General features: G+C 66.2%; 56 protein-coding genes and 1 tRNA gene (2 of these 57 only partly in view). 27 read left to right on the top strand and 30 right to left on the bottom strand.

Annotation, left to right across the window (positions count from 1 at the left end; all coding sequences use genetic code 11):
* Positions 1-156 carry the final stretch of a TRAP transporter large permease gene (locus tag ACN0V4_RS04945; RefSeq protein ID WP_417673603.1) on the top strand. It extends 2199 nt beyond the left edge of the window, so 156 of the gene's 2355 nt are visible here — the last part of the coding sequence; the start codon falls outside the window, past its left edge; the stop codon is at positions 154-156.
* 508 nt (positions 157-664) lie between these two features.
* On the opposite strand, the gene ACN0V4_RS04950 is transcribed toward ACN0V4_RS04945, so the two are convergent.
* From ACN0V4_RS04950 to ACN0V4_RS04970, 5 genes are all read right to left on the bottom strand, one after another.
* Complete coding sequence (locus tag ACN0V4_RS04950) at positions 665-1486, bottom strand: arginyltransferase (protein ID WP_417673605.1); 822 nt, start codon at positions 1484-1486, stop codon at positions 665-667.
* Positions 1487-1566: 80 nt separating this feature from the next.
* Positions 1567-2022 (bottom strand): RDD family protein, encoded by a 456-nt coding sequence (locus ACN0V4_RS04955; RefSeq protein ID WP_417673607.1) that lies wholly within the window; start codon positions 2020-2022, stop codon positions 1567-1569.
* Positions 2023-2110: 88 nt separating this feature from the next.
* Entirely contained in the window at positions 2111-2596 is a 486-nt protein-coding gene (locus ACN0V4_RS04960; protein WP_417673609.1) for a DUF2852 domain-containing protein, read from the bottom strand.
* Positions 2597-2744: 148 nt separating this feature from the next.
* Positions 2745-4346, bottom strand: coding sequence for a serine hydrolase (locus ACN0V4_RS04965; RefSeq protein ID WP_417673611.1), 1602 nt, complete (start codon positions 4344-4346; stop codon positions 2745-2747).
* Between the two features lie 97 nt (positions 4347-4443).
* Complete coding sequence (locus tag ACN0V4_RS04970; protein WP_417673613.1) at positions 4444-4914, bottom strand: YbaK/EbsC family protein; 471 nt, start codon at positions 4912-4914, stop codon at positions 4444-4446.
* A gap of 84 nt (positions 4915-4998) precedes the next feature.
* Here ACN0V4_RS04970 and ACN0V4_RS04975 point away from each other — a divergent pair, with 84 nt between their 5' ends.
* The 5 genes from ACN0V4_RS04975 (at position 4999) to ACN0V4_RS04995 (ending at position 11111) form a co-directional block, all read left to right on the top strand.
* A complete protein-coding gene (locus tag ACN0V4_RS04975; RefSeq protein ID WP_417673615.1) occupies positions 4999-7809 on the top strand; it encodes a glutamine-synthetase adenylyltransferase in 2811 nt (936 codons plus the stop codon).
* A complete protein-coding gene (locus ACN0V4_RS04980) occupies positions 7806-8078 on the top strand; it encodes a hypothetical protein (RefSeq protein ID WP_417673617.1) in 273 nt (90 codons plus the stop codon). The genes ACN0V4_RS04975 and ACN0V4_RS04980 overlap by 4 nt, the downstream gene beginning before the upstream one ends.
* Before the next feature lie 149 nt (positions 8079-8227).
* Positions 8228-9151 (top strand): HNH endonuclease, encoded by a 924-nt coding sequence (locus tag ACN0V4_RS04985; RefSeq protein WP_417673618.1) that lies wholly within the window; start codon positions 8228-8230, stop codon positions 9149-9151.
* 224 nt (positions 9152-9375) lie between these two features.
* Complete coding sequence (locus tag ACN0V4_RS04990; protein WP_417673620.1) at positions 9376-10572, top strand: RSP_2647 family RNA methyltransferase; 1197 nt, start codon at positions 9376-9378, stop codon at positions 10570-10572.
* Entirely contained in the window at positions 10569-11111 is a 543-nt protein-coding gene (locus ACN0V4_RS04995) for an RSP_2648 family PIN domain-containing protein (RefSeq protein ID WP_417673622.1), read from the top strand. Before ACN0V4_RS04990 ends, ACN0V4_RS04995 begins: the two co-directional genes overlap by 4 nt.
* Before the next feature lie 17 nt (positions 11112-11128).
* On the opposite strand, the gene ACN0V4_RS05000 is transcribed toward ACN0V4_RS04995, so the two are convergent.
* From ACN0V4_RS05000 to ACN0V4_RS05030, 7 genes are all read right to left on the bottom strand, one after another.
* Entirely contained in the window at positions 11129-12127 is a 999-nt protein-coding gene (locus ACN0V4_RS05000) for an LLM class flavin-dependent oxidoreductase (protein ID WP_417673624.1), read from the bottom strand.
* 26 nt (positions 12128-12153) lie between these two features.
* Positions 12154-12843, bottom strand: coding sequence for a M48 family metallopeptidase (locus tag ACN0V4_RS05005; protein WP_417673626.1), 690 nt, complete (start codon positions 12841-12843; stop codon positions 12154-12156).
* A gap of 79 nt (positions 12844-12922) precedes the next feature.
* Positions 12923-13546 carry an AAA family ATPase gene (locus tag ACN0V4_RS05010; RefSeq protein WP_417673926.1) on the bottom strand — a complete coding sequence of 208 codons (624 nt, stop codon included), beginning with the start codon at positions 13544-13546 and terminating at the stop codon, positions 12923-12925.
* Positions 13435-14619, bottom strand: a complete 1185-nt coding sequence (locus ACN0V4_RS05015; protein ID WP_417673628.1) for a vWA domain-containing protein — start codon at positions 14617-14619, stop codon at positions 13435-13437. The genes ACN0V4_RS05010 and ACN0V4_RS05015 overlap by 112 nt, the downstream gene beginning before the upstream one ends.
* A 6-nt stretch (positions 14620-14625) precedes the next feature.
* Positions 14626-14793, bottom strand: a complete 168-nt coding sequence (locus tag ACN0V4_RS05020) for an apolipoprotein acyltransferase (protein ID WP_417673630.1) — start codon at positions 14791-14793, stop codon at positions 14626-14628.
* Positions 14794-14799: 6 nt separating this feature from the next.
* A complete protein-coding gene (locus tag ACN0V4_RS05025) occupies positions 14800-16218 on the bottom strand; it encodes a DUF2927 domain-containing protein (protein WP_417673632.1) in 1419 nt (472 codons plus the stop codon).
* 263 nt (positions 16219-16481) lie between these two features.
* Positions 16482-17330, bottom strand: a complete 849-nt coding sequence (locus ACN0V4_RS05030) for an AAA family ATPase (RefSeq protein ID WP_417673634.1) — start codon at positions 17328-17330, stop codon at positions 16482-16484.
* 588 nt (positions 17331-17918) lie between these two features.
* Between ACN0V4_RS05030 and dksA the strand changes: the two genes are divergently transcribed.
* Complete coding sequence (gene dksA / locus ACN0V4_RS05035) at positions 17919-18341, top strand: RNA polymerase-binding protein DksA (RefSeq protein ID WP_417673636.1); 423 nt, start codon at positions 17919-17921, stop codon at positions 18339-18341.
* A gap of 132 nt (positions 18342-18473) precedes the next feature.
* Positions 18474-19646 (top strand): FAD-dependent monooxygenase, encoded by a 1173-nt coding sequence (locus ACN0V4_RS05040; protein ID WP_417673638.1) that lies wholly within the window; start codon positions 18474-18476, stop codon positions 19644-19646.
* 70 nt (positions 19647-19716) lie between these two features.
* Here the strand turns inward: ACN0V4_RS05040 and xth are convergent, their stop codons facing one another.
* The gene (xth, locus tag ACN0V4_RS05045) at positions 19717-20496 is read right to left on the bottom strand and encodes an exodeoxyribonuclease III (protein WP_417673640.1); all 780 of its coding nucleotides are present in this window, start codon (positions 20494-20496) and stop codon (positions 19717-19719) included.
* Positions 20497-20818: 322 nt separating this feature from the next.
* Between xth and ACN0V4_RS05050 the strand changes: the two genes are divergently transcribed.
* From ACN0V4_RS05050 to ACN0V4_RS05060, 3 genes are read left to right on the top strand one after another with little or no spacing between them, the layout of a single operon-like run.
* Positions 20819-21103, top strand: a complete 285-nt coding sequence (locus tag ACN0V4_RS05050) for a hypothetical protein (RefSeq protein WP_417673642.1) — start codon at positions 20819-20821, stop codon at positions 21101-21103.
* A gap of 27 nt (positions 21104-21130) precedes the next feature.
* A complete protein-coding gene (locus ACN0V4_RS05055) occupies positions 21131-22198 on the top strand; it encodes a DUF6902 family protein (protein WP_417673644.1) in 1068 nt (355 codons plus the stop codon).
* The gene (locus ACN0V4_RS05060; protein ID WP_417673646.1) at positions 22195-23091 is read left to right on the top strand and encodes a DMT family transporter; all 897 of its coding nucleotides are present in this window, start codon (positions 22195-22197) and stop codon (positions 23089-23091) included. Before ACN0V4_RS05055 ends, ACN0V4_RS05060 begins: the two co-directional genes overlap by 4 nt.
* Before the next feature lie 43 nt (positions 23092-23134).
* On the opposite strand, the gene ACN0V4_RS05065 is transcribed toward ACN0V4_RS05060, so the two are convergent.
* Positions 23135-23458 carry a HesB/IscA family protein gene (locus ACN0V4_RS05065; RefSeq protein WP_417673648.1) on the bottom strand — a complete coding sequence of 108 codons (324 nt, stop codon included), beginning with the start codon at positions 23456-23458 and terminating at the stop codon, positions 23135-23137.
* 79 nt (positions 23459-23537) lie between these two features.
* Here ACN0V4_RS05065 and ACN0V4_RS05070 point away from each other — a divergent pair, with 79 nt between their 5' ends.
* From ACN0V4_RS05070 to ACN0V4_RS05105, 8 genes are all read left to right on the top strand, one after another.
* On the top strand, positions 23538-24680 hold the full coding sequence (locus ACN0V4_RS05070; protein ID WP_417673650.1) for a deoxyguanosinetriphosphate triphosphohydrolase: 1143 nt from the start codon (positions 23538-23540) through the stop codon (positions 24678-24680).
* A gap of 20 nt (positions 24681-24700) precedes the next feature.
* The gene (locus tag ACN0V4_RS05075) at positions 24701-26545 is read left to right on the top strand and encodes a cation:proton antiporter (protein ID WP_417673652.1); all 1845 of its coding nucleotides are present in this window, start codon (positions 24701-24703) and stop codon (positions 26543-26545) included.
* A 76-nt stretch (positions 26546-26621) separates the two neighbouring features.
* On the top strand, positions 26622-28367 hold the full coding sequence (gene argS / locus ACN0V4_RS05080; protein ID WP_417673654.1) for an arginine--tRNA ligase: 1746 nt from the start codon (positions 26622-26624) through the stop codon (positions 28365-28367).
* 89 nt (positions 28368-28456) lie between these two features.
* Positions 28457-29494 carry an SPOR domain-containing protein gene (locus tag ACN0V4_RS05085; RefSeq protein WP_417673656.1) on the top strand — a complete coding sequence of 346 codons (1038 nt, stop codon included), beginning with the start codon at positions 28457-28459 and terminating at the stop codon, positions 29492-29494.
* Positions 29491-30498 carry a beta-N-acetylhexosaminidase gene (nagZ, locus tag ACN0V4_RS05090; protein WP_417673658.1) on the top strand — a complete coding sequence of 336 codons (1008 nt, stop codon included), beginning with the start codon at positions 29491-29493 and terminating at the stop codon, positions 30496-30498. Before ACN0V4_RS05085 ends, nagZ begins: the two co-directional genes overlap by 4 nt.
* The gene (locus ACN0V4_RS05095; RefSeq protein ID WP_417673660.1) at positions 30488-31285 is read left to right on the top strand and encodes a segregation and condensation protein A; all 798 of its coding nucleotides are present in this window, start codon (positions 30488-30490) and stop codon (positions 31283-31285) included. The genes nagZ and ACN0V4_RS05095 overlap by 11 nt, the downstream gene beginning before the upstream one ends.
* Positions 31282-31956, top strand: coding sequence for an SMC-Scp complex subunit ScpB (gene scpB, locus ACN0V4_RS05100; protein ID WP_417673662.1), 675 nt, complete (start codon positions 31282-31284; stop codon positions 31954-31956). The genes ACN0V4_RS05095 and scpB overlap by 4 nt, the downstream gene beginning before the upstream one ends.
* An 85-nt stretch (positions 31957-32041) precedes the next feature.
* Positions 32042-32323: a hypothetical protein gene (locus tag ACN0V4_RS05105; RefSeq protein WP_417673664.1), complete on the top strand. Its 282-nt coding sequence runs from the start codon at positions 32042-32044 to the stop codon at positions 32321-32323.
* A gap of 18 nt (positions 32324-32341) precedes the next feature.
* On the opposite strand, the gene ACN0V4_RS05110 is transcribed toward ACN0V4_RS05105, so the two are convergent.
* The 8 genes from ACN0V4_RS05110 to ACN0V4_RS05145 all read right to left on the bottom strand — a co-directional run bounded on the left by ACN0V4_RS05110 (position 32342) and on the right by ACN0V4_RS05145 (position 38062).
* Entirely contained in the window at positions 32342-33418 is a 1077-nt protein-coding gene (locus ACN0V4_RS05110) for a 2'-deoxycytidine 5'-triphosphate deaminase (protein WP_417673666.1), read from the bottom strand.
* A gap of 55 nt (positions 33419-33473) precedes the next feature.
* Positions 33474-33550, bottom strand: a tRNA-Pro gene (locus tag ACN0V4_RS05115).
* Positions 33551-33608: 58 nt separating this feature from the next.
* Positions 33609-34553 carry a MerR family transcriptional regulator gene (locus tag ACN0V4_RS05120; protein WP_417673668.1) on the bottom strand — a complete coding sequence of 315 codons (945 nt, stop codon included), beginning with the start codon at positions 34551-34553 and terminating at the stop codon, positions 33609-33611.
* 15 nt (positions 34554-34568) lie between these two features.
* Positions 34569-34871 carry an integration host factor subunit alpha gene (gene ihfA, locus ACN0V4_RS05125; RefSeq protein ID WP_417673670.1) on the bottom strand — a complete coding sequence of 101 codons (303 nt, stop codon included), beginning with the start codon at positions 34869-34871 and terminating at the stop codon, positions 34569-34571.
* A 100-nt stretch (positions 34872-34971) separates the two neighbouring features.
* A complete protein-coding gene (locus ACN0V4_RS05130) occupies positions 34972-35943 on the bottom strand; it encodes a beta-ketoacyl-ACP synthase III (RefSeq protein ID WP_417673672.1) in 972 nt (323 codons plus the stop codon).
* Positions 35944-35947: 4 nt separating this feature from the next.
* On the bottom strand, positions 35948-37087 hold the full coding sequence (plsX, locus tag ACN0V4_RS05135) for a phosphate acyltransferase PlsX (RefSeq protein WP_417673674.1): 1140 nt from the start codon (positions 37085-37087) through the stop codon (positions 35948-35950).
* Between the two features lie 22 nt (positions 37088-37109).
* Complete coding sequence (gene rpmF, locus ACN0V4_RS05140; protein ID WP_284479167.1) at positions 37110-37316, bottom strand: 50S ribosomal protein L32; 207 nt, start codon at positions 37314-37316, stop codon at positions 37110-37112.
* Between the two features lie 209 nt (positions 37317-37525).
* On the bottom strand, positions 37526-38062 hold the full coding sequence (locus ACN0V4_RS05145; RefSeq protein ID WP_417673676.1) for a YceD family protein: 537 nt from the start codon (positions 38060-38062) through the stop codon (positions 37526-37528).
* A 108-nt stretch (positions 38063-38170) separates the two neighbouring features.
* Between ACN0V4_RS05145 and ACN0V4_RS05150 the strand changes: the two genes are divergently transcribed.
* The 3 genes from ACN0V4_RS05150 to ACN0V4_RS05160 all read left to right on the top strand — a co-directional run bounded on the left by ACN0V4_RS05150 (position 38171) and on the right by ACN0V4_RS05160 (position 41476).
* A complete protein-coding gene (locus ACN0V4_RS05150; protein WP_417673678.1) occupies positions 38171-38641 on the top strand; it encodes an outer membrane protein assembly factor BamE in 471 nt (156 codons plus the stop codon).
* Positions 38642-38776: 135 nt separating this feature from the next.
* Positions 38777-39505, top strand: a complete 729-nt coding sequence (locus ACN0V4_RS05155) for a GNAT family N-acetyltransferase (protein ID WP_417673680.1) — start codon at positions 38777-38779, stop codon at positions 39503-39505.
* A gap of 162 nt (positions 39506-39667) precedes the next feature.
* Positions 39668-41476 carry an ABC-F family ATP-binding cassette domain-containing protein gene (locus ACN0V4_RS05160; RefSeq protein ID WP_417673682.1) on the top strand — a complete coding sequence of 603 codons (1809 nt, stop codon included), beginning with the start codon at positions 39668-39670 and terminating at the stop codon, positions 41474-41476.
* A 3-nt stretch (positions 41477-41479) separates the two neighbouring features.
* Here ACN0V4_RS05160 and ACN0V4_RS05165 read toward each other — a convergent pair whose 3' ends face one another.
* The 3 genes from ACN0V4_RS05165 to tyrS all read right to left on the bottom strand — a co-directional run bounded on the left by ACN0V4_RS05165 (position 41480) and on the right by tyrS (position 45098).
* Positions 41480-42697, bottom strand: coding sequence for an MFS transporter (locus ACN0V4_RS05165; RefSeq protein ID WP_417673684.1), 1218 nt, complete (start codon positions 42695-42697; stop codon positions 41480-41482).
* A 133-nt stretch (positions 42698-42830) separates the two neighbouring features.
* Complete coding sequence (locus ACN0V4_RS05170) at positions 42831-43586, bottom strand: SDR family NAD(P)-dependent oxidoreductase (RefSeq protein WP_417673686.1); 756 nt, start codon at positions 43584-43586, stop codon at positions 42831-42833.
* Between the two features lie 255 nt (positions 43587-43841).
* Positions 43842-45098 (bottom strand): tyrosine--tRNA ligase, encoded by a 1257-nt coding sequence (tyrS, locus tag ACN0V4_RS05175; RefSeq protein ID WP_417673688.1) that lies wholly within the window; start codon positions 45096-45098, stop codon positions 43842-43844.
* Between the two features lie 62 nt (positions 45099-45160).
* On the opposite strand from tyrS, the gene ACN0V4_RS05180 reads away from it, so the two are divergent.
* Positions 45161-46270 (top strand): anhydro-N-acetylmuramic acid kinase, encoded by a 1110-nt coding sequence (locus ACN0V4_RS05180; protein WP_417673690.1) that lies wholly within the window; start codon positions 45161-45163, stop codon positions 46268-46270.
* 83 nt (positions 46271-46353) lie between these two features.
* On the opposite strand, the gene ACN0V4_RS05185 is transcribed toward ACN0V4_RS05180, so the two are convergent.
* The gene (locus ACN0V4_RS05185) at positions 46354-46776 is read right to left on the bottom strand and encodes a cupin domain-containing protein (RefSeq protein ID WP_417673692.1); all 423 of its coding nucleotides are present in this window, start codon (positions 46774-46776) and stop codon (positions 46354-46356) included.
* 70 nt (positions 46777-46846) lie between these two features.
* Between ACN0V4_RS05185 and ACN0V4_RS05190 the strand changes: the two genes are divergently transcribed.
* Positions 46847-48265 (top strand): protein adenylyltransferase SelO, encoded by a 1419-nt coding sequence (locus ACN0V4_RS05190; RefSeq protein ID WP_417673694.1) that lies wholly within the window; start codon positions 46847-46849, stop codon positions 48263-48265.
* Between the two features lie 78 nt (positions 48266-48343).
* Here ACN0V4_RS05190 and ACN0V4_RS05195 read toward each other — a convergent pair whose 3' ends face one another.
* Positions 48344-49237 (bottom strand): DMT family transporter, encoded by an 894-nt coding sequence (locus ACN0V4_RS05195; RefSeq protein ID WP_417673696.1) that lies wholly within the window; start codon positions 49235-49237, stop codon positions 48344-48346.
* Between the two features lie 126 nt (positions 49238-49363).
* Between ACN0V4_RS05195 and ACN0V4_RS05200 the strand changes: the two genes are divergently transcribed.
* Positions 49364-50065 carry an endonuclease/exonuclease/phosphatase family protein gene (locus tag ACN0V4_RS05200; RefSeq protein WP_417673698.1) on the top strand — a complete coding sequence of 234 codons (702 nt, stop codon included), beginning with the start codon at positions 49364-49366 and terminating at the stop codon, positions 50063-50065.
* 14 nt (positions 50066-50079) lie between these two features.
* On the opposite strand, the gene ACN0V4_RS05205 is transcribed toward ACN0V4_RS05200, so the two are convergent.
* Positions 50080-50502 (bottom strand): Fur family transcriptional regulator, encoded by a 423-nt coding sequence (locus ACN0V4_RS05205; RefSeq protein WP_417673700.1) that lies wholly within the window; start codon positions 50500-50502, stop codon positions 50080-50082.
* A 400-nt stretch (positions 50503-50902) separates the two neighbouring features.
* Here ACN0V4_RS05205 and ACN0V4_RS05210 point away from each other — a divergent pair, with 400 nt between their 5' ends.
* Positions 50903-52168 carry a DEAD/DEAH box helicase gene (locus ACN0V4_RS05210; protein WP_417673928.1) on the top strand — a complete coding sequence of 422 codons (1266 nt, stop codon included), beginning with the start codon at positions 50903-50905 and terminating at the stop codon, positions 52166-52168.
* 147 nt (positions 52169-52315) lie between these two features.
* On the top strand, positions 52316-53215 hold the full coding sequence (locus tag ACN0V4_RS05215; RefSeq protein WP_417673702.1) for a bifunctional helix-turn-helix transcriptional regulator/GNAT family N-acetyltransferase: 900 nt from the start codon (positions 52316-52318) through the stop codon (positions 53213-53215).
* Positions 53216-53225: 10 nt separating this feature from the next.
* On the opposite strand, the gene ACN0V4_RS05220 is transcribed toward ACN0V4_RS05215, so the two are convergent.
* Positions 53226-54269 (bottom strand): AbrB family transcriptional regulator, encoded by a 1044-nt coding sequence (locus ACN0V4_RS05220; RefSeq protein ID WP_417673704.1) that lies wholly within the window; start codon positions 54267-54269, stop codon positions 53226-53228.
* Positions 54270-54355: 86 nt separating this feature from the next.
* Positions 54356-54600: the 3' portion of a GFA family protein gene (locus ACN0V4_RS05225; RefSeq protein WP_417673930.1), read on the bottom strand. It continues 145 nt past the right edge of the window; 245 of the gene's 390 nt are visible here — the last part of the coding sequence; its start codon lies off the right edge, out of view — the gene reads right to left on this strand; its stop codon occupies positions 54356-54358.

Raw genomic sequence — 54600 nt, forward strand, 5'->3', positions numbered from 1 at the left:
CTGTTCTACCTGCGCGGCGTGGCGCCGGCCGAGGTGACGACGGGACATATCTATCGCGGGGTGCTGCCCTTCGTGCTGATCCAGGTCGGCGGGCTGGCGCTCTTGTGGTTCTTCCCGGGCGTCGTCACCATCGTGCCGGAGCTGATGCCGAAATAGGTCGGGCGAGAGAAGATCCGAATTGGAAGGGGCCCCGCGGGGCCCCTTTTCATATTCGGGCGGGGTGATGGTGTCGGCCGGAGGGATCAGGGGCGCTGCCCCTCTGCGCCTGCGGCGCATTCACCCCGGGATATTTGCAGCTAGAAAAAGAGGGGGTGAGCGGCGCAGGGACAAACGGTCCAGTGGACCGTTTTCAGCCGCGAACGGGCGTAGCCCCGGAAGGCACAGGGACAAACGGTCTAGTGGACCGTTCGGCGGGGAAACTCTCCCCCGGAGAGTTTCCTGATCCGCCTCACTCAGCCGCGAACGGGCGTAGCCCCGGACGGCGCAGGGACAAACGGTCCAGTGGACTGTTCGGCGGGGAAACTCTCCCCCGGAGAGTTTCCTGATCCGCCTCACTCAGCCGCGAACGGGCGCAGCTCCGGGAGGCGCAGGGACAAACGGTCCAGTGGTCGTTTTGCGGGAAGGGGGGCGGGGCCGCGCGCGAGCGGCGGCGCGGCGCGCCGGGTCAACGTCCGGTGGGGTGGCGGTCGGGCAGCGAGATATTGGCGACCTGTTCGGCGATCGGATCGGTCGAGAGCGGATGGGTGGTGGCGGCGAAGTCCTGCGGCTGGGTCATCTTCTGCCAGCGGCCGCCGGAATAGACCTCGAGCCCGGAGAAATTCGCCTTGTAGCCCATCTTCGGGCTGCCTGGCACCCAATAGCCGAGATAGACATAGGGCAGGGCGTTTTCGCGGGCGATCTCGATGTGATCGAGGATCATCCAGGTGCCGAGCGAGTCCTTGGGCAGATCGGGGTCGTAGAACGAATAGACCATGCTCAGCCCGTCCTCGAGCACATCGGTCAGCGCCACCGCGATCAGTTCCCGCGCGTCGCGGTCGGTATATTCGATCACCCGGCTGCGGATCGGAGTTTCCTCGATCATCGCGGCGAATTCGAAGACATCCATGTCGGCCATGCCGCCGTCGGCGTGCCGGGCATCGAGATAGCGACGGAAGAGATCATATTGATCCTCCGTCGCCCAGGGCGATGTGGCGCGGCGGCTGAGGTGGGCGTTGCGTTTGGCGATGCGCTTCTGGGTCTTGGTGGCGGTGAAGGCCGCCACGTCGATCCGTGCCGAGAGGCAGGCGGCGCAATCCGAGCAGGAGGGGCGGTAGAGCACGTTCTGCGATCGGCGAAAGCCCTGTTGCGACAGCGCGTTGTTGAGCCGGTCCGCCCCTTCGCCCTGCAGCGCGGTGAACAGCTTGCGCTCCATCCGTCCGGCCAGATAGGGGCAGGGTTGTGGGGCCGTGACATAGAATTGCGGCGCGATGGGAAGCGTATGGCGCATGGGTCTTCCGCGGCTGTGTGACGGGATGATAACAACCGATTTCAGACCCGCCAAGTGGCGATTGCGTGACCTTTTCCTCCCTAGAATGTGGCGCGGCGGTTCAGCATGACGGTATTGACGAAGAGGTCGGGAAGCCCCTGACCGCGGGAGCCGGTCAGCATCAAGACCACCGAGATCAGCTGGAAGATCGGCAGCGCGAAGCAGAGGCTGAAGCCGAGCGTATGCAGCACCGCCTGCCCGAGGTCGAGCCTTTGGCCGGCGGCGTCGCGCAGTTCGATCCCGGCAAAGCGCATGCCCCAGGTGGCGGAGCCGTTGGCGATGGTGACCACCCGATAGGCGAAGCCCAGGGTGAGAAAGAGGAAGGGCCAGATCAGCACGCCGACAAAGGCGGTGATCAGCACGGCGCCCAGGGTCAGCCCCAGGGTGATCAGGCTGTCGACCACCCAGGCGATCAGCCGTCTGGCGGGCACGCCCTGATAGAATTGCGGCTGGCGGTCGGGGTCGGGCAGATGCGGGCTCGGGGCGGTATAGGTCATCGGGACAGGATCTTGTGCGGGGGTGGCTGGTGAGGGAGGCAAGGGCCCCGGCATCTGCCGGAGCCCCCGGGACGGGCGAGAGCCGCGTTCAGCGCTGTTGGTCCGGCGCCTCGTCGGTCTTGGTCGAGACCTCCTCGGCGGCGCGGCGGGCGCGGTCGTCCATGAACTGGTCGAATTCCGCCTTGTCCTTGGCCTCGCGCAGGCGGGTCAAGAAGGCTTCGAAATCGGTCTGCTCCTGTTCCAGCCGGCGCAGGGTTTCCTCGCGATAGGCGTCGAAGGCGCTGTTGCCCGAGGACATGGAGGGCCCCATGCCGTGCCGGCCCATGCCGCGGCCATAGCCGAAGCCTTGGCCGAAACCCTGACGGGCGGAGCGATGCGAGCAGGACGAACGGAACATGTGTTTTCCCCAGATCATGTAGAAGAGAATAGCAAGGCCGACGGGCCAGAAGAAGATGAAGCCCAGCACCATGACAGCGATCCAGGCGCCTTTGCCCTTGCTGTCCAGCCAGCCTTCGATCCGCGAGAACCAGCCATAGCGGGCATAGCCGGGGGCTGGGTCGGTGAGCATGGTCATTGTCGGTGTCTCCGAGATGCGGTGATCAGATGCGATGTGAATGCTTTTCACATTGAAGAAGATCGGAGTCCTTGGGCCGCTTTGCAAGGGGGATGTGAATGTTTTTTACATTATCTTCGTTTTCTATATTATTCCAATGGCTTGCATGTCATTCTGCGGCTCGGAAGGCGCCCAGGCCATAGTCGTTGAGGTGCTCGATCGTCACCTGGAGGGGCTTGCCATCGGTATCGGTCTGGAAGTCCAGGCGCGAAATCGAGCCGGCCGGCTGGTTTTCGGTCACGGTCTGGACGATGAAACTGTCGCCGTTCCAATGGGTCATCTCCAGCCGATGCTCCTGCGGGCCGAGCCGCAGGACCAGCCCATGATCGTCGCGTTCCACCCGGATCGGGCCGAAATAGGGGTTGAGGTATGCGCCGACATAGGCGCTGTCAGGTTTGGCGGGGGCCGGATTGGCCGGTGGGCTGACGCCGACTAGGCTGCCGAGCGGGGCGGAGAGCGCCGCCATGCGCGGGGCGTAACCGGCGAACCAGTCGCGGCTGTCGACCCCGAGTTCGGCACGGTCAGCGAAGGAGGCGGCGATCGCCTCGGCCGCGCCGGTGGGCAGCGCGTTGGTCAGCACCACGATCCCAAGATCGAGATCGGGGATCAGCATATAGGTGGTAGAGGCCCCCAGCGCGAAGGCGCCGGAATGGCTGATGACCACCCGCCCGCTGGCGCGGGTACCGACACCGAAGCCATAGCCATAGAGGCTGGGGCGCGCGGCCGGCGACATCGGCAGCCCGTCGATCGCCTGCGGCGAGATCGCGGGGATCAGCGCCTCGGTGGTGATGAGCTGTTGATCACCAAGCTCGCCGGTGGCCAGTACCAGCGCCATCCAGCGCGCCATGTCGTTGACTGAGGAACTGACACCGCCCGCCGGGCTTTGTGCATCGGGCTGGCGTTGGTCCGAGACCGCGAAAAGATCGCCGTCGCGCACATGGCTGGCGGCGCGATTGGGCCGGGCCATGTAATCGGCATGGCGCGAGCTGGTCGAGCTCATCCCGAGGGGGGTATAGAGCATCTGGTCCGACAGGTTGGCCCAATCGGTGCCGGCGGCCACCGCCACCGCCTCGGCCGCCGCGGTCAGGCCGAAGTTGGTATAGGCGTAATGGGCGCGAAACGGGTGTTGCGGCAGCAACGCCAGCCGGTCGAGCACGGCGCGGCGATCATAGCCGATGTCCTCCAGATCGTCGCCGGCATGGTCCGGCAGGCCGGAGCGGTGGGCATAGAGATCGCCGATGGTCACATGGCTGTCGATCCAGGGATCGCCCAGGGTGAACCAGGGCAGGAAGTCACGCACCGGGCTGTCCCAGCTCACCGTGCCGGCGCTGACCTCGGCGGCGACCACCGTGGCGCCGACCGATTTGGACAGCGAGGCGAGCAGGAAGACGGTATCGGCATCGACCGGCTCGGGCTGACCCACCGCGCGCAGGCCGAAGCCGCGGGCATAGACGGTCTTGCCGTGGTGAACCACCGCGATGGCAAGCCCGGGAATGCCGCTGCGCTCCAGCATCTCCTGGCCCAGATCGTCGAGCGTGGCGACGGCGGCCTCGATCCGCGCATCGGGAACCGGCAGCAGCACGGTCAGCGGCGGCGCCGGCATCGGGTCGGGCAGGGCGAGCGGGGGCAGGCTGGGCTCGGCCCGGGCGATGCTGGTCAGAGCCAGACCCAGGGCCAAGGCGAGGGGGGCGGGAAAATTCCGAAAATACAATAGATTTATCCTTCGTCGCCGGCGCATCGGGGGCGCGCGCCTGTGACGAAGCCTAACCGGGGTGCCTGCCCCGGCCAACCCCGGGCGGGAGATAATGTTAGTCGGCGGTAAACTCGGCCTTTTGCGCGCCGGTCAGCCGTTCCAGATCGGTGGGGGCGATCGGAAAGACGTGATGCGGGGTGCCGGCGGCGGCCCAGACCACCTCGAAGGCCTCCAGCCGGGGGTCGAGAAAGGCGCGGATCGGGGTCAGATGCCCAACCGGAGAGACGCCGCCGATGGCAAAGCCGGTCTGTGCCCGCACCAGTGCCGCATCGGCCTTGCCCAGCGGCTCGCCGGCGATCTCGGCCGCCTTGGCGGGATCGACCTGATTGCCGCCGGCGGTCAGGAACAGGAGCGCCTCGCCACTTTCTTCGCCCTTGAAGATGATCGACTTGGCAATCTCATCGACCTCGCAGCCCACCGCGCGCGCCGCGTCGGCGGCGGTGCGGGCCAGGTCGGTTTCGCGGATCTGCGGGTCCAGCCCGGCGGCCTCCAGGGCGGCGCGGACGCGTTTCATGCTCTTGCTCATGGGCGCAGGATTGCCGCGCCGACACGTCGAGTTCAAGCGTTTCCCGCATTGACGCCGCGCTCGCCGCACAGCAATCCTGCCGCCATGACCAACCCGCTGAATATCGCGCGGCTGCCGCGCCCCTTCGATCCTGCGCTCGGGGAAGAGACCCGCGCCGCCCTGCCGGGGGTGACCGGTGATCAGGCGCGGCTGCTGGCCGGTGCCGGCGGCTCCAGCCCCTATCTCAAAGGGTTGATCACGCGCGAGGCCGGCTGGCTTGAAACCGCGCTTGATGATCCCGAGACGGCGGTTGCCGCGGTCTTGGCGGGCTGTCGCGAATTGGCGCCCGATCAGTTGAAACCCGGTCTCCGCCAGGCCAAGCGGCGGGTGGCACTGATCACCGCCCTGGCCGATCTGGCGGGCGCCTGGCCGCTGGAGCGGGTGACCGGCCTGCTGACCGATTTCGCCGGCCTCGCCTGCGATCTGGCGCTGAAATCCGAAATCGCCACACTGATCCGTCGGGGCAAGATCCCCGGCCAGGGCCCCGAGGATGTGGCCGAGGCCGCCGGCCTGACCGTTCTGGCCATGGGCAAGATGGGCGCGCACGAGCTGAACTATAGTTCCGACATCGACCTGATCTGCCTGTTCGACGAGACCCGCTATGGTCCCGATGACTATCAGGAGGCCCGCGCCAGCCTGATCCGGGCGACCCGCAACATGGCGGCGCTGCTGTCTGACAAGACGGCGGACGGCTATGTCTTCCGCACCGATCTCAGGCTGCGGCCCGACCCTTCGGTCACCCCGGTCTGCATCTCGATGGCGGCGGCGGAGACCTATTACGAAAGCCTCGGCCGCACTTGGGAGCGGGCCGCCTATATCAAGGCGCGGCCCTGCGCCGGCGATCTCGCGGCGGGGCAGCGGTTCCTGCAGACCCTGCGCCCCTTCGTCTGGCGCAAGCATCTGGATTTCGCGGCGATCCAGGACGCCCACGACATGCGGCTGCGCATCCGCGAGACCAAGGGCACCGGCGGGCCGATCGTGGTGCCGGGCCATGACATGAAGCTGGGGCGCGGCGGCATCCGCGAGATCGAATTCTTCACCCAGACCCGGCAGCTGATCGCCGGCGGCCGCGATCCCGACCTGCGTCTGCGCGGCACCGTCGAGGGGCTGGCGGCGCTGGCCGCCAAGGGTTGGGTCGACCCCGCCATCGCCGAGGAGCTGAGCGATCACTATCGCGCTCACCGCGAGGTCGAGCATCGTATCCAGATGGTGCATGACGCACAGATCCACCGGATGCCCGCGACCGAGGAGGGGATCGAGCGGATCGCCTGCCTGATGGGGATATCGCAGGAGGACCTGCGGGTGCAGGTGGCCGACAGGCTCGCCCGGGTACATGCGCTGACCGAGGATTTCTTTGCCCCCGACGCATCCTCTGCTCCGGCGCCGGAGCCCGAGGCCGAGGCGCTCGATTCCGCGGTGCTGGCGCGCTGGCCGAGCTATCCGGCGCTCAGATCGCAGCGGGCGCAGCACATCTTCGAGCGGCTCAAGCCCGAGCTGCTGGCGCGGATGGCACGCACTGCCAAGCCGGAGGAAACCCTGCAGGCCTTCGACGGCTTCCTGGCGGGCCTGCCGGCGGGGGTGCAGCTTTTCTCGCTGTTCGAGGCCAATCCGCAGCTGATCGACTTGCTGATCGACATCGCCGGCACCTCTCACGCGCTGGCACAATATCTGTCGCGCAATTCCAGCGTTTTCGATGCGGTGATCGGTGGCGATTTCTTCAGCGATTGGCCGGGCGAGACGGCCCTCAGGGCGGGGCTCGAAGCGCGGCTGGCGATCGAGGCGGATTATGAAACCCAGCTCGACGCCGCGCGGCGCTGGATGAAGGAATGGCATTTCCGCATCGGTGTGCATCTGCTGCGCGGGCTGATTTCGGCGGACCGGGCCGGGTTGCAGTATGCCGAACTGGCGGATGTGGTGATCGCCTCGGTGACGCCGCTGGTGACGCGGCAATTCGCGGCCAAGCATGGCACCCCGCCGGGGCGCGGCGCCGCGGTTCTGGGGATGGGATCGCTCGGCGCCAGGCGGCTGAATGCCAGATCCGATCTTGACCTGATCGTGATCTACGATCCGCTGGAAGAGGAGATGTCGGCCGGTCCACGGCCGCTGGCGGTGCGGCCCTATTACGCCCGGCTGACCCAGGCCTTGGTCACGGCCCTGACCGCGCCGATGGCGGAGGGCCGGCTTTACGAGGTCGACATGCGGCTGCGTCCCTCGGGCAGCCAGGGGCCGGTGGCGACCAGTTGGACCAGTTTCACCCTCTATCAGCGGGACGAGGCCTGGAACTGGGAACATCTGGCGCTGACCCGCGCCCGGGTGGTGGCCGGCGACGACCGGCTGGGCCGCGATATCGAGGCGTTCCGGCGCGAGATCATCGCCGGTCCGCAGGATCGCGCCAAGCTGATCGCCGATGTGGCGGAGATGCGGGCGCGGATCGCCGCGGCGAAGGTGCCGGCTGGGCTCTGGGATGCCAAGACCGGGGCGGGGCGGATGCTGGATATCGAGCTGGTGGCGCAGAGCGGCGCGCTGTTGTCGGGCAGCGCCGCGCGGGATGTGGCGGCGGGGCTGAAGGGCGCCGTCGCGGTGAAATGGCTGAGCGGCGAAGAGGCGGCGCAGCTTGAGGCGGTTTATGAGCTGTGCTGGGCGGTCAATACCGCGGCGCGGCTGATCTCCTCAGATGGGCTTAAGGACGAGGCTCTGGGCGAGGGGGCGGCGGCCTTTCTATGCCGCAGCACCGGCGCGACGGATCTCGAGGCGCTGCGGGCGCGGCTGGCGCGGAGTTATCACCAGGCCGCAGAGGTGATCGACGCGGCGCTGGCGCGCGAAGAGACCGGGGCGACGCAGGCGGACGGGGCATGAAGGGCGACCATCCAGCCGACCCCAAGGCCCTGATCCGCGAGGCCTATCGCATCGAGGGGATCAGCGAGCCGGAGTGCCGGATCATCTTTCTGGACTGGGCGCTGGGATTGCCGGCGGGCTGGGGACCGGCCGAGGCCATCGAGGCGATGCTGACGCTTTATGGCGCGGGCGCGCCGGACCATCCGATGACCCATGTCCTGCGGGCCGGGCTGGAAACCGGCGCCGCCCCTCGCCGGCGCGGCGGCTGGCGCGCGCGGCGCGAGGGCTGAGGCGGGCAGGGGACTTTGGCGCAGATATCTAAGCTATTGGAGGCCATGCTGTTGCATTCGTGCGGAACGCGCGCCTGGCAGGAGGTGAGTGACCCGGGCCTCCACCTTAAAGTGCTTGCGCTCCCGGGGGCGGGTGCTTTCCTGGCAAGATGGTAAATCTGGTTCTCTTGCATAAGGCCGACTCGATCTACGAGGACGAGCCGGACGTCGTCTATGATTTTCCCCGTACCTATCTGAAAGCGGTTCGGGAGGCTGTGGGCGACTGGGTCGTCTACTACGAGCCGGTCAAGGCCGGCCCGCGTGGGTACTTCGCCGTCGCGAAGATCCGACAGATCATTCCGAAACCGGGCGTTGAGGGACGATATCTCGCGCTCATCGAGCCGGGCAGCTATCTTCCTTTCGATGCGGAGGTGCCACGCCTTGTGGACGGGCGGCCGCTTGAGGCGTCTCTGGCCGAACCGGATGGGACGCCGAAGAAGGGGGGCGCTGTTCAGCTCGCCGTGCGGCGGCTGCCGGAGGCCGAGTTCGCTCGGATCGTTGATTACGGTCTGCCCCAAGACCTCGAACGCCGCGAGGCCACGCGCTATGGTCCCTTCGCCGAGGGGCTGGAGGACGAGGCCGCGCCGTTCCAGCGCCCGGTCTTGGAACGGCTGACGCGCCGTCCCTATCGTGACGTCGCCTTCCGCCGGAAAGTGCGCGAGGCCTATGACTACCGTTGTGCCATGTCAGGTCTTCAGCTTCGCAATGGCGGCGGGCGGCCGGAAGTTCAGGCCGCGCATATCCGTCCGGTGGAGCGAGAGGGCAGCGATGCTGTCCGCAATGGTCTGGCCCTGTCCGGAACACTGCACTGGATGTTCGACCGTGGCCTGATTTCCGTCGCCGAGGATTGTGAGACGATCCTCGTTTCGCGCAACAAGGTGCCGGGAGAAGTCGTGAGCCGACTGCTGCGGCCGGATGGCAAGCTTTGGAAGCCATCGGATCAGAAGAACTGGCCGAGCCCTGCAAACCTGAAATGGCATCGCGAGAACGTCTTTGGCCAGACGATCGGCGATGAGCCGGTCAATTGGGGGTGAGTGCTCCTCGGATGCGCCGCCAAAAGGCTTGTTTGTCTAGGCCCTTGCCGAAGGTCTGAGGCGGGTGGGGGCTCTGCCCTCCAGTGACCTTCGGCCTCCCCCTGGGATACGTCTGGCCGGGAAAGGCGGTGAGCGGATGGACGGTCCGGGCCGGTGTTCGGAGACGCCCTAGCTGTGCGTGGGGCCTTCCCAGATGCGCGCATTGGGCCTATGAGGGCGGCATGATGACAGATGATCTTCCCCGCGTTCGACTGATGCCCAAGGCCAATGCCCGGGCTATCCGCCATGGTTTTCCCTGGGTCTATGCCAATGAGCTGGTCACCGACCGGCGCACCAAGGCGCTGGCGCCCGGCAGTCTTGCGGTGCTGGAGGACAGCGGCCGGGTCGAGATGGGGCTGGTCGCGGTCAATCCGATGTCGCGCATCATCTGCCGGATGCTCGACCGCGATGCCGGCGCGGTGATTGATCGCGCCTGGTTCGCCGCCCGGATCTCCCGTGGGCTGGAACTGCGTGAACGGCTGTACGAAGCGCCGTTTTATCGGCTGATCCATGCCGAGGCCGATGGGCTGCCCGGCGTGGTGATCGACCGGTTCGGCGATGCGGCGGTGATCCAGCCCAATGCCGCCTGGGCCGAGGTGCTGATCGAGGAACTGGCCGCGGCGCTGGTCGAGGTTACCGGCGTGACCACGGTTCTGAAGAACGCCGCCGGTCGCACCCGGTCGCTCGAAGGGCTGGACGACGCCAGCGCCGTGCTCGTGGGCGCCGCACCGGCGACGGCGCTGCCGGTGCCGATGAACGGGGCCACCTATATGGCCGACCTCACCGGTGGGCAGAAGACCGGGCTGTTCTATGACCAGCGTCCGAACCATGCCTTTGCCGCCCGCCTGGTGGCGCCGGGCGCGCGGGTGCTCGATGTCTTCTCTCATGTCGGCGGCTTTGCGCTCGCGATGCTGGCGGCCGGTGCCGGTCAGGCGCTGGCGGTCGATGGCTCTGCTCCGGCGCTGGAGCTGGCCGAGGCCGGGGCCGCGGCGGGCGGCATGGCCGAGCGGTTCGCCACCCGGCAGGGCGATGCCTTCGACGTGATGACGGCGCTGGCCGCCGAAGGGGCGCAATTCGACGTGGTGGTCTGCGATCCGCCCGCCTTCGCGCCGAACAAGCAGGCGCTGGATGCCGGCCTGCGCGCCTATGAACGGGTGGCGCGGCTGGCGGCGGCGCTGGTGGCGCCGGGCGGCTATCTGGGGCTCTGCTCCTGTTCCCACGCCGCCGATCTGGCGAATTTCCGTGGCGCGTCGGCCCGTGGCATCGGCAAGGCCGGGCGGCGCGGGCAGTTGCTGCACACCGGCTTTGCCGGGCCGGATCACCCGCAGCTGCCGCAGCTGGCCGAAACGGCTTACCTCAAGGCGCTGTTCTTCCGGCTGTGAAGATCGTTCTGGATACCTGCGTGCTTTACCCCACGGTAATGCGCGAGATGCTGCTGGGGGCGGCGAAGCTCGGGCATTATAGGCCGCTCTGGTCGGCGCGTATCCTCGAGGAATGGGCGCGCGCGGCGATCAAGCTGGGGCCCGGGGGCGAGGCGCAGGCACGGGGCGAGATCGCGCTGCTGCGCGCGGACTGGCCGGGGGCCGAGGTGCCGCCGGCGCCGGGGATCGAGGCGCGCCTCTGGCTGCCCGATCCGGCCGATCTGCATGTGCTGGCGGTGGCGGTGGCCTCCTCGGCCGATGCGATCCTGACGATGAACCGGCAGGATTTTCCCAAGAATATCCTGGCGGAAGAGGGGCTGGACCGGCTGGAACCCGACGGGTTCCTGCATGATCTCTGGCGCAGCGATCCCGAGGGGATGGCCGCGGTCGGCACCCGGGTGCTGGCGCGCGCCAATGAATTGGCGGGGGGCGGCTGGGACATCCGCGGGCTGATGAAAAAGGCGCGGCTGCCGCGTCTGGGCAAGGCGCTGGCCGGCTAAACCGGCCAGCAGGGGGCTCAGGCGGGCTCCGCCCCAAGGCTTTGCATCACCTCCGCCGCGATCTCGAAGGAGTGGATGCGCGCCGCGGGATCGTGGATCTGGCCTGAGATCATCACCTCGTCGGGTTGATAGGCCTCGATCAGCCGGGCGGTCTGTTCCCGTACCTGGGCGGCGTCGCCGGTGGCGCTGACCGAAAGCGCGTGGTTCACCGCGCGGATCCAGGCGGGTTCGGCGACATCCTCGATCCGCGCGACCGGGCGGGGCAGTTTGCTGGGCTGACCCGAGCGCAGCCGGACAAAGGCCTGCTGCATCGAGGTGCGCAGATAGATCGCCTGATCAGAGGTATCGGCGGCGAAGATGTTCATCGCCATCATGAAATGCGGGGCTGAGAGGTATTCCGAAGGCTTGAAGCCGCGGCGATAGACCTCTGCCGCCTGGCCCAGCATGTCGGGCGCGAAATGCGAGGCGAAGGCGTAGGGCAGGCCCAGATGCGCGGCGAGCTGCGCGCCATAGAGCGAGGAGCCGAGGATCCAGACCGGCACCTTGCTGCCTTCGCCGGGGATCGCGTGCAGCTTTTGCCCCGGTTCGGGATCGCCCAGATAGGCCATCAGCTCCAGCACGTCCTGCGGGAAGGTATCCTGCGCGGCCATGTTGCGGCGGAGCGCCCGGGCGGTCTCCATATCGGTGCCGGGCGCGCGGCCGAGGCCAAGGTCGATGCGATCCCCGTGAATGGCCGCCAGGGTGCCGAATTGCTCGGCGATCACCAGCGGCGAATGGTTGGGCAGCATGATGCCGCCCGAACCCACCCGCATCCGCGTGGTATGGGCGGCGATATGGCCGATCATCACCGCCGTGGCGGAGGAGGCGATGCCGGGCATGTTGTGATGTTCCGCCAGCCAGTAGCGGTGATACCCCAATCCCTCCGCCGCCTGCGCCAGCGCGGTGGAATTGCGGATCGACTGGGCGGCGTCGGCGCCTTCGGGGATCGGCGCGAGATCGAGCAGAGAGTAACGCATGGGAAATCCTTCGGGGAGTGATCGGGTCAGCGGGCGGTTTGCCAGCGGGCTTCCAGCCGCTCGAGCGCGGCGATGCGCTCGGTGGTTTTCGGGTGGCTCATCAGCCAGGCCGGGGCGACGCCGGCGCGCGATTGCGTCAGCGCCTCGAGCTTGGTGAAAAGCGATTTCTGTGGCGCGATACCGATGCCGGCCTTGGTCAGGAGCGCGGCGGCATATTCGTCGGCCTCGTATTCATCGCCGCGCGACAGCCGGGCGGCAAGAAGGCCGGTCAGCATATTGGCGATCCAGACCCCTGCCACCGGGATGATCCGCCCCAACACCATGATCAGCGCGGTTCTCAATGCGTTCTGGCCGGAGAAATCCAGCATCCGCCGCCGCGCGTGCCCCAGCGCCACATGGCCCAGCTCATGGGCGATGACGCTGGCCATCTCGTCGCCCGAAACCTCGCCATTGCGGTATTTGCGATAGAAACCGCGCGTGATGAAGATGCGCCCGTCGGGCGCCGCCAGCCCGTTCACCGGGTCGATCTCGTAGATATAGACCGGAATGCGGTCGAGCCCGAGCGCGGCGGCAAGCCGGTCGGTCAGCACCTTCAGCCCGGGGTCGGCCAATTCGGTCGACCGAGCATCAAGTTCGCGATGGGTGCGCCAAGCCGACAGGCGGTACATCACCAGCGCGTAGAGAATGGCCAGAAGGATGGGGGTGACACGGATCATGAGGGGAATATGGGGCGCAGCCCCGGGGCCGGCAAGCACAGAGATGGGCAGATGTCGGGTTCGCCCACGCCGCCGGGTCTCAGCGCAGCCGGTCGACGATCCGCTCCACCGACTGCTCTGGCCCGAGCACCGCAGTGTCGAGCGTCAGAACCGGCTGCGCCCAGGGCTGATAGTCGCGATCAAGCACCGCTTGCCAGGCGGGCAGGACATGGCCCGGCAGATCGGCCTGTCGGGTCTCGATGCGCCGGCGATGTTCGTCCGGGTCGCTGCAGATGATCTCGACATCCAGCAGGCGCGCCCCGGCGGCGCCGGCGGTCTCGGCCCAGAGTTGCCGGGTCAGCGCAATCGGGTTGACGGTATCGGCGATGACATCGCGGCCGAGGCCGAGATTGTCCCGGGCCACCGCGGCAAGCACGCGATAGCCAGCATCCTCTGCCGCCTCGATCCGCAAGCTGCTGTGCTTCAGGGCGGTCTCGATGCTGTCGACCCGCAGGTATTGGGCGCCGATCCGTCGCGCCAGCCGGCGGGCGATCGTCGTCTTGCCGACCCCGGGCAGCCCGGACAGGGCGATCAGCCAGGGCTGAGCGCGGTTCAGCGCGTCAGCTCCTTCATACCCTTTTCCAGGCCGGACAGCGTCATCGGCACCATGCGGCTGTCGAAGATCTCGCGGATCATCTGGATCGAATGGGTATAGTCCCAGTATTTCTCGGGCACCGGGTTGATCCAGAGATTGTCTTTCCACTGCTCGCGGGCGCGCTGCAGCCAGACCTGGCCGGCCTCGGCGTTCCAATGTTCGTTGGCGCCGCCGGCATAGGCGATCTCATAGGGCGACATCGAGGCATCGCCGACGAAGATGCATTTGTAATCCGGCCCATAGGTGCGCAGCACCTCCTCGGTCGGGGTCTGGGCATTCCAGCGGCGGCGGTTGTCGCGCCAGACGCCTTCATAGAGGCAATTGTGGAAGTAATAGTATTCCAGATGCTTGAATTCGGTTCGCGCGGCCGAGAACAGCTCCTCCACCACCTTGATATGCGGGTCCATCGAGCCGCCGACATCGAGAAACAGCAGTACCTTGACCGCATTGTGCCGCTCGGGGCGGGTCTTGACGTCGAGATAGCCGTTTTCGGCGGTGGCGCGGATGGTGCCGTCAAGGTCCAGCTCCTCCGCCGCGCCCTCGCGGGCCCAGCGGCGCAGCCGTTTCAGCGCCACCTTGATGTTGCGGGTGCCAAGCTCGACGGTATCGTCGAGGTTCTTGAATTCACGCTTGTCCCAGACCTTGACGGCGCGGCGGTGGCGGCTTTCGTCCTGGCCGATGCGTATGCCTTCGGGGTTGTAGCCATAGGCGCCGAAGGGCGAGGTGCCGGCGGTGCCGATCCACTTGTTGCCGCCCTGATGCCGGCCCTGCTGCTCCTTCAGCCGCTCCTTCAGCGTCTCCATCAGCTTGTCGAAGCCGCCCAAAGCCTCGATCTCGGCCTTCTCCTCTTCGCTGAGGTATTTCTCGGCCATCTTGGTCAGCCAGTCGGCGGGCAGGTCCACCGCCTCGAGCACCTGGTCGAAGCTGATCTGCTCCAGCCCCTTGAAGGTGGCGGCGAAGGCGCGGTCGAATTTGTCGAGGTTGCGTTCGTCCTTCACCATCACCGTGCGGGCGAGGTAATAGAACGCCTCCACGTCATAGGTGGCGATCCCCGCCTTCATGCCTTCGAGAAAGGCGAGATATTCCCGAAGCGAGACGGGAATGCCGGCCTTGCGGAGGTTTTCGAAGAAGGGCAGGAACATCGGACCTCACAGGGCTGCGCGGTGGATCAGGATCGTTGCTAACACCCCGACAATAGCAAAAGCAATCGCATAGCCGGCAGCATATTGCGCAATGTCGGCCGGTTTGCCGCCACGTTTCCGGGCGGTGAGGCCGCCGATCACGGCGCCGATGAGGGCGGCGAAAATAACGATCATGCGTGATTATCCCTGACGTCTGCTATTCGGGTTGAGCGCGGCGATCTCGCTGATCTTGGTGCGCACCGCCCAGTCGGAACCAAAGCCGTAACGGGCCCAGCCCAGGCTGTCCAGCCGGATCGCCTCGGCCTGTTTGGTCTCGCCCATGGTCTCAAGCGCCTCGGCCTTCAGCATCATCAGAGTCGCCAGCAGGGCGGCGTTCTCGGATTGCTGGACCAGCGGCAGCATCGGTTCGATCTCGGCCAGGGCCTGCTGCGGGGCGCCCCGCGCAATGGCATAGGCGGCGGTCTGGGTGACGACCTGCGCCTTGTGCAGCTGGGTGTCGGGGTTGCGGTCCAGCACTGCCTCGGCGGCGCGGAACTGGGCCTGGGCCGCCGCCGGATCGGTCAGCTGCAGGATGCGCCCCTGCAGGTAATAGCTGAAGGCCAGCCGCTGATCGGACCAGCCCTGTTGCCGGGCGATCTGGGTGGCGGTGGCGGCAGCGCCGCGGCGGGCGGGCAGGGGCACGTTCGGCCCCAGCGCCGTCTGCACCGCGTCGATCCAGCCGCGCGGCGTCAGGCTGACCGGCGTCGGCGCGATCCGGTCGCCGGCCGGGTTCAGCCGCGACAGGATCGCCGGCAACCGCGCCGCGACCTGGCCTTCGGTCATGCCGGAATGCAGCTCGGGCGCATAGGTGGCCCGCAGGATCAGCATGTCGAAGCCGGTCAGCACCGTATGCACGTTGTCGTCGTTGAAAACCGAATCCGGTAGCCGGTAGAGATCGTTCAGCGGCCCCAGCGCCTGCGCCAGTTCCTCGTGCAGGCAATCGCGCAGCTCTTGCGGGGTGCTGTCCGAGGGCACGAAGATGCCCATGCGGGTGCGGTCGCGCAGCGCCGACCAACTGGTCTTGGGCTTGCGGCGGTCGCGGCGGAATTCGTCGAAGCTCGACACATTGGGGACCACGAAACAGGCCGCCTGAGGCAGGGCGCTGCGGATTTCCTCGCGGCTCACCGCCTCGATGGTGATATTGGCGGCGCCGCGGTTCACCTGATGGATGTCGATCCCCGCCTCACGGCGCAGCCGGCTCAGCAGCCGGCGCAGATCGGGCGACAGGCTTGCCGGCGGCGTGCCGGTGACGCGCACGGTGACCGGGGTCTCGAACCGGGTGAAACTGTCGAGCTTGCGGCCGCTCTCCAGTTCGAAATGCAGCGCCAGGAAATCGGCGGCGATATTCGGGTTCGACCGCCGCGGCGCCTCGGGATGGGCGGCGGCGAAGGCCTTCATCGGCGGCAGGGTGCTGTCGGCGACACGCGCCCGCGTCGGCAGGTCGTCGAGCGGCACCACCGAACAGGCGGAGAGCGTGATCAGCCCGAGGCCGAGGAATGCCGCGCCGAGCGTCGGGCGCAGGCGCCGCGCCGCAGAGCGGAAGGGGGGGAGATATGTCATCTTGCTCGCCGGATCGTAAACACCTGAACACCCTCTCCCGGGGCCTCTGACCGGGAGGGGGAAATACTATATTCAAACGATAGGTCCGATTGGCTGAGGCCGCAACGGTTGTGATGCCCGCCGCCCGGCGCGCTGCGGCGGCAGGGCTCCTTTCGCGGACCCGTTCGGAAACCTGCCCAGCCGGCGGTCGCGCCCCCTCAGGGGCGCCCCGGAACTTGCGACAATTCCGCGCCATGCTGTTGCAGGAAAATGGGCATCGAAGCTCAGCGTTTCTGGCTGCGGGCCATGAAGGCGAGGCGTTCGAACAGATGCACGTCCTGTTCGTTCTTCAGAAGCGCCCCGTGCAGCTTGGGCAGGGCGTTGACCCCGTCGCGCTTCAGATCCTCGGCATCCATGTCCTCGGCCAGCAGGAGCTTCAGCCAGTCCAGCACCTCGGAGGTCGAGGGCTTCTTCTTCAGCCCGGAGGTTTCGCGCAGCTCATAGAATTGGGTCAGCGCGGCGGTCAGCAGGCTGCCCTTGATGCCGGGGTGATGCACCTCGACGATCTTGCGCATCGTCTCTTCGTCGGGGAAGCGGATATAGTGGAAGAAGCAGCGGCGCAGGAAGGCATCCGGCAGCTCTTTCTCGTTGTTCGAGGTGATGATCACGATCGGCCGCAGCCGGGCCTTGATGGTCTCGCCGGTCTCGTAGACGAAGAATTCCATCTTATCGAGTTCCTGCAGCAGGTCGTTCGGAAACTCGATGTCGGCCTTGTCGATCTCGTCGATCAGCAGAACGACCTTCTCGTCGGCCTCGAAGGCCTGCCAGAGCTTGCCCTTCTTGATGTAGTTCTTGACGTCATAGACCCGCTCGTCCCCGAGCTGGCTGTCGCGCAGCCGGCTGACGGCATCGTATTCGTAAAGACCCTGTTGGGCGCGGGTGGTGGACTTGATGTTCCATTCGATCATCCGCAGCCCGAGCGAGCCGGCGACCTGCTTGGCCAGTTCGGTCTTGCCGGTGCCGGGTTCGCCCTTGACCAGAAGCGGCCGCTCCAGCGTGACGGCGGCGTTGACCGCGATAGTCAGATCGTCGGTGGCGACGTAATCCTTGGTACTTTCGAAACGTGCGGTCATGCGGCTCTCCCTCCTGTGCCCAAGGATCGGGGATACTCAGCGGGCGACGCCTTTGCAAGCGCCGCGGGCTGTGCCGTGGCGGCCAGCGGGCGAGGCGGCGGGCAACGGCTGGAAAACCGCGCGCTGTCGCTCTCGGGGTGCCGCAGGCGACGGCATCTTGGCGGCCGGTCGTGTCAGGAAACGGCCCGTGCACAGACGTGCACAGATTTGTTCCACCGATCGGCGAGAATGCCCTTGGAAAAGCATTTCCATCCTTATTTCCGGCAATCCCGTTTTGAGTGCTGCGGCGAGCTTGAGTTTGACAATTCATTTCGTATCGATGGAATTCGCAATTCGATCTCTCTGAAAACTTCCAATGTTTGCAGAGAACATAAGGGATGTTGCGCTGAGCCCGAGCCGCGATTGGCGGCCCTGTGGCGCGCGAGGGCGCGAGGGGGTGTCCGCGCCATGTGGGGTGCCGGGAAATCACTGGAGGCATGGGACATTTGTGTAGTGACATCCCTGCGACCTTGGGCTAAACGCAGCGCCATGAGAGCACGGGTGAATGACGTGACATCTACAGACAGACCCGGGCCGGAAGGAGAAGGTATGAAAGCCGAAGTTTTCCTGCCGGAGGATTATCGCCCGGCCGAAGACGAACCGTTTATGAACGATCGGCAACTTGAATGGTTCCGCCGCGAGTTGCTGCGTCAGAAGGGGGAGTTGCTGAATGAAAGCAAATCCACCATCGCGGGGCTGCAGGACGGAACCCGCAATATTCCCGATATCGCCGACCGCGCCAGCGAGGAAACCGACCGCGCGCTGGAATTGCGGATCCGCGATCGTCAGCGCAAGCTGGTGACCAAGATCGACTCTGCGCTGCGTCGGATCGACGAGGGTGAATTCGGCTATTGTCAGGAGACCGGCGAGCCGATTTCGCTGAAGCGCTTGGTCGCACGGCCCACCACGACGCTAAGTCTGGAGGCGCAGGAGCGGCATGAGCGGCGCGAGCGGGTCCACCGCGACGACTGATCGCCTCGGGGCCTTTGTTGCGCAACTGCGAACGCCGGGGCCCGTGCCCTGGCGTTTTTGCTTTAAAGAAAGCGGCCGGAACAGGCCGGAACAGCCGGGCAAACCCGGCGGACATCGGGCGGAAGGAAAAAGATGGCGCTGAGCGGCCGTCATATTGTCGTGGCTGGTGCCGGCATCGGAGGGCTTGCGGCTGCGCTGGCGCTGCGGGCCCGTGGCGCCGAGGTCACCCTGCTGGAGCGTGCCGGCGAGATTGCCGAGGTTGGTGCCGGTCTGCAGATCAGCCCCAACGGTGCAGCCGTGCTTTCGGCGCTGGGGCTCGGGCCGGCGATGGAGCGGGTGGCCTTGCGCAATCGGGCCGTGGTGCTGCGCGATTACCGGCGTCCGGGAGATGTGCTGCGTCTTGATCTTGAGAAATATGCACCCGGGCAGGATTTCTTTCTTGTCCACCGCGCCGATCTGATCGGGCTTCTCGCCACCGCAGCGCGCGGGGCGGGGGTGAACCTCAGGCTGTTGCAAAACATTGATCGTGTCGAACCCGGCACCCAGCCGGTTGTGCATCTGTGCAATGGTGCCCAGGCGCGTGCCGATCTGGTGGTCGGCGCCGACGGTCTGCATTCGCGGACGCGGGTGGCGCTGAACGGCCCCGATCAGCCGTTCTTCACCGGTCAAGTGGCCTGGCGCGCGACCGTGCCCAATGATCTGGACCTGCCGGCCGAGGCCTCGATCTATATGGGGCCGGGACGGCATCTGGTTTGCTATCCGCTGCGCGAGGGCCGGATGGTCAATATCGTCGCCGTGCAGGAGCGCCGCGACTGGGCCGAGGAGGGCTGGCACCACAGTGACGATCCCGCCAATCTGCGCGCGGCCTTTGCGGGCTTTCGTGGCGTGCCGGCGGAGCTGTTGAAACGGGTGGAGGAGACCGCGCTCTGGGGGCTGTTCCGCCATCCGGTGGCGCCGCGCTGGCAGGGTGGCAATGTGGCCCTGCTGGGCGACGCGGCGCATCCGACGCTGCCGTTCCTGGCGCAGGGGGCGAATCTGGCGCTGGAAGACGCCTGGGTTCTGGCTGACTGCCTGGAGCGCGAAGCGGATAGTGTGACCGCGCTGGCGCTTTATCAGGCGCGACGGCGCGATCGGGCGATCCGGGTGATCGAGGCCGCCAATGGCAATGCCTGGAAATATCATTTCCGCCTGTCGCCGCTGCGCGAGCTGGGGCATCTGGCGCTGCGGCTTGGCGGCTCTCTGGCGCCGGCGCAGGCGGTGCGGCAGTTCGACTGGATCTATACCCACGACGTGACCAAGGGCTGAGACGCCGCGCCCTTGGATCGGCGGAGAGATCGGGGCGATAGGAAGGCGCGGCGCGCCTTCGAAAGCAGGTTCAGGCGTCGAGCTCGACCCAGACGGGGACATGGTCCGAGGGCTTGTCATAGCCGCGGATGTCCTTGTCGATGCCGCAGTCCAGCATCAGGTCGGCGGCCTGCGGGGTGAGCAGCAGATGGTCGATCCGGATGCCGTTGTTGCGGGCCCAGGCGCCGGCCTGATAATCCCAGAAGCTATAGAGGCCCGGGCCGGGATGGCGGGTGCGGATGGCGTCGGTCAGGCCCAGGTTGGTGATCCGCTGGAAGGCGGCGCGGCTTTCGGGCAGGAACAGCGCATCCTTTTCCCAAGCCTCGGGCTTGGCCACGTCGATCCGCTGCGGGATGACGTTATAGTCGCCCGCGAGGATCGCCGGCTCCTCGGTTTTCAGCAGGTCGATCGCGCGGGCGCGCAGCCGCTCCATCCAGGCGAGCTTGTAATCGAACTTGGGCCCCGGCGCCGGATTGCCGTTGGGCAGGTAGAGCCCGCAGAGCCTGAGCGCGGTCTTGCCCACCACGGTGGCCTCGATCCAGCGGGCCTGGTCGTCGCTGTCGTCCCCGGGCAGGCCGCGGCGGACATCTTCCAGCGGCAGCTTCGACAGGATCGCCACGCCGTTGAAGCCCTTTTGCCCATGGGTTTCGACGTTATAGCCACGCTCTTCGAACATCTCGCGTGGAAAGGCCTCATCCACCGACTTGATCTCCTGCAACAGCACCACATCGGGCTGGGCGGCGTCCAGCCAGTCGCAAAGCGCCTGGGCGCGGGCCTTGATGCCGTTGATGTTGAATGTGGCGATCTTCATGCGGGCCTCCTTCGGCGGTGGTCGATCTATCGCGCATCGGGACGGTCAGGGCAAGTCAGAGGGTTGATTCGTGATATTTGCCTATAATTTAGGCAAAATTTAGCGAGAAGAAGAATAAATATGTGTAATATCAAGCATGTGGATAAGTTTTTTAATCCTGTGGATGATATTCTCCTTTTGATTGTTTGAGGTGATTTTGATGCACGTAGTTGATGTGAGTAACTGCGATCCGGCGCGAGAAGCGGATGCAAAACTCGCTTTGACATGAAGGGGGCGAGTGCCAGCCTGAGGGGGTGTCAACATTCAACCATGGGGGATTGAAATGACTGCTCTGCACAAAATGAACCTGAAGACCGGGATCGAAGATGTCGCCGGCCTGCTTGATGGCGCCGACACCGGGCTGTTCCCGTCGGGCTCCGCGCCGATCGGGGGCGATCTGCTGACGGGTGAGGCGGTGTCGCTGTTTCCGTCGGGGTCGGCCCCTGTCGCCGCTGGCGATCAGTTGGCCGGCGAGGCGGTGTCGCTGTTCCCCTCGGGGTCTGCTCCGGCCGCGGGCGGCATGATGGCGGCGGGGGAAGGCACCCGGCTGTTTCCGTCGGGAAGCTGATCAGGGCGCCGGAGCGGAGGGAAAGCGATGTCGAATGTCATTCGTCTGACCGTTCCGATCCGGGCCCAGGGCGAGGCCGCGCGGCACGCGGCCTTGCTCTCCTGCTTTGCGTTGCATCGCCGGGGGGAAGGCGATGTCTTCTGGTTGAAGGAGAATGCAGAGCTTTTGAACATCCTCGAATGCACCGGCGCGCGGCCCGGGGCCGAGGCGCTGGCGCCGCTGCTGCCCCTCTACGAGAGGGCGGAACGGCGGCTGGCCTTTTTTCCGCAATATTACCGCTTTTTGCTGTCGATCGTGCTGGATCTCGAAGACCTGGGGCTGCCGGGAGAGACGGGCGCGCGGCTCTGCGCCCGGGCGGCGGCCGACGGGCTGGCTGAGGCCGAGCTTTCCGATTTGCAACGGGCAGAGGCGCGCCGGCTGATGGCGCGTCGCGGCGTCGCCTCTTCGGCCGATCCGGGGCTCGACGACCGGCTGCGGGCCTTCATCGGCCGGCCCGAGACTTTCGCGCTGCCGAACAAGAAGGCGGCCTATGAGCTGACCCATATCGTCTTCTATCTCAGTGATTATGGCCGGCGTGATCCCGGGCTGGAACCGGCGGCGATTGCCAGTCTCGAGAATGCGGCGCTGCTGTCCTATCTCGAGCAGAACGCCGATCTGCTGGCGGAAATCTGCATCGCGCTGCGGTTCGCCGGGATCGCCCCGTCGCCGATCTGGGAAGATTGGCTGGCGACGGAGCTGCGCGGTTTCACCGTGCTTGAAGGCGCGCGGTCGGACCTCGCCCCGGACGAGTATCACGACTATCTGATGTGCGCCTGGGCCGACCGGCTGCGTGGCGGCGCGGGGTTCATCAAGCCTGCCTCGGCCGGGCGGATGAGCTTTTGGCGTGGCCCGCGCGGGGCGGCGCCGCTCAGGCAGATGTCGGAATGGCTGTTTCGCCTGGAGGACGCGCGCAGCGGCGACTGGCGGGCGATGGCGCCGCGTCTGCGCGCAGCGCTGAGCGCGCCGGCGCAGCAAATCCTCTCCGCCGCCGAGGCCAGCAGCGAGCGGTTTGCCGAGTTCTTCGCTGGGTTCGCCCGGCCGGAGGCGCAGGCATGAGCGGGGCGCGGCGGCAGGCGCTGGTCGGCGCCGGGCTGGTGGTGATCTATACCGGGCTGATCGCCGCGGCGGATGCGATCACCAAGCGGATCGCCGACGGGTTTGAGGCGCCGCAGATGTTCGCGGTCTCCGGGGCGATCGTCGTGGGGCTGAGCCTGCTGCTGGCGCGCGGCAAGCGCGCCGCGATCAGAACCGGTTGCCCGCGCAGCATGATGCTGAGATCGGCGGCCACCGTGATGGCGGCGGTCGCCTTCTTTCAGGCCTTTCGCCTGTTGCCCTTCGCCGATGTCTTTCTGTTCATCGGGGTGATGCCGGTCCTGGCGGCGCTGATGTCGGGGGCGATCCTGGGGGAATATCCGCGCCCCGCCGCCTGGGGGGCGCTGCTGGTCGGGGCGGTCGGAGTGGCGTGTCTGTTTCCGGCTGGGCTGCATGCTGTCGAACCGGGGCATCTCTGGGCCGGGTTCGCCGCAGTATCTGGAACATTTTCCATGGTTATGGCGCGGTTTATCGGGCGACATGAAAGTAATGCCATAGCTCAGGTGCTCTGGCCCAACCTGGCGCTCTTTGCCGTGTCGCTCGTTGGGCTGCCACTGGTCTGGCGGCCGATGGGGCTGGCGGAACTTGGATGGATCGCCGGATATGCCGGGGTGTTGTTCCTGGCGCGCTGGGTGTCGGTGGTGGCTTTGCGGCTGTTGCCGGCCTATGCGGTCACGCCGCTGATGAACCTGCAATTCGTTTGGATGATCACGCTTGGCGCGCTGGCCTTCGGCGAATGGCCGGCGGCCGGCACGCTGCTGGGCGCGGCCATCGTGATCGCCAGCGGGATCTATCTGCTCTGGGATCAGATGAGGCCGGAAAGGCGCTTCGAGAGAAACTTGAGGATCGAGCCGTAACGAATTGAAAATATAGGGAGATAGGCGCGAATCGCGCCTCTCCTCACATCGCGAAGGAAGTGCCGCAGCCGCAGGAGGACGTGGCGTTCGGATTGTCGATCACAAAGCGGGCGCCGATCAACTCTTCGGTGAAGTCGATGGTCGCGTTGGCCAGGAACGGCAGCGACACGGAATCGACCACCACCTTTTCGCCCTGGCTTTCCAGCACCAGATCGTCCGCTGCCGGATCGTCCAGCACGATGTTGTACTGGAAGCCGGAACAGCCGCCGCCCTCCACCGCGACGCGAAGGGCTTTGCCCTGGTCGGCGGCGCCGATCTCGGACAGGCGGGCGAAGGCGCGCTCGGTCACTTTCGGGGGCAGGTTCATGGATCACTCCGGTGGTTTGAATTTCTCTGCGAGTCCAATATAGATGCCTGCGAGAATTGGACAAGGACAAGGACCGCAGATGCTTGCGCCCTATGCCTCGGATCCTGGGAAAAGCCGCGGGCGGCTGGTCCGGGAAGAGGAAAGCAGTTTTCGGTCGCCGTTTCAGCGCGACCGGGACCGGATCATCCACGCCAGCGCCTTCCGCCGGCTGAAGCACAAGACACAGGTCTTTGTCGAACATGAGGGCGACAATTATCGCACCCGGCTGACCCATTCGATCGAGGTGGCGCAGGTAGCTCGCACCATCGCCGGGGCGCTTGGTCTGAACCAGGAGCTGACCGAGGCGGTGGCGCTGGCGCATGATCTGGGGCACACCCCCTTCGGCCATACCGGAGAGGACGCGCTGCATGCGCTGATGGAGCCCTATGGCGGCTTTGATCACAACGCCCAGGCGATCCGCATCGTCACCAAGCTGGAACGGCATTACGCCGAATTCGACGGGCTGAACCTGACCTGGGAAACCCTTGAGGCGATCGCCAAGCACAACGGTCCGGTGGAGGGCGACTTGCCCTGGGCGCTGGCGGACTGCAACGCCGTCCTTGACCTGGAGCTGCACACCCATGCCAGCGCCGAGGCGCAGGTGGCGGCGCTGGCCGATGACATCGCCTATAACAACCACGATCTGCATGACGGGCTGCGCGCCGGCCTTTTCACCGATGACGAGATCACCGCGCTGCCGATGATCGGCCCCGCCTATGCCGCAGTCGACGCGAAATATCCCGGGCTCGACTGGAACCGCCGTCGGCACGAGGCGCTGCGGCGGGTGTTCGGGGTGATGGTGAGCGATGTGATCGACACCTCGCGCAGGCGACTGGCCGAAAGCGGTGCGCAATCGGTCGAGGACATCCGCGCGCTTGGCCGTCCGGTGGTGCAATTCTCGCCCGAGATCTGGCTGCAGCTCAAGGATATCCGCGACTTCCTGTTCCGCCGGATGTATCGCGCGCCCAGCGTGATGGTGATCCGCAAGCAGGTCGCGGTGGTGGTGGAAGAGCTGTTCGACCTGTTCCTGCGTGACCCGGGGCTTATGCCCGAGCGTTGGTTGCAGGATCTGGCCCGCGCCCGGGGGGATGAAACCGTCGTGGCTCGGATCATTTCCGATTACATTGCCGGGATGACCGACCGGTTCGCTCTGCATGAACACGAGCGGCTGATGCAACCCTGACCGAGAGGAGGGCGCCGCGCATGGTTTCCCCTGCAGATGGCGCCCTGTCGCCGGTGACCGCCTTTGCCCTGGTTGGGGCGCTTGGCGTCGGGTCGCAATGGCTGGCCTGGAAACTGCGGCTTCCGGCGATCGTGCTGATGCTGGTGGCCGGCCTGCTGGTCGGCCCGGTGCTGGGGGTTTTCGATCCGGCCCGCGACATCGGCGATCTGAGGGGGCCGATGATCTCGATCGCCGTGGCGATCATCCTGTTCGAAGGCGGATTGACGCTGAACTTCCACTCGCTCGCCGGTGCGGCCGAGGGGGTGCGCCGGCTGGTGGTGCTGGGGGCGCCGCTGGGCTGGCTGACCTCGGCCTTGGCGCTGCATTTCGTTGCCGGGCTCAGCTGGGAAAGCGCTGCGGTCTTCGGCGGCATCCTGATTGTCACCGGGCCCACGGTGATCGCGCCGCTGTTGCGCACCGCGCGGCTGCAGAAACGCCCCTCGGCGCTGCTGCAATGGGAGGCGATCGTGAACGACCCGGTGGGCGCGCTGGCTGCGGTTCTGGCCTTCGAGGTGGTGGCCGTCGTCCATGCCGACGCCAGTGCCGCGCTTGCCCTTTGGGAGCTGCTGGGCGGCATCGCCTTCGCCGCGCTGGTGGGGATCGCCGGCGGCTGGGGGATCGCCCGCGCCTTCGATCGCGGCCAGGTCGCCGAATACATGAAGGTGCCGGTGCTGTTCGCGGCACTGCTGGCGGGCTTTGCGCTGGCCGATGCGCTGTTGCACGAAAGCGGGCTGCTGACGGTGACGATCATGGGCATCTGGATCGCCAACGCCGGCCTGCCGTCTTACGAGGAGATCCGGCGGTTCAAGGAACATGCCACCATCCTGCTGGTCTCGGGTGTATTTATCCTGCTGGCGGCGGGGATGAACCTGGAAACGCTCTCGGTGCTCGATTGGCGGGCGGCGGTCTTCGTCGTGGTGCTGATCCTCATCGCGCGGCCTCTGGCGGTGCTGACGGCCCTGGCTTTCACCAAGGTGCCGATGCGCGAACGGCTGCTGGTGGCCTTCACCGGCCCGCGTGGCGTGGTGCTGGTGGCGGTCGCGGGGCTGTTCGGGGATCGGCTGGTGGCGCTGGGGCTGGAAGATGCCAGCCGTATCGCCCCCTTGGCCTTCGTGATCGTGGCGGCCACCGTGGTGCTGCATGGTTTCACCCTCGCGCCGCTGGCGCGCGCCCTCGGCTTGACCGCGACGGGGCGGGGCGGGGTGGTGCTGGTCGGCGGCTCCAGCTTTTCGACCGCGCTGGGGGAGGCGCTGGAAAAACTGACGATCCCGGTGCTGGTGACCGATACCAATATCATCCGCCTGCGCGGCGCGCGCAATGCGGGGCTCAGAACCTTCTATGGCGACATCTTGTCGGAAAGTGCCGAATACGGGCTGGATCTGATCGGCTATGATCAGGTCGTCGCGCTCAGCGAAAACGATGCCTACAATACGCTGGTTGCCACCGATCTGGCGACGGAATACGGCCGCACCCATGTGTTCCAGCTCCGGCGAGAGGTGCAGGAGACGCGCCGGCACACCCTGCGCACCACTTTGGGCGGACGACGGCTGGTTGGCGGGCTGACCTATGGGGAACTGAGCCGGCGGATGCATCAGGGCTGGCGTATCCGCACCACCCGGCTGAGCGAGGAATTCGGCTATCGTGCCTTCCGCGAGGCCTTTCCCGACAGCGTCCTGATCGGTGAACTGCCCGAGCGTGGCGCGCTGCGCCTGTTCGAGCCGCGCGAGGATGGCAGCGACCCGAAACTGGGCATGGCGGCGCAGGTGATTCATCTCGCGCCGCCGGAACCCGCCGCCGAAGCGGCCGCGAAGGGTGGGCAGGATTGACCTTGGAGGCAAAGATGCCTAGACCCGGCGCGCTCCAACAGTGCCACCAATGCCGCTCCCTGAAGGAAACTTAGGTATGAACATCTTCGCCGATATCCGCGCGCTCGTGCTAGACAACCTCGCGGTCATGACCGCCGAGGGGCTGTTGCCCGAAGGTCTGTCCCTTGACAACGTCACGGTGGAACCGCCGCGCGATGCGGCGCATGGGGATATGGCGACCAATGCCGCCATGGTTCTGGCGAAACCCGCCAAGATGAAGCCCCGCGATATCGCCGAGACGCTTGCCGCCCGGCTGGTTGCCGATGGCCGGGTCGCGGGGGCCGAGGTGGCCGGCCCCGGCTTCCTGAACCTGCGGCTCGAGGCGCGGGTCTGGCAGGAGCTGGTCGGCGCGGTGCTGGCCGAGGGAACCGCCTATGGTCGCTCCGATCTGGGCCATGGGATGAAGGTCAACGTCGAATATGTCTCGGCCAACCCCACCGGTCCGCTGCATGTGGGCCACACCCGGGGCGCGGTCTTCGGCGATGCGCTGGCGAGCCTGCTGGATTATTCCGGCCATGACGTGACCCGCGAATATTACATCAACGACGGTGGCGCCCAGGTCGATGTGCTGGCCCGGTCGGTCTATCTGCGCTATCTCGAGGCGCTGGGGACCGAGGTCGATTTCCCCGATGGCACCTATCCCGGCGAATATCTGATCGAGGTCGGCAAGACCTTGGCCGAAGAGATCGGCGATCGTTATGTCGATCAGCCCGAATCCGTCTGGCTGGAACAGCTGCGCGATTATGCCACCGACAAGATGATGACGCTGATCCGCGAGGATCTGGCGGCGCTTGGCGTCAAGATGGATGTCTTCTTTTCCGAAAAATCGCTCTATGGCACGGGTCGGATCGAGGATGCGATCGAACATCTGCGTGCCAAGGGGCTGATCTATCGCGGCGTGCTCGAGCCGCCGAAGGGCAAGACCCCCGAGGATTGGGAGCCGCGCGAACAGACGCTGTTCAAATCGACCCTGCATGGCGACGATGTTGACCGGCCGATCATGAAATCGGACGGCAGCTGGACCTATTTCGCCCCCGATATCGCCTATCACTACGACAAGATCACCCGCGGCTTCGACGAGCTGATCGACGTCTTCGGGGCCGACCATGGCGGTTATGTCAAGCGGATGAAGGCGGCGGTTTCGGCGCTGTCCGAAGGCCGGGTGCCGGTCGATATCAAGCTGACCCAGCTGGTCAAGCTGTGGAAGAACGGCGAGCCCTTCAAGATGTCGAAGCGGGCAGGGAACTTCGTCACCCTGCGCGATGTGGTCGATCAGGTCGGCCCGGATGTGACCCGTTTCGTGATGCTGACCCGCAAGAACGACGCGCCGCTCGATTTCGACTTCGACAAGGTGCTGGAGCAGAGCCGCGAGAACCCGGTGTTCTACGTGCAATATGCCAACGCCCGGGTGATGAGCGTGCTGCGCAAGGCGACGGAGGCGGGAATCGCAACCGATGACGCCACCCTGGGCGCCGCCGATCTGGGGCTGATCGGCCATGAGGCCGAGCTGACGGTCGCCAAGAAGCTGGCCGAATGGCCGCGTCTGGTGGAAACTGCCGCCCGTTCGCACGAGCCGCACCGGATCGCCTTTTACCTGAACGAACTGGCCAGCGATTTCCATGCACTGTGGAACCGCGGCAACGAAGTGACCGAGCTGCGCTTCGTTCAGGAGGGGGATGTTGCAACATCTCAGGCAAAAATGGCACTGGCGCGTGCCGTTTCCGTTGTTATTTCCGCCGGCCTTGGTATTCTTGGGGTCACGCCGGCGCAGGAGATGCGATAACCAAGTCGCCCGAACCGCCGGCACGAGGCAGTAAGCAAGTGAACCCGAGCGTGGGATAAACACCCGCGCCGATGGGCAGTGAGGCGGATATGGCGGATATCGAGTACACCTATGGTGTGTATGGGGAAGATCTCTATGCGGATGACTATGATCCGCAGGAGGGCGTAGAGCCGGCTCGCGCACAGACGACGGGGCGCAGCCTCGGTCGGATCGTGAATATCGCCGGTGCCGTGGCTTCTCTCACGCTGGTGGTGGGGGTCGGTATCTGGGGCTACAAGCTGATGGTCCGCGATGTCAGCGGCGTGCCGGTGGTGCGCGCGCTGGAAGGACCGATGCGGGTGGCCCCCGATGATCCGGGCGGTCAGCCCGCAGATCACATGGGTCTGGCCGTCAATGCGGTTGCCGCTGGCAATGGCGCCAGCGAGACTCTGCCCGATACGCTGACCCTGGCGCCCCGGCCGGTGCATCTGACCGATGAAGACAAGCCGATGGAGGCCGGGAACGACACGGTGGTCGTGGCGGCGCGCAATGCCGGGGCCGCGGCGAAGGTTCGTGGTGGCACCGTCGACGCGGTGGTGCGGCAGGTGACCGATACGACGGCGTCGATCGAGAACGTCGCAAACGAGGGTGTCGATACTCAGGTCGATGGCGTGACCATGGGCGAGGAAAGCTCCGACGATCTGGTCGGCGCCCATCTGGCCTCTATTGATCCCGAGCTGCTGCTCGCCCCGGGCGTCAAGGTGTCGCCCCGCCCGATGGAGCGGCCGCTGCGTATGGCCGCCGCGGCGCGTGTCGATGTCGCCGATGCGCTGAAGTCGGCGCAGGACGTGATGGCGACCAGCACCACGGTCGAGGTCGACTCGGCCAGCCTGTCGACGGGCACCCGTCTGGCCCAGCTTGGCGCCTATGACAGCCCCGATATCGCGCGGGAGGAATGGGAGCGTCTGTTCGCGCGTTTCGGCGATTACATGGGCGGCAAGAAGCGGGTGATCCAGAAGGCCAGCAGCGGCGGGCGCACCTTCTATCGGCTGCGCGCCATGGGCTTTGATGATCTGAGCGACGCGCGCCGGTTCTGTTCGGCCCTGGTGGCGGAGAATGCCGACTGTATCCCGGTGACCGTGCGGTGAGATTCGGCGCCACGATTCTGGATGCCGAGGGGCTGCGCCTCTCGGCCGATGAGATTTCCCTCTTTCGCGAGACCAACCCTTTCGGGTTCATCCTCTTCGCCCGCAATATCGACAGCCCGGATCAGATCCGGGCGCTTTGCGATGACATGCGCAACGCCGTCGGACGCGAGGCGCCGATCCTGATCGATCAGGAAGGCGGCCGGGTGCAGCGGCTGCGGGCGCCGCTCTGGCGCGAATGGTTGCCGCCCCTGGATCACGTCGCCGGTGCCGGCGATGAGGCCGAACGGGCCATGTTCCTGCGCTATCGCCTGATCGCGGCAGAGCTGCGCGATCTGGGCATCGACACCGATTGCGCGCCGATGGCCGATCTCGCCGGCGAGGCGACGCATCCCTTCCTGAAGAACCGCTGCTATGGGTCCGATCCCGAAACCGTGGCCCGGCTGGCGCGTGCGGTGGCCGACGGGCTGATGGCCGGCGGCGTGCTGCCGGTGCTGAAACATATCCCGGGCCATGGCCGCGCCACCCAGGACAGCCATTTCGATCTTCCCCATGTCGCCGCCGATGCGGAGGAGCTGGACGATACCGATTTCGCCGCTTTCCGGATGCTGAACGACGTGCCGATGGGGATGACGGCGCATCTGGTCTATGACGCCATCGACGATCGCCCGGCGACGCTGTCGCCGCCGGTCATGGCGATGATCCGCGAACAGATCGGCTTTGACGGGCTGATCATGACCGACGACATCTCGATGAAGGCGCTCCAGGGCGATCTGGCAGAGCTGTCGCGCGCCTCTCTGACTGCCGGTTGCGATGTGGTTCTGCTGTGCAATGCCACCCTCGCCGAACGTCGCGCCGTGGCCGAGGCCGCCGGAGAGATGGGGGAGACCGCCCAGGCCCGCGCCGAGGCGGCTCTGGCCGCGCGGCAGAACCCCGAACCGCTTGACATTCAGGCCGCCGAAGAGGAGCTTTCCTGCCTCATGGGCGGAATGGTCTATGGCGGATAGAGACCTTTTTGAAGAAGATGAACGACTGTCGGTGACCGAACGCCTCGCGGCCGAGGCGCTGATCGTCGATGTGGACGGGTTCGAAGGCCCGCTCGACGTGCTGCTGATGCTGTCGCGCACGCAAAAGGTCGATTTGCGCAAGATCTCGGTTCTGCATCTGGCGCAGCAATATCTGACCTTCGTCGAGAAGGCCAAGGCGCTCAGGATCGAACTCGCCGCCGACTATCTGGTGATGGCGGCCTGGCTGGCCTTCCTGAAATCGCGGCTGCTGCTGCCCCCCGATCCCACCGAAGAGGGCCCCTCGGGCGAGGAACTGGCGGCACATCTGGCCTTCCAGCTGGAACGGCTGCAGGCGATGCGCGACGTCGCCGCCCGGCTGATGGGACGCGACCAGAAGGGCCGCGATTTCTTTGCGCGCGGGCAGGGCGAGGATGTGATGCGCATCCGCACGGTGACCTATTCGGCCACGCTGCTCGATCTGATGCAGGGCTATGCCCGGGTCCGCACGCGGGATGAATTCCGCCCCTTCGTGATGGATCGCCACAACGTTTTCACCATGGAACAGGCGCTTGATCGGATGCGGCCGCTGATCGGCTATGCCGGCGACTGGACCGATCTGACCAGCTATCTGCCCGACGGCTGGGAAAACGACCCGATGCGCCGCCGCTCCGCCACGGCGGCGACCTTCGCCGCCTCGCTCGAACTGGTCAAGGAAGGCCATATGGAGATCCGGCAGACCGAGATATTCGCGCCGATCCAGTTGCGCAGAAGGGACAAGAGAGAGTGAGCGAAGAGCACAAGCGCGAGGCGCCGCAGGAAGAATCCCTCTTCGAGGCGCCGCCTTTGGGCGAACAGGAACGGATGGTCGAGGCGGTGCTCTTCGCCAGCGCCGAACCGGTGACCGTGCGCGATCTCGAGGCGCGGCTGCCGCATGGCTGCGATCCGGCCGAGGCGCTGGTAAACCTGCGCAAACGCTATGAGGGGCGCGGCGTGCGCGTCGTGCGGGTGGGGGACGCCTGGGCGATCCGTACCGCGCCCGATCTGGGCTATCTGATGCAGAAGGAAACCGTCGAGGTGCGCAAGCTGTCGCGCGCCGCGATCGAGACGCTTGCCATCATCGCCTATCACCAGCCCTGCACCCGGGCCGAGATCGAGGAGATCCGCGGCGTCTCGGTCAGCCGGGGCACCATCGACCAGTTGCTGGAAATGGGATGGATCCGCTTCGGCCGTCGCAAGATGACGCCGGGCCGTCCGATCACCTTTGTGGTGACCGAGGAATTCCTGGATCACTTCGGGCTGGAGACCGCCCGTGATCTGCCTGGGTTGAAGGAGCTGCGCGCCGCCGGCCTGCTGGAGAACCGGCCACCGCCGGGAACCATACCCCTGGGCCAGCGGGAGGTGGATGAGGACGAGCTGAACAGCCCGGAATCCGGCCAGACCGAGCTTTTCGAGGATTAATTCCGGCGAAATCGCCCGCCTTGCCGTGAAATTCGCATAGTCTCTTCCTAGGTAAGGGGCTGAGCTTGGAAGGGGATGCAACGAGATGAACCTCAATCAGATCATCAACATGATCCTGCGGCAGGTGATGCACCGGCTTATCCGCAGCGGGGTGAACGCGGGGATCAACGCCGCATCGACCCTGGGCAAGAAAAGCGGGCGCAGCACGCCTCCGTCGCGGCCGATGGCGGCGGATCGCTATGGGGTGACCTCGGATGAGGCGACGCAGGACGAGATGGCCCAGCAATCGCCGGCGAGCGCCGAGGAGCGCGACCGCATTCGCCAGATCCGGCAGGCCCGCCGCGCCACGCGGGGCGGCAAGCCCTAGGCACGTCGCGAGCGGCCCTCAGCCGGCGCGGAAGTGCTTGGACAGCTTCAGACCCTGACCCTGATAGTTGGAGGCGATCCCGGCGCCGTAGAGGCGTGTGGGCGGCTCTGACATGCGTTCATAGACCAGACGGCCGACGATCTGACCGTGTTCCAGCACGAAGGGCGCCTCGTGGCAGCGTACCTCGAGCACGCCGCGTGCGCCCGCCCCGCCGGCTCCGGCATGGCCGAAGCCGGGATCGAAGAACCCGGCGTAATGGACGCGGAACTCCCCCACCATGGCGACATAGGGCGCCATTTCGGCGGCGTAGTCGGGCGGGATATGCACCGCCTCGCGGCTGACCAGAATATAGAAGGCGCCCGGATCCAGGATGATATGCCCGGCGGTTGTGCGGATCTCTTCCCAGAACTCGGCGGGATCATAGGCGCCGATGCGGTCAAGGTCGATCACCCCGGTATGGGGCTTGGCGCGATAGCCGACCAGATCGGAATCCCGTGGATGCAGGTCGACCGAGAATCCCAGCCCCTGTTCGATCATCGCCGGCCCGTCGACCAGTGCGGTTTCGGCATGCAGCGCGCGCAGCGCCTCGTCGCTGAGAATCGCCTGACCGCGGCGGAATCGGATCTGGTTCAGCCGCATGCCCGGCCGCACCAGCACCGAAAAGCTGCGCGGACAGATCTCGGCATAGAGCGGGCCATGGTAACCGGCTGGAATCCGGTCGAATTCCGTGCCCTCGTCGATGATGGTCCGGGTCAGAAGATCAAGCCGGCCGGTGGAGCTTTTGGCATTGGCGACCGCCGTCATGTCGGCAGGCAGGGCCAGCGACTCGGCGAGCGGCACCAGATAGACGCAGCCCTTTTCCAGCACCGCGCCCTGGCTCAGGTCGATGCGGTGCATCTCGAATTCGGCGAGCCGGTCGGCGACGCTGTGGCCCTGTCCGGCCAGAAAGGAGGCGCGGACGCGATAGGCGACAGTGCCGAGCCGCAGATCAAGACTGGCCGGCTGTACCTGTTCGTCCAGCACCGGGTCTTCGGCATGGATCGCGCCAGTGGCCAGCATTTCGCGGATTTGATGATCGGGGCAAACGCCTGTCATAAGCCTGTCCTGTCCTGTTGTGGAAGGCGGCTGAAGTGGTAACGCTTGTAGAAATTGGTCGGGCTAGCAGGACTCGAACCTGCGACCTTCCGTCCCCCAGACGGACGCGCTACCAGGCTGCGCCATAGCCCGACGTGGGGGTCTTCATACTGTATTTGGGGGCAGGGGCAAGGGGGCAGCATGAAGATTTTTACCGCCCGATCGTTTTTTCCTGACGGTCGTGCCAGTCGCGCAGGGCGCGGGCGAAAGGCGCGATGCGCGCGGCCTCGAGACGGCTCAGCCTGGTGATGCCGGCGAGGTGCCCGAGCAGCCCCGGAGCATAGCGCAGATCGTCCTGTGGCCCGGTGTCAGGGCTGCCGGCGGCCATTGCCGTGTCAGAGCCAGCGGGCTGCTCGTGCGGCGGTGTGGCCAGGGGCGAGGCGGCGTGGCCGGGGGCGAGGAAAGAGGGCAGGACCGGGACATCGGCCTCTGCGGCGGCGGTCTCCCCGGCTGCGGGCTGATCCTCTGCCGCCATGATGGGGGGCAGAGGCGCCTGCGGCTGGTCGATGAGCGGCAGCTCGACGGATTCGGCGGGAGATTCGACTCGGGCAGGCTCCGAAGGGCTGTCTGAAGATGATTCTACTGCCGGTGCCGCAACCTGGCTGTCCGTGGCGGCGGCCATGTCGGTTCCGGAGGGCGCCACCGTCTGGTCCGGTGTAATCTCGTCTTCCGCAGTGTCCTCCGGCGTCAGCTCTGCTGCCGCAACCGTCTCGATCGGCCGTTGCACCAGGATCGGAGACGAGGGCTTGGCCTTGAAGGCCAGCACGGTGCCGCGTTCTTCCTCGGCTTCGATCAGGGGGATTTCGTCGAACTGATCGCCTTCGAGCGACGGCGACATGTCGGAAACATAGGGCACGCCCTGTTCGCGCAGAATCTTCTGCACCCCCTTGATGGTCATGCCGTCATCATGCAGCAGCGTCTTGATGCCGCCGATCAGCCGCATGTCGGCGGGGCGGTAATAGCGTCGCCCGCCGGCGCGCTTGATCGGTTTGACCTGGGGGAACTTGCTTTCCCAGAACCGCAGAACATGCGCCTGCACCCCGAGCCAGGCCGCGACTTCGCTAATGGTGCGGAAGGCATCCGGGGACTTTGTCATTGCTTCAGAACCTGCTTAGTCCCGGTTTCCGGCGGCGACGCGGTCTTTCATCAGATGCGACGGACGGAAGGTCAGCACGCGGCGCGGCTGAATCGGCACTTCCTCACCGGTTTTTGGATTGCGGCCCACACGGGCGGATTTGTCCCGCACGCTGAAGGTGCCGAAGGAAGAGATCTTGACCTGCTCCCCGCGCACCAGCGCGTCGGAAATATGTTCCAGCATGCTTTCGACAAGCTGAGCGCTTTCATTGCGCGACAGGCCGACTTCGCGAAACACTGCTTCGCTCAGGTCCATACGTGTCAGAGTCTTCGAGCCCATACCAACCCCCTTGAGTTCCAGCCAGAATAGGGGCAGGGCAATTTCACTGTCAATATCAATGAATTGCAGGAGCTAAGTTATGCGGCAACGCCGGGTGGTCCTACCAGCGGAGAACCACCGAGCCCCAGGCCAGCCCGCCGCCGATCGCTTCGGTCACCAGAAGGTCGCCCGTCTTGATCTGTCCGCGGGCCTTGCCGACCGAAAGCGCCAGCGGAATCGAGGCGGCTGAGGTGTTGCCATGGTCCTGCACGGTGACCACAACCTTTTCCATCGGTAGGCCCATTTTCTTCGCGGTGCCCTGGATAATGCGGATATTTGCCTGGTGCGGCACGATCCAGTCGACGTCCTCTGCGGTCAATCCAGCCCGTTCCAAGGCGGTTTCGGCAGTCTTGGCCAGTTTTTCCACCGCGTGGCGGAACACCTGGTTGCCCTGCATGCGCAGATAGCCGGAGGTGCCGGTCGACACGCCGCCATCGACATAGAGCAGGTCCTTGAAGCGCCCGTCGGAATGCAGATCGACCGACAGGATGCCGCGATCGGACGGCAGGCCGGGTTCGTCGCGCCCTTCGAGGATCAGCGCGCCGGCCCCATCGCCGAACAGCACGCAGGTCGAGCGATCGGTCCAGTCCATGATGCGCGAGAAGGTCTCGGCTCCGATCACCAGGATGCGTTCGGCCTGACCGGAGAGAATCAGCGCGTTCGCGGTCGACAGCGCATAGATGAAACCGGCACAGACCGCCTGCACGTCGAAGGCGAAGCCGTGGGTCATCTCAAGTTGCGCCTGGACCATGGTCGCGGCGGAGGGGAAGGTGAGATCGGCGGTCGAGGTCGCCAGCACGATGGCGTCGATCGCGTCGGCCTCGATGCCGGCATCGGCCAGGGCGGCGCGGGCCGCATGAGTCGCCAGATCCGAAGTCCTCTCTCCCTCGGCTGCGAAATGCCGCCGTTCGATGCCCGAACGGCTGCGAATCCATTCGTCCGAAGTGTCGAGAGTCTGTTCGAATTCCGAGTTGGGAACGACGCGCTCGGGGAGGTAATGGCCAACCCCAATCACGACAGAACGTTTCACCATGATGTTAAGCCTGCCCTTCGCCGTCTTTTTCTTCCACAGCCGGATTGACGCTGCGTCCGGCGGCATCTTGTGTAAGCTCGGCGGCAGATGCAACCCGTGCCGCCAGCTTTTCGGCAAAACCGGATTGGGCCAGTTGAAAGGCCAGCTTGATCGCCGCCGACACGCTGGTGGCATCCGATCCGCCGTGGGATTTCACCACGGTGCCATTGAGGCCAAGAAAGATGCCACCGTTGGACCGTCGCGGGTCGATGCGCTTTTTCAGTCGTCTGAGCGAGGTGATCGCCAGGATCGAGGCCAGCCGCGACAGCAGCGAATAGCGGAACGCTTCGCGCAGCGCCTCGCCGATCATGCTGGCGGTGCCTTCGCCGGTCTTGATGGCGACGTTGCCGGTAAAGCCGTCGGTGACGATCACGTCTGCGACATCACCGGGGATATCGCTGCCTTCGACGAAGCCGACGAAATCGAAATTGGCCTTGTCGGCGAATCGGGTGATCAGCGCGTGGGCCTCTTTCAGCTCGGGCCGGCCCTTGTGTTCCTCGGTGCCGACGTTGAGCAGCCCGACGCGGGGGCGGCGCAGGTCCATGCCGTTGCGGGCATAGGAGGCCCCCATCATCGCATATTGCAGCAGATCACGCGCATCGGCGCGCACATCGGCGCCGACGTCGAGCATGATGTTCGCCCCCTGCGGATTGCGCGAGGGCCAGAGGATCGCGATGGCGGGACGGCTGATGCCGGGCAGGCGGCGCAGGCAAAGCATGCTCAGCGCCATCAAGGCGCCGGTATTGCCGCAGGACACCGCCCCATGTGCCTTGCCATCGCGCACGGATTCGAGCGCGGCCCACATCGAGGTGTCGCGACCGTGGCGCATGACATGGCTGGGCTTGTCCTCCATGGTGACCACTTCGGCCACGTCATGAAAGACAACGCGCCCCGCAAGCGAGCGGCGGCGCGCGACCAGCGGTCTAAGCTGCTCTTCCGGTCCGTGCAGGATGAAGCCGATCTCGGGGTTCTTGCGGGCGGACAGATCCATCCCGGCAACAACCACCCCAGGGCCGGCATCGCCCCCCATGGCATCGACCGATACAACGATACGTCCAGCCTCGGGGCCGGTCTCGTCAGGCATCTGGTCGGGCATGGGGGTCATGCGCGGATGCGTCTGGCTGAGCTCAAGCCGCGTCTTCGTCCAGCTCGATCTCGTCGGTCATCGCGACGACTTCACGGTCATCGTAATGGCCGCAGGACGGGCACACGTGGTGCGGGCGCTTCAGTTCGCCGCAGTTCGAGCATTCGTTGGGGTTTGCAGCAACCAGAGCGTCATGCGCCCGGCGGTTGTTACGGCGCGACTTGGAAACTTTGTTCTGTTGGACAGCCATGTCTCAACCCTTGTCTAATCTGGGGCCCCGAGCGGTCTCGCGAGCCGAGTTTCGATTCCGTGTGATACGGCGTGACGTGCGTTTAGGCCGGGGCCTGCGGCTTGTCCAACCCTAAATCCGATGAGCGGGCGAAAATACTGCGAATTCCTGCCTGCGCAAGGGGGTTTCAGAGTTTTTCGTCGGCCAGCCGGGGGCGTGGGGCCGGGGGCTCAGGGTTTGTCCTTTGCGGCGTCGCGCAAAGAGGCCAGCGCGGCAAAGGGGCGGGTGTCCTCGTCCCGCATCGCCTGCTTGCCCGGTTCGGTAAAGACCGCCTCGCCAAGTTCGGCGCTCTCCGAGCGCGGATAAAGCGGCAGCGCAAGCTCGAGCGCCTCGATCATCACCGCCTCGGGGTCGATAACGGTGCCGAGCGGCTCGACTGTGTCATCCTCGGGCATTTCGACCTCGGCGCCCTGGGGGACGTCCATGTTGGCGAGATATAGCCGGCGCACGGCGGTGTCGATGCGGGTGGTCACCGGTTCCAGCGTAACGACGCAGGGCTGCACCACAGTGGCGCCCAGCGTTCCTTCGAGCAGCCAGTCGCGGCGGCCCTGTGCGGTGATCTTGCCGGAAAACCGCAGTTTTCGCAGCGCCGCGAGGTCAAGCTCGGTCGCAATGCGGGCGCGGGCCTCGGCATCGGGGGACAGATCAAAGGCGACGGGGGCGTTCTGCGCCAGCTCAGCCACCCGGAAGGCGTGGGTTTCGGTCATCGCGGTTTATCAGCTTTCTTCTGGTTGGGGCTTCGCAATCTTGAACCATAGGCCCAGTTTATATAATCGGGTGGTCAGGCGCATTAAAGCCAAGGCGAGAGGGCAGTTATGACTGTATTCGTACCACCGCTCAAGACGGGTCTGCGGGCCGCCCTCGCGGGGATTGCTCTGCTGGCCATGGCGGGCTGCGTGGCGATCTACCGCAATCACGGCTATGTGCCGCCCGAGGATGAGCTGAATGCCATCAAGGTCGGCGTCGATACCCGCGATACCGTGCTGGAACATATCGGGCCGCCCAGTTCGTCCGGCGTTCTGCAGGACAGTGGTTTCTATTATGTCGAATCCCGGATGCGCCACTATGGGCCGACCGAACCCAAGGTCGTTTCGCGCGAGGTGGTGGCGATCAATTTCGACAAGCGTGGGGTGGTCAGTGGCGTCCAGCGCTATGGGCTCGAGGATGGCAAGGTGATTCCGCTGCAACGGCGGGTGACCTCCTCCAGTATCGAGGACAAGACTTTCCTGCGTCAGCTTCTGGGCAACCTCGGCCGCTTCAACCCGGCGACCGCTCTGGGCGAATAAGGCTGGGCGGATAAGGTCGGCTGGCAAGGCGCCCGGGGCCCGGTCTCGGCGCGTCACCGCGGTGTCTTCTCTTGTGTGATAGAGGCTGCGAGACTAGATTTCTCGCAGCCATCACGCCGGATTGCAGAGGGTGCCATGCCGCTTTTGATGAAAGGCCGTTATCGCGCACGTCTGGCCGAAACCCCCGGGGATGTGGCGGCAGCCCAGGCTCTGCGCACCTTGGCCTTTCGCACTAGCGGGCCGGACCGCGATCACTTCGACGACATCTGTTCCCACATCCTGGTGCACGAGATGCGCTCGGGGGCGCTGGTATGCTGCTTTCGCATGCTGGTGCTCGAGGGCGGCGACGATCTGGTGCGCAGCTATTCGGCGCAATTCTATGAACTCGAAGGGCTGCAAAGCTTCGAGGGCCGCATGGTCGAGATGGGCCGCTTCTGCATCCATCCCGACTGGCACGATCCTGATATCCTGCGGGTGGCCTGGGGAGCGATGACGCGCTTTGTCGACGAGCAGGGAATCGCGATGCTGTTCGGCTGTTCCTCCTTCGCCGGCACCGAGACCGAGCAATATCTCGACGCCTTCGCCATGCTGAAGCACCGTCATCTGGGGCCGAAACGCTGGTTGCCGCGGGTCAAGGCGCCCGATGTCTTCCGCTTTGCCGCGCGGCTCAGGCGGAAACCGGATGCGAAAAAGGCCATGCTCAGGATGCCACCCTTGCTGCGCACCTATCTGCTGATGGGCGGCTGGGTCAGCGATCATGCGGTGGTCGACCGGCAGATGAACACGCTGCATGTCTTTACCGGGCTGGAGATCGGGGCGATTCCCCCGGGGCGCAAACGCCTGCTGCGCGCCGTCGCCGGCTGAGGCTGCGGCGCCAGGCCTTCGAGGTCTGGTGTGGGCCAGCGGTCGGAATTTCCGTATTTGAGACGAGAAGAAGCAGGGGCGGCGGCCCCGGACTTCATCTGAGGGTGATGCGGCGCTGTTGCGGAGATTGACGGCGCCCCTTGGCGCGGATAGCTGGCAGGCATGGCACGCGTACCTCTTCTTCAGCTCAATGGCATTTCCCTCACCTTCGGGGGAGAGCCGGTATTTTCAAACCTCGATCTCGTGGTTCAGCCGGGCGACCGGGTGGCGCTGGTCGGGCGCAACGGGTCGGGCAAATCCACCCTGATGAAGGTGATGGCCGGTCTGGTCGAGCCCGATCGGGGCGAGGTGATCGTCGGCCCCGGCGTTTCGGTCGGCTATATGGAGCAGGATCCCGATATGACGGGATTCGCCACGCTGGGCGATTTCGCCAGCGCAGGTCTGGCGCCGGGCGATCTCTATAAGGTCGAACGCGCCGGCGAGGGGCTGAAATTCGATCCCGCCCGCCCGGTCGAGACCGCCTCGGGCGGCGAACGGCGGCGCGCCGCTCTGGCGCGGCTGATGGCCGAGGCGCCAGAGCTGATGCTGCTGGACGAACCCACCAACCATCTGGATATCGAGGCGATCGGCTGGCTCGAGCGGGAACTCGCCGCCACCCGCGCCGGATTCGTCCTGATCAGCCACGACCGCGCCTTTCTGCGCAACCTGACCCGTGCCACGCTGTGGATCGACCGCGGCCAGGTGCGACGGCAGGAGAAGGGCTTCGAGCATTTCGAAGCCTGGCGCGACACGCTCTGGGAAGAAGAGGATCAGCAGCGCCACAAGCTGGATCGGCTGATCAAATCCGAAGGTCGCTGGGCCGTCGAGGGCATCAGCGCCCGACGCAAGCGCAACCAGGGCCGGGTGCGGGCGCTGCAGGCGCTCAGGGCCGAGCGGGCAGGTCAGATCAAACGCCAGGGCACCGCCGCCATGGCGCTGGAGGCCGGCCCGAAATCCGGCCGTAAAGTGATTGAAGCTGATGATATTTCAAAGACTTACGGTGACAAGGTGATCTTGCGGGATTTCTCGATCCGGATCCTGCGCGGCGATCGGGTGGCCTTTGTCGGCCCTAATGGCGCCGGCAAGACGACCTTGCTCAAGATCCTGCTGGGAGAGGTCGAACCGGATACCGGCACCGTCAGCCGCGGCACCAATCTGGAGATCGCGGTCTTCGATCAGGCCCGTGCCCAGCTCGACCCCGAGGCGACCCTGTGGGACAGCCTGACCAGCGATCCGTTGATGCGGGTCTCGGGCAAGGCGGATCAGGTCATGGTGCGCGGCGTGCCGAAGCATGTGGTGGCCTATCTCAAGGATTTCCTCTTTGACGAACGCCAGGCGCGGGCGCCGGTGCGATCGCTGTCGGGCGGGGAGAAGGCGCGGCTGTTGCTGGCGCGTCTGATGGCGCAAAGCTCGAACCTGCTGGTGCTCGACGAGCCGACCAACGATCTGGATATCGAGACCCTGGACCTGCTGCAGGAGTTGCTGGACGACTACGACGGCACCGTGCTGCTGGTCAGCCATGACCGCGATTTCCTGGATCGGGTAGCGGCGACCACGGTGGCGATGGAGGGGGACGGCAAGGCAACGATCTATGCCGGTGGCTGGTCGGACTATCAGGCGCAAAAACCTGGCGCCATGGTGGAAAAGGCCGAAAAGCCAAGGGATAATAAATCGAAGCTAAAGCAGGAAGTGAAGTCGAAGCCTGGCCTTTCCTTCACCGAGAAGCATCGGCTCGAAGCCCTGCCGGCCGAGATCGAGCGGCTTGAGGCCGAGATCGCCAAGCTGACCGAGCTGATGGCCGATCCGGACCTTTACAGCCGCGAGCCGGTCAAGTTCCAGAAGGCGAGCGAGGCCCTTGTCCAGCGGCAGGAGAAACTTGCCGCCGCCGAAGAGGAATGGCTGGAGCTGGAAGAAAAGGCCGGGGCCTCCTGACGGCTATTTTGCCCCGGCCGGGCGGCTCCGCGTCGCCGCCTGTGCCAGGATCAGCACCGCGGTCAACAGCGCAAATCCCGCGCCGGCCAGGAAGGTCGCCGCGGGGCCGAGCTGATCCCAAAGCAGCCCGGCGATGATGCTGGCCGCCAGCATCGCCACCCCGGTGGCCGAGTTGAAGAGACCGAAGGCCGACCCCCTTAGCCTCTCGGGCGCGTGCTGGGCCACCAGTTTCGACAGCAGCCCCTGGGTGATCGCCAGATGCACCCCCCAGAGTGCCACCCCGGCGAAGGTCCAGATCAGCCCCGGGGCCAGCGCCAGCAACAGATCGGCACCGATCAACGCCCCGAGCCCGAGCAACAGAAGCAGCCGGGGCGAGGCGGCGTCGGACCAGGCGCCGGCGGGATAGGCGCCCAGCGAATAGACCACGTTCATCGTCACCAGCACCATCGGGGCCAGCGCCAGCGGCAACCCTTCGTCATGGGCGCGCAGAATCAGGAAGGCCTCGCTGAAACGGGCGAGGGTGAACAGAACGCCAATCCCGACGATGCCCCAGAAGGCGCGGCTGAACTGGCGCAGGTCGCCCAGGCGGATCGGCGGCGCCCGGCGCGGCGCCTCGGGGCCCGCGGCGCGATCCTCCACCCCCAGCAGCACGCAGGCGGCGGCAATCAGCCCGGGGATCACCGCGAACCAGAAAACCGCGCGCATGTTGTCGTTGAAAAGCGCCATCAGGGCGATCGCCAGCAACGGCCCGATAAAGGCGCCGGCGGTGTCCAGCCCCTGCCGCAGCCCATAGGCGCGGCCGCGGATCTCGGGCGGGACGACATCGGCGATCAGCGCGTCGCGCGGGGCGCCGCGGATGCCCTTGCCGATCCGGTCGACGAAGCGGGCGGCGAACACCGGAAACGTGGCGGTCGCCAGCGCGAAGAACGGTTTCGACAGCGCGCCCAGGCCATAGCCCATCAGGATCAGCGGTTTTCGTCGCCCGATCCGGTCGGAGATATAGCCGGAGAAGACCTTGACGATGGCCGCGGTTGATTCCGCGATGCCCTCGAGCACGCCGACCAGCGCCACGCTCGCCCCCAAGGTGGTGGTCAGGAACAGCGGCAACAGCGCATGGATCATCTCGGAGGAGATATCCATGAACAGGCTCACCAGCCCCAGCATCCAGATGGTGCGCGGCAGGGCGGGGCGGGTCGATGTCGGGGGGATCTTTGCAATCATCGCGGCAAGCTTTCGGCTGTCACCAGGCGTCGAACGCGACGATAGGCCGGCGATCGCCGCGGCGCCAGTGCCGCCGGGGCCGCGCGCGTTGTCGTGAAGGGGCTGCGCCGGGAACCGGCGCAGCCCCGAAGGCTCAACGCATCCTGAGCGCGCCGTCGATGCGGATCACCTCACCGTTGAGATATCCCATCTCGACGATGAAACCTGCGAGGCGGCCGTATTCTTCCGGCCGGCCCAGGCGCGGCGGGTTCGGCACATCGGCGGCCAGCTGCTGCTGCGCCGCCTCGGGCAGACCCATCAGCATCGGCGTCAGGAAGATGCCCGGCGCGATCGCCATCACCCGGATGTTGTCGCGCGCCAGATCGCGCGCCATCGGCAGGGTCATCCCGACGATGCCGCCCTTGGAGGCGGAATAGGGCACCTGGCCCTTCTGCCCGTCGAAGGCCGCGACCGAGGCGGTATTGATGATCACGCCGCGCTCGCCATCGGCGTCGGGGGCGTTCTTGGCCATCTCGGCGGCAGCCAGACGGGCGACATTGAAGCTGCCCACCAGGTTGACGTTGATGGTGATCTGGAAGGTCGACAGCGGCAGCGGGCCGTCCTTGCCCAGCGTCTTGCCGACCGTGCCGATCCCGGCGCAGTTCACCGCGGCGGTGATCTTGCCCATCTTCTCGACCGCATAGGCGATGGCCTTGGCCACCGACTCGTCGCTGGTCACATCGGTCTGCACGAAATGCCCGCCGATCTCGGCCGCGACCTTCTCGCCCCGCTCGGCGTCGCGGTCCAGCAGCGTCACCTGGGCGCCCTGGCTCGCGAAATAGCGGGCCGTGGCCTCGCCCAGACCCGAGGCGCCGCCGGTGATCACCGCGGCCGTATCACTGAGTTTCATTGGGGGCTCCCTCCCTCGATTTGAACACGCGTTCAGATAACAGCGCCGGGCCACCGGGATCCAGCCCGCAAATCAGAAACGCCACGGCGCGTCACTTCTTCTCGGTTCAAATACGGCCGCCGGAGGCTCCCGCGGAGCAGGCTTTGCCCAAGGTCAGCAGACCTGGCGCGAGATCGCGCGGCCTTTCCATCCTGCCGACAGCAAAACGCCCCGACCGCAGGGTCGGGGCGTCGCAGAGGGTCGGGGCCGACAGGCTCAGCCCGCCAGTTGCACCAGCGCGTGGCGTTTCTTGCCCGCCGACAGCTTGATCGGGCTGGCAAGCGCCGCGGCGTCCAGCATCAGGCCGGCATCGGTCAGCGGCTCATCGCCGATGCGGGCGCCATTCTCGGCGATCAGCCGCTTGGCCTCTTTCCCCGATTTCGCCAGACCGGCGCGCACGATCACCTGTACGATGGAAATGCCTTCGCCGGCGACCTCTTCCGCAGTCAACTCCAGCGTCGGCAGGTCGTCACCCACGCCGCCCTTCTCGAAGACCTCGCGGGCGGTGGCCTCGGCCGCCGCCGCCGCCTCGGCACCGTGCAGCAGGCTCGTCACCTCATTGGCCAGGATGATCTTGGCCGCGTTGATCTCGGAGCCTTCCAGCGCCCCCAGCCGGTCGCATTCCGTCACCGGCAGCTCGGTATAGAGCTTCAGGAACCGGCCCACGTCGGCGTCGGTGGTGTTGCGCCAGAACTGCCAGAACTCGTAGGGGCTCAGCATCTCGGCGTTCAGCCACATGGCGCCGCCCTGGCTCTTGCCCATCTTGCGCCCGTCCGAGGTGGTCAGAAGCGGCGAGGTCAGCCCATAGATGGTATTGTCCAACACCCGGCGCGTCAGGTCGATGCCGTTGACGATATTGCCCCATTGGTCCGATCCGCCCATCTGCAGCACGCAGCCATAGCGGCGGTTCAGCTCGAGGAAGTCGTAGGCCTGCAGGATCATGTAGTTGAATTCGAGAAAGCTCAGCGACTGCTCGCGGTCGAGCCGCGATTTCACGCTCTCGAAGCTCAGCATTCGGTTGACGCTGAAATGCCGGCCGATGTCGCGCAGGAACTCGAGATAGTTCAGGTCGTCCAGCCATTCGGCATTGTTCAGCATCATCGCGCCGTTCGGCCCATCGCCATAGGCGAGGTATTTGGCGAAGACCTGCTTCATGCCGTTGATATTGGCGTCGATCTGCTCCGGGCTCAGCAGCGGGCGCTCGTCCGAGCGAAAGCTCGGATCGCCCACCTTGGTGGTGCCGCCGCCCATCAGCGTGATCGGTCGATGCCCGGTCTTCTGCAACCAGCGCAGCATCATGATATTCAGCAGATGGCCCACGTGCAGCGATTTCGCCGTGGCGTCATACCCGATATAGGCCGTCACCACGCCCGAGGTCAGGGCGTCGTCGAGCCCCTCGTAATCGGTGCAGTCGGCCAGATAGCCGCGTTCCATCATCACCTGCAGGAAGTCGGATTTGGGATGGTATGTCATGGCTTGCCTCGGGTTTGATTTGCGGGGAGTGTATAGGCGGCAGTGAGACAAAGGAAAAGGCCATGAATAAGGCCGGCAAGACGGGCGCGCCGCTGCGTGCCCTGGGCGCCATGAGCGGCACTTCTCTCGATGGCGTCGACGCCGCGGTGGTCGAGACCGACGGGCGGCGGATCCTCGGCTTCGGCAAGACGGGCTATCGCCCCTATGGCGCGGAAGAGCGCGCGGTTCTGCACGCGGCGCTCGGCCATTGGAGCGGGCCGGAGGCCGAGGCCGCGGGCGATGTCGTCGATGCCGCCCATGCAGCGCTTCTGTCGCAATTCGACGATGTCGATATCGTCGGCTACCATGGCCAGACCCTGGCGCACGAGCCGCGTGGGCGCGGCACCTGCCAGGTGGGCGACGGCGCGGCGCTGGCGCAGGCCCTGGGCGTGCCGGTGGTCTGGGATTTCCGCTCGGACGACGTGGCGCTGGGGGGCGAGGGCGCGCCGCTGGCTCCCTTCTTCCATTTCGCCTGCGCCAAATGGATCGGCGCCACGGAACCGCTGTGTTTTCTGAACCTCGGCGGGGTGGGCAATATCACCTATGTCGACCCCTCGTTCGAGGCCCCCGAACAGCCCGGCGCGCTGCTGGCCTTCGATACCGGCCCGGCGAATGCCCCGGTCAACGATCTGATGCTGGCGCGCCTCGGGCTGCCGATGGACGAGGGCGGCCGGGTCGCGGCGCTGGGACAGGTCGAGGAGGGCGCACTGGAATTGTTCCTGGCGGAACCCTATTTCGCGCGAATGCCTCCGAAGTCTTTGGACAGGAATGATTTTTCGGAAATGATCGGCCTGGTGGGCGAATTGGCCGATGCCGATGCCGCCGCCACCCTGACGGCGATGTGCGCCGCCGGTGTGTTGCAGGGGATGGAACATTGCCCGCGCCTGCCCGCGCGCCTGCTGGTCACCGGCGGCGGCCGGCACAATCCGGTGCTGATGGAGATGCTGCGCGTCTCGCTCGACTGTCCGGTCGAGCCGGTCGAGGCGGTGGGCCTCGACGGCGACATGCTGGAAGCGCAGGCCTTCGCCTATCTCGCCGTGCGCGTGGCCTATGGCATGCCGACCTCCTGTCCCGGCACCACCGGGGTGGGGGCGCTGGTCGGCGGCGGTATCGTCAGCCGACCGGCCCAGTAGGGGGCGCTGCCCCCGCCGCGCTTCGCGCGTCTCCACCGGGATATTTGCAGCTAGAAAAAGGCCCGTGGCGCGGGCAGGGGCAATCAGTCGCGCGGGATGTCGAAGCCGGGAGGCGCCAGGGTGAAGCCTGCGAAGTCGAACCCCGGCGAGACGGTGCAGGAGACCAGCGTATAGGCGCCGGTGCTGCGGGCGGCCTGCCAATGCTGTTCGGGCACGATCAGATGTGGCAGACCTTCGCTGAGATCGGCGCTGAGCAGGTGATCGCGGGCCGGGCCAGTCTCGTCCGGGCTGATCGACAGGATCAGCGGTGCGCCGGTGTGATAGTGCCAGATCTCGGTGGCGTCGACCCTATGCCAATGGCTGGCCTCGCCCTCGGCCAACAGAAAGAAGATGCAGGTGCCACTGGGGCGGCCCTCGGGTGTCGCCGCCCGCCAGGTCTCGCGGAACCAGCCGCCTTCGGGGTGGCGGATAAGCTGCAGCTTCTCGATGATCTCTTCAGCGGTCATGGCGGCAGTATGCGGGGTTTGTGCGTGGGAGGCTATGGCAATTCGCTGCGCTCGCGTTATCTATGCGGGCATGAGCCTGCACATCCCCTTTGATAACTCCTTCGCGCGCCTGCCGGGTGCCTTTTTCAGCCCCCAGCTGCCGCAGCCGGTCACCGCGCCGCGGCTGAGCGCCTTCAACGCCGATCTGGCCCGGCTGATGGGCATCGCGCCGGGCGAGGTGGAGGAGATGGCGCAGGTCTTTGCCGGCAATGCGGTCCCCGCCGGGGCGGAGCCCTTGGCGCAGCTCTATTCCGGGCATCAGTTCGGCCAGTATAACCCGCAGCTTGGCGATGGCCGCGCGGTGCTGCTGGGCGAGGTGGTCGGCCTCGACGGGCAGCGGCGCGACATCCAGCTCAAGGGCGCCGGGCGCACCGCCTGGTCGCGCGGCGGCGATGGTCGCGCCTGGCTGGGGCCGGTCCTGCGCGAATATGTGGTCTCCGAGGCGATGCATGCCCTTGGCATCCCCACCACCCGGGCGCTGGCGGCGGTGGAGACCGGCGAGCCGGTCTATCGCGAGCGCGCCTTGCCCGGGGCGGTGCTGACCCGGGTGGCGGCCAGCCACCTGCGCGTTGGCACCTTCCAGATCTTCGCCGCGCGCGGCGATCTCGCCAGCCTCGGACAGCTTACCGATTACGCCATCGCCCGCCACTATCCCGAGGCTCAGGGGCCGATGGATCTGTTGCGCGCGGTCTGCGCCGCGCAGGCGCGGCTGGTGGTGCAATGGCTGTCGGTCGGTTTCATCCATGGGGTGATGAATACCGACAATTGCGCCGTCTCGGGCGAGACGATCGACTATGGCCCCTGCGCCTTTCTCGACAGCTATCACCCGCAGACGGTCTACAGCTCGATCGACCGGTATGGCCGCTATGCCTATGACCGGCAGGCGGATATCGTGGTCTGGAACATGGCGCAATTCGCCACCGCGCTGATCCAGCAGATGCCGGACCGCGACGCGGCGGTGGAGGAGGCGACGGCGATCGTCCACGCCATGCCGGCCGAGATCGAGGCGCATTGGCTCGACCGCTTCCGCGCCAAGCTGGCGCTGGCCGATGCGCAAGAGGGCGACGCCCGGCTGATCGGCGATCTGCTGGCCCGCATGGCAGAGAATCAGGCCGATTTCACCAATACTTTCCGTGCCCTCGGCACCGTGCAGGCGCGCGATCAGTTCACCGACGCCTTGGCCTTCGACACCTGGGAGGCCGATTGGCGCGCCCGCCGCGCCGGTCAGCCCGATCCGGCGCCGCTGATCGCCGCCGCCAACCCGGCCTTGATCCCGCGCAACCACCGGATGGAGCAGATGATCGAGGCCGCCGTGGCGGGCGATTACGCGCCTTTCACCCGGCTCAATCAGGTGCTGGCGCGGCCCTATGCCGACCAGCCCGAGGCGGCAGATCTCAAGCGCCCGCCGCTGCCCTCAGAAGTGGTGCAGGCCACCTTCTGTGGTACCTGATCGCGTTGCCGCCTTTTTCTAGCTGAAAATATCCTCGGGGGTGAGGGGCCGGAGGCCCCGAGGGGGCTGATAGCCCCCTTACCCCGCGGGCCGGGCCGGCATGCGGTTGATCAGCACGATCCCCACCGCCACCAGCGCCAGCGCCCCCCAGACCCCGGGGCCGACATGTTCGTCCAGCAGAAGCCATCCCAGCGCCACCGAGAAGACCGGCGACAGAAAGCTGAAGGAGGCCACCGAGGAGGCGCGGTAGATCGACAGCAGGTGCAGCCAGAACACGAAGCCCAGCCCCATGACGCAGACACCCTGGAACAGCAGCCCCGCCAGATGGATCGGCTGCGGCTCGCGCCAGAGGTCGCCGAAAAACGGGGCCAGCACCAGCATGACGGGGGCGGAGATCACCGCCTGAAAGAGCAACTGCACCGAGGGCTGTACCGCCGTCAGCGGCGTCACCCGCGTCAGCAGCGCCACGCAGGCCCAGCCAAGCGCGGCGACGAGCGCCAGCAGATCACCCCAGAGGCTGGCCTGGCCGCTGCTGCGGTCCAGCATCGCCAGGGCGACGCCGGCCATCGCCAGGGCCATGCCGACCAGCCGCGCGCCGCTCAGCCGTTCGCCTGGCAGCCACAGGTGCGCCGCCAGCCCCAGCCAGACCGGCATCGAATAGAAGATCACCGAGGCGCGCGATACCGTGGTCAGGTCGAGCGCGATATAGAGGGCGACGAACTGAAAGGTGAAGATCAGCCCGCTGACCAACGCCCAGCCCGCGGCCGAGGCGGGCAGTTGCAGGCTGATGCCTCGGGCGCGAATCCAGATCAGCAGCACCACCGCCGCCAAAGCCGAGCGGAGCCCGGCCTGAAACACCGGGGCAAAGCCCGCGGCGGTCAGCTTGATCACCACCTGATTGAACGACAAAAGCAGCGCGAACCCGGTCAGGGTCGTCGCCCCGAACAAGTCGATTGCGCGTTTTTCTACCATCTCGCCAAAGGATGCTCTGGGCACACTTTTGTCAATGGCATGTAAATTGGCGCCGTCTCACCATGGGGGTTGCGCTGCGCTGCGGCATCGGCACAATTGGGGCATGCAATCCCGGATCCTCTCGGCATGACCGACTCTGCCAGTCTGCGCCTCGCCAGCTACAACATCCAGAAATGCGTCGGTCTCGACCTGCGCCGGCAGCCGCGGCGCACGCTGCAGGTGGTCGATCGGCTGGGCGCTGATATCGTGGTGCTGCAGGAGGCCGACAAGCGGCTGCCGCCGCGTCCCGCCGCGCTGCCGCATTTCGTGCTGGAGGAGGCCGGCTGGCAGATCGCCGATCTGGGCGGCGCCGGTTCGCTTGGCTGGCATGGCAATGCGGTGATCTGGCGCGGCAAGGCGATTGCGCTCACCGGCATGGGCCATCTGCCGCTGCCGGGGCTCGAGTCGCGCGGCGCGGTCTGGGTCAGCTTCGACACCCCGCTCGGGCCGCTGCGGGTGGTCGGGATGCATCTGGGGCTGGTCGGCAGCTATCGCTATCGCCAGGTGCGGCAGCTGGCGCAGCATTGTGCTCGGATGGCGCCGATGCCGACGGTCTGGGCCGGGGATTTCAACGAATGGTCGCGGCGTCCGGTGCTGGAGCCCCTGGCGCCCGAGATGCGGTTTCTGCCGCCCAAGCCCAGTTTCCCCGCCCTGCGCCCGCTGGGGCCGCTGGACCGGATCGCGGTGGGGCCGGGGCTCAGGGTCGCGGCGCATGGGGTGTTCGAGGAGCAGCCGGCGCAGATCGCCTCGGATCACCTGCCGGTCTGGGCGGATCTGGTGGTCGGGTAGGGCCTGCGCCGAGCTTAGGCCTTGGGCGCCCGCTTCACCGGCACACCGTAAAGCTCCATCCGGTGGCCGCGCAGCTCATATCCCAGCCGCTCGGCGATCTTGGCCTGCAGCTCTTCGATCTCGGGATCGCTGAATTCGATCACCGTCCCGCTGTTGAGGTCGATCAGATGGCCGTGGTGGTCGCGCTCGGCATCCTCATAGCGCGCGCGCCCGTCGCCGAATTCGCGCCGCTCCAGAATGCCCGCCTCTTCGAACAGCTTCACCGTGCGATAGACCGTGGCGATCGAGATGCCCGGATCCAATGCGTTGGCCCGCGCGTGCAGCTCTTCTGCGTCGGGGTGGTCTTCGCTCTCTTCCAGCACGCGCGCGATGGTGCGGCGCTGGCCGGTCATGCGCAGGCCCATGGCTTCGCAGCGGGCGAGGATGGTTTCGGGCATTGGCTGGTTCCTGGCTGATCCCCGTCGGTCTCGGTTTCCGGGTTTAGCGTCTGTTTCGCCGCAGGGCTACCGGCTTTTACGTCGCGTCGGGGTCAGCGCGGTTGACATTGTCGGTCGGCGCGTCCATCTGATCACTCATGGTACCGTCCTCTGCCGCGTGAGCAGATGATAGATGAGAGCGGTCAACCCGCCCGGCCTGCGGCCTCAAGCCGTTTGTGACCGAAGCATTCCGGGATGGTGCCATGAGTTCCCAAAATCACGCGTGGGGCCAAAGCGTCGGCCGGTTCCGTGGCATGTGGCCATCGGAGCAGAGGACCGCGCCCCAAGGCCGCGCGGATGCGGTCGAACCCTGGGCTCGCAGGATGCGGGTCCGAAAGGACATGACTTGAACCAATTTGAGATGATGGGTCTGCCGACCCACCTGCTGAAGCGTTTGGCCGCGATGGGCCTGAGCGAACCGACCCCGATTCAGAGCCGCGCGATCCCGCTGGCACTGGAAGGCCGCGACGTGATGGGCCTAGCCCAGACCGGCACCGGCAAGACCGCCGCCTTCGGCCTGCCGCTGGTGGCCAAGATGCTGGAAATCGGCCGCAAGCCCGCCCGCTATACCGTGCGTGCCCTGGTGCTGGCGCCGACGCGGGAACTGGCCAACCAGATCTCCGAAACGCTGCGCGCCCTGGTCGAGGGGACGCCGCTGAAGGTCGGCTATGTGGTCGGTGGCCAGTCGATCAATGCCCAGATCAAGCGGCTTGAGCGTGGCACCGATATCCTGGTCGCCACCCCCGGTCGGTTGCTCGACCTGCTCGACCGCAATGCGGTGACGCTGGAGGATTGCGATTTCCTGGTGCTGGACGAGGCCGACCAGATGCTGGATCTGGGCTTTATCCACGCCCTGCGCAAGATCGCGGCGCTGCTGCCCTCCAAGCGGCAGACGCTGCTGTTCTCGGCCACCATGCCGAAGCAAATGAACGAAATCGCCCAGAGCTATCTGCAAAACCCCATGCGGGTCGAGGTGACGCCGCCGGGCAAGGCTGCCGACAAGATCACCCAATCGGTGCATTTCGTTGCCAAGGCGGCGAAAACCGACCTGCTGATCGAACTTCTGGCCAGCCATAAGGACGAATTGGCGCTGGTCTTTGCCCGCACCAAGCACGGCTCGGACAAGCTGATGAAGTCGCTGGAGAAGGCCGGTTTCTCCACCGCTGCGATCCATGGCAACAAGAGCCAGGGTCAGCGCGACCGGGCGCTTGCCGCCTTCAAGGCCGGGGAAATCCGGGTGCTGGTCGCCACCGATGTGGCGGCGCGGGGTCTCGATATCCCGGACGTGAAGCACGTCTATAACTACGAGCTGCCGAATGTGCCGGATTCCTATGTTCACCGTATCGGCCGCACCGCGCGGGCCGGCAAGGATGGCGCCGCCATCGCACTTTGCGCGCCGGACGAGATGGAAGAGCTGAAGGCGATCCAGAAGGTCATGAAGATGTCGATCCCGGTCGCCTCGGGCCGCGCCTGGGAGGTGATGGACGATCCGGCGAAACCGAAGTTCGGTGGCGGTGGACGTCGGGGTGGTGGGGCCGGCACGTCGGCTGGCAAACCTGCCGGCGGCCCGCGTCGTCGTCGGCGGCCGCCGCAAAGCGGTGGGCGTGGGGCGTCGAAGGCGGCCTGATCCAGATGCGCGCCGGGACATGACCGTCCCGCGCAGGAAAAATGATGCAGGCGTCCGCTGTTGCGGGCGCCTGTTTGCATTTGACGGCTTGCTTTTGGGGAGATTATATCTGACTGAAGTCAGGTATATTTACGACAGGGGCAGATCATGCTGTCAGATTCCATCACGCGCATCCGTCGCTTTCACCGTGCCGTCACCTCCGAAGCCGGCGCGCTCGATGCCTCCTTTCTCGGGCGGGGTCGCCCGCTGGGGCCGGCGCGCGTTCTGAACGCGATCGGCGGTGGCCGTCATGACGTCAGCGATATCCGTGCCTATCTGGGGCTGGATTCCGGGTTGATGAGCCGGCTGCTGAGAAGTCTGGAGGCCGAAGGGCTGGTCGAGACCGAAGAGAGTGCGGAGGACAGCCGCCGCCGCAGGGTGCGGCTGACCGAGGCGGGGGCGCGGGAATATGCGGCCTATGAGGCGCTGTCGAATGCCCAGGCTTCCGAAATCCTTAAAAAGCATCAGGCACAGGAACGGCTCCTGGCGGCGATGGACATGATCGCGACCACCCTTGGCCGCGACCGCATCGTCCTTGAGGAGCGGAGCCCGACCGATCCCTGGGCGCAGTCCTGCCTGTCGTCCTATTACGCCGAACTGGCGTCGCGTTTCAAACGCGGCTTCGACGTGTCGCTCTCGGCCGATCCCGAGGCTTGCGACATGGAACGCCCCTGCGGCAGCTTTGTGCTGGCGATCTCGGACGGGCTGCCGGTCGGTTGCGTCGGGTTGAAGGGAACTGACAAGGGCTATGCCGAGATCAAGCGGCTGTGGATCGCGCCGGCGGCGCGGGGGCTGGGGGTGTCGCGGCGGATGATGGCGGAGCTGGAGAGCATCGCGATCGAGCTGGGCTATGATCGTCTGCGTCTCGATACCAACAGCGCGCTGCCCGAGGCGGTGGGGCTTTATCGCAGCGGCGGCTGGACCGAGATCGCACGGTTCAATGACGATCCCTATCCCGATCTGTTCTTCGAGCGGATCATCGCGGGGCCCGGGGCCACGCCCGCCTAGGTCGCGGCGCTCAGACCTGGCCGGTGCGCCGCAGGGAGAGCGGGATCAGCACGCTCAGGATCACTAGCCGCAGGATGTGGCAGGCGGCGATGAAACCGGGGTTCGCCCCCATCGCGGCGCCAAGCGCCACCATGGTCTCGAGCCCACCGGGGGCGAAGCCGGTCAGCACATGCGCCGCCGGCATCCCCAGCGCCAGCGCCACCGGCAGCGCCGCCAGCGCCGCGACGCCGACGCTGATCACGGTGATGGCCAGGCCCGCCAGCCCGGCCTGACGCAGATCGCCCAGCCGCATGCCGGAAAAGCGGGTGCCGATCAGCGTGCCCATGGCCAGGAAGGCCGGCATCAGCAGCCAGCCGGGCAGGGTGCCGGTGACCAGCCCGCTGACGTGGCCAAGCGCCGAGGCCGCCATCGGCCCTAGCAGGATCGGCGCCGGCAGGTGCAGCCGCCGGAACCCGAGCCCCAGAAGAATGCCAGCCGCGGCGAGGCCCAGTAGCTGCACGGGCGGCATCGGGACGCCGGCGGGCATCACGCTGGGCGCCATGGTCACCCCCATCGCCAGGGCGACGAAGGGCACGCTCAGCGTCAGCGCCAGCAGGCGCACCGACTGCACCACCGCGATCCGCGGCAGATCGCCCGCCGAGTCCGCCGCGATGGCGAGCGTGAAGCTCAGATGCCCGGGGGCCGAGGCCAGGGCGGCGCTGAGCGTGTCAAACGCGAAAAGCCGTGCCAGCACCAGCCGCCCGAGTGCCATGATGACCACCAGGGCCAGCGCCAGCGCGGCGAAGGCCAGCGGCCAGTGCAACAGCGCGCTGCCCGCCTCGGTGGTGAACCCGCTGCCTACCGCCATGCCGAGAATCACGAAACAGACCAGCATCACCGGCTGCGACAGCGTCATCCGCATCCCGGCAAGCCCCGCCGCCGTCACCGCCAGCGCCGGCCCGATCAGCAAGGCCGCCGGCAGCGCGGCAGCATAGGCCAGCGCCGCGCCCAGGGCGCCGAAGCCGAAGGTGCGCAGATTGATCCAGATCAGGCGGGGCGGGGGGATGTTTGTCATGATCGCTGACCTATCACCCGGTGCGGGCGGCAACAATCTCGGGATCGCGGATGCGTCATCGACCCGTCCGCCGGTATCTTCATCTGCTAGGCGCTGTCCTCCCCCGTCGTTCGATTGCCTGCAAATTGTCGCGCCGAGGCGACCGGGCGCAGCCAGGATTCGCGACGGGTCACCCAAAGCTCGTAACTCGGCACGAATTGATCGGGGGCATCGAGCGCGCCCAGATGCACTTCGATCTCGCCATCGCTTTGCGAGAACACCGAGGATCCGCAGCGGGGGCAAAAGAACCGGCCCTGATACTGCTCTGGGCTGCCGGTGATCGCGACGGCCG

This window comes from Pseudodonghicola sp. (assembly GCF_048268305.1).
Lineage (GTDB): Bacteria > Pseudomonadota > Alphaproteobacteria > Rhodobacterales > Rhodobacteraceae > Pseudodonghicola.

Bases quoted from the DNA above. Each gene is read 5' to 3' on its own strand.
- ACN0V4_RS05210 (WP_417673928.1), top strand. From the start codon at position 50,903: ATGATGGGTCTGCCGACCCACCTGCTGAAGCGTTTGGCCGCGATGGGC.
- ACN0V4_RS05085 (WP_417673656.1), top strand. From the start codon at position 28,457: ATGGCGGATATCGAGTACACCTATGGTGTGTATGGGGAAGATCTCTAT.
- ACN0V4_RS05110 (WP_417673666.1), bottom strand. From the start codon at position 33,418: ATGACAGGCGTTTGCCCCGATCATCAAATCCGCGAAATGCTGGCCACT.
- ACN0V4_RS05195 (WP_417673696.1), bottom strand. From the start codon at position 49,237: ATGGTAGAAAAACGCGCAATCGACTTGTTCGGGGCGACGACCCTGACC.
- ACN0V4_RS05095 (WP_417673660.1), top strand. From the start codon at position 30,488: ATGGCGGATAGAGACCTTTTTGAAGAAGATGAACGACTGTCGGTGACC.
- ACN0V4_RS04980 (WP_417673617.1), top strand. From the start codon at position 7,806: ATGAAGGGCGACCATCCAGCCGACCCCAAGGCCCTGATCCGCGAGGCC.
- ACN0V4_RS05020 (WP_417673630.1), bottom strand. From the start codon at position 14,793: ATGATCGTTATTTTCGCCGCCCTCATCGGCGCCGTGATCGGCGGCCTC.
- plsX (WP_417673674.1), bottom strand. From the start codon at position 37,087: ATGACCCCCATGCCCGACCAGATGCCTGACGAGACCGGCCCCGAGGCT.
- rpmF (WP_284479167.1), bottom strand. From the start codon at position 37,316: ATGGCTGTCCAACAGAACAAAGTTTCCAAGTCGCGCCGTAACAACCGC.
- ACN0V4_RS05040 (WP_417673638.1), top strand. From the start codon at position 18,474: ATGGCGCTGAGCGGCCGTCATATTGTCGTGGCTGGTGCCGGCATCGGA.
- ACN0V4_RS04975 (WP_417673615.1), top strand. From the start codon at position 4,999: ATGACCAACCCGCTGAATATCGCGCGGCTGCCGCGCCCCTTCGATCCT.
- ACN0V4_RS05055 (WP_417673644.1), top strand. From the start codon at position 21,131: ATGTCGAATGTCATTCGTCTGACCGTTCCGATCCGGGCCCAGGGCGAG.
- ACN0V4_RS05005 (WP_417673626.1), bottom strand. From the start codon at position 12,843: ATGATCCGTGTCACCCCCATCCTTCTGGCCATTCTCTACGCGCTGGTG.
- ACN0V4_RS04990 (WP_417673620.1), top strand. From the start codon at position 9,376: ATGACAGATGATCTTCCCCGCGTTCGACTGATGCCCAAGGCCAATGCC.
- ACN0V4_RS05180 (WP_417673690.1), top strand. From the start codon at position 45,161: ATGAATAAGGCCGGCAAGACGGGCGCGCCGCTGCGTGCCCTGGGCGCC.
- ACN0V4_RS05070 (WP_417673650.1), top strand. From the start codon at position 23,538: ATGCTTGCGCCCTATGCCTCGGATCCTGGGAAAAGCCGCGGGCGGCTG.
- ACN0V4_RS05170 (WP_417673686.1), bottom strand. From the start codon at position 43,586: ATGAAACTCAGTGATACGGCCGCGGTGATCACCGGCGGCGCCTCGGGT.
- ihfA (WP_417673670.1), bottom strand. From the start codon at position 34,871: ATGGGCTCGAAGACTCTGACACGTATGGACCTGAGCGAAGCAGTGTTT.
- dksA (WP_417673636.1), top strand. From the start codon at position 17,919: ATGAAAGCCGAAGTTTTCCTGCCGGAGGATTATCGCCCGGCCGAAGAC.
- ACN0V4_RS05065 (WP_417673648.1), bottom strand. From the start codon at position 23,458: ATGAACCTGCCCCCGAAAGTGACCGAGCGCGCCTTCGCCCGCCTGTCC.
- argS (WP_417673654.1), top strand. From the start codon at position 26,622: ATGAACATCTTCGCCGATATCCGCGCGCTCGTGCTAGACAACCTCGCG.
- tyrS (WP_417673688.1), bottom strand. From the start codon at position 45,098: ATGACATACCATCCCAAATCCGACTTCCTGCAGGTGATGATGGAACGC.
- ACN0V4_RS05105 (WP_417673664.1), top strand. From the start codon at position 32,042: ATGAACCTCAATCAGATCATCAACATGATCCTGCGGCAGGTGATGCAC.
- ACN0V4_RS04950 (WP_417673605.1), bottom strand. From the start codon at position 1,486: ATGCGCCATACGCTTCCCATCGCGCCGCAATTCTATGTCACGGCCCCA.
- ACN0V4_RS05155 (WP_417673680.1), top strand. From the start codon at position 38,777: ATGCCGCTTTTGATGAAAGGCCGTTATCGCGCACGTCTGGCCGAAACC.
- ACN0V4_RS05015 (WP_417673628.1), bottom strand. From the start codon at position 14,619: ATGTTCCTGCCCTTCTTCGAAAACCTCCGCAAGGCCGGCATTCCCGTC.
- ACN0V4_RS04960 (WP_417673609.1), bottom strand. From the start codon at position 2,596: ATGACCATGCTCACCGACCCAGCCCCCGGCTATGCCCGCTATGGCTGG.
- ACN0V4_RS05145 (WP_417673676.1), bottom strand. From the start codon at position 38,062: ATGACCGAAACCCACGCCTTCCGGGTGGCTGAGCTGGCGCAGAACGCC.
- ACN0V4_RS05075 (WP_417673652.1), top strand. From the start codon at position 24,701: ATGGTTTCCCCTGCAGATGGCGCCCTGTCGCCGGTGACCGCCTTTGCC.
- ACN0V4_RS05060 (WP_417673646.1), top strand. From the start codon at position 22,195: ATGAGCGGGGCGCGGCGGCAGGCGCTGGTCGGCGCCGGGCTGGTGGTG.
- ACN0V4_RS05205 (WP_417673700.1), bottom strand. From the start codon at position 50,502: ATGCCCGAAACCATCCTCGCCCGCTGCGAAGCCATGGGCCTGCGCATG.
- ACN0V4_RS05025 (WP_417673632.1), bottom strand. From the start codon at position 16,218: ATGACATATCTCCCCCCCTTCCGCTCTGCGGCGCGGCGCCTGCGCCCG.
- ACN0V4_RS05150 (WP_417673678.1), top strand. From the start codon at position 38,171: ATGACTGTATTCGTACCACCGCTCAAGACGGGTCTGCGGGCCGCCCTC.
- ACN0V4_RS04985 (WP_417673618.1), top strand. From the start codon at position 8,228: ATGGTAAATCTGGTTCTCTTGCATAAGGCCGACTCGATCTACGAGGAC.
- ACN0V4_RS05220 (WP_417673704.1), bottom strand. From the start codon at position 54,269: ATGACAAACATCCCCCCGCCCCGCCTGATCTGGATCAATCTGCGCACC.
- ACN0V4_RS05120 (WP_417673668.1), bottom strand. From the start codon at position 34,553: ATGACAAAGTCCCCGGATGCCTTCCGCACCATTAGCGAAGTCGCGGCC.
- ACN0V4_RS05000 (WP_417673624.1), bottom strand. From the start codon at position 12,127: ATGCGTTACTCTCTGCTCGATCTCGCGCCGATCCCCGAAGGCGCCGAC.
- ACN0V4_RS05165 (WP_417673684.1), bottom strand. From the start codon at position 42,697: ATGATTGCAAAGATCCCCCCGACATCGACCCGCCCCGCCCTGCCGCGC.
- ACN0V4_RS05030 (WP_417673634.1), bottom strand. From the start codon at position 17,330: ATGACCGCACGTTTCGAAAGTACCAAGGATTACGTCGCCACCGACGAT.
- xth (WP_417673640.1), bottom strand. From the start codon at position 20,496: ATGAAGATCGCCACATTCAACATCAACGGCATCAAGGCCCGCGCCCAG.
- ACN0V4_RS05185 (WP_417673692.1), bottom strand. From the start codon at position 46,776: ATGACCGCTGAAGAGATCATCGAGAAGCTGCAGCTTATCCGCCACCCC.
- ACN0V4_RS04970 (WP_417673613.1), bottom strand. From the start codon at position 4,914: ATGAGCAAGAGCATGAAACGCGTCCGCGCCGCCCTGGAGGCCGCCGGG.
- ACN0V4_RS05130 (WP_417673672.1), bottom strand. From the start codon at position 35,943: ATGGTGAAACGTTCTGTCGTGATTGGGGTTGGCCATTACCTCCCCGAG.
- ACN0V4_RS05190 (WP_417673694.1), top strand. From the start codon at position 46,847: ATGAGCCTGCACATCCCCTTTGATAACTCCTTCGCGCGCCTGCCGGGT.
- ACN0V4_RS04955 (WP_417673607.1), bottom strand. From the start codon at position 2,022: ATGACCTATACCGCCCCGAGCCCGCATCTGCCCGACCCCGACCGCCAG.
- ACN0V4_RS05200 (WP_417673698.1), top strand. From the start codon at position 49,364: ATGACCGACTCTGCCAGTCTGCGCCTCGCCAGCTACAACATCCAGAAA.
- ACN0V4_RS05215 (WP_417673702.1), top strand. From the start codon at position 52,316: ATGCTGTCAGATTCCATCACGCGCATCCGTCGCTTTCACCGTGCCGTC.
- ACN0V4_RS05160 (WP_417673682.1), top strand. From the start codon at position 39,668: ATGGCACGCGTACCTCTTCTTCAGCTCAATGGCATTTCCCTCACCTTC.
- ACN0V4_RS05050 (WP_417673642.1), top strand. From the start codon at position 20,819: ATGACTGCTCTGCACAAAATGAACCTGAAGACCGGGATCGAAGATGTC.